The sequence below is a fragment of the Saccharopolyspora endophytica genome (genome assembly GCF_018070075.1).
In the GTDB taxonomy this organism is placed as follows: domain Bacteria; phylum Actinomycetota; class Actinomycetes; order Mycobacteriales; family Pseudonocardiaceae; genus Saccharopolyspora; species Saccharopolyspora endophytica.
This window is the reverse complement of sequence record NZ_JAGPXE010000007.1, coordinates 114,710-169,605: the sequence shown is the minus strand read 5'-3', so window position 1 is coordinate 169,605 and position 54,896 is coordinate 114,710. Positions and strand designations below refer to the sequence as shown.

General features: G+C 68.3%; 59 protein-coding genes (2 of these 59 running past the window's edge). 38 read left to right on the top strand and 21 right to left on the bottom strand.

The features are described 5' to 3' along the window. The 3 genes from fxlM to KBO27_RS17885 all read left to right on the top strand — a co-directional run. Window positions 1–1,966, top strand: partial view of a methyltransferase, FxLD system gene (gene fxlM / locus KBO27_RS17895; RefSeq protein WP_091679559.1) — the 3' portion only. 128 nt of this gene lie to the left of the window's left edge; 1,966 of the gene's 2,094 nt are visible here — the last part of the coding sequence; its start codon lies off the left edge, out of view; it ends in the stop codon at window positions 1,964–1,966. A 5-nt stretch (window positions 1,967–1,971) separates the two neighbouring features. Beyond that, window positions 1,972–3,096, top strand: a complete 1,125-nt coding sequence (locus KBO27_RS17890; RefSeq protein ID WP_075849513.1) for a hypothetical protein — start codon at window positions 1,972–1,974, stop codon at window positions 3,094–3,096. A gap of 159 nt (window positions 3,097–3,255) precedes the next feature. Beyond that, on the top strand, window positions 3,256–3,807 hold the full coding sequence (locus tag KBO27_RS17885; RefSeq protein WP_205215079.1) for a methyltransferase domain-containing protein: 552 nt from the start codon (window positions 3,256–3,258) through the stop codon (window positions 3,805–3,807). A gap of 134 nt (window positions 3,808–3,941) precedes the next feature. On the opposite strand, the gene KBO27_RS17880 is transcribed toward KBO27_RS17885, so the two are convergent. From KBO27_RS17880 to KBO27_RS17855, 6 genes are all read right to left on the bottom strand, one after another. Then, window positions 3,942–4,547, bottom strand: coding sequence for a copper resistance CopC family protein (locus KBO27_RS17880; protein WP_075849313.1), 606 nt, complete (start codon window positions 4,545–4,547; stop codon window positions 3,942–3,944). Then, window positions 4,544–4,975 (bottom strand): chromate resistance protein ChrB domain-containing protein, encoded by a 432-nt coding sequence (locus KBO27_RS17875; RefSeq protein WP_210971097.1) that lies wholly within the window; start codon window positions 4,973–4,975, stop codon window positions 4,544–4,546. Before KBO27_RS17875 ends, KBO27_RS17880 begins: the two co-directional genes overlap by 4 nt. Further along, window positions 4,972–5,430, bottom strand: coding sequence for a Chromate resistance protein ChrB (locus KBO27_RS17870; protein WP_091679585.1), 459 nt, complete (start codon window positions 5,428–5,430; stop codon window positions 4,972–4,974). The genes KBO27_RS17875 and KBO27_RS17870 overlap by 4 nt, the downstream gene beginning before the upstream one ends. An 83-nt stretch (window positions 5,431–5,513) precedes the next feature. Then, window positions 5,514–5,726 carry a DUF378 domain-containing protein gene (locus KBO27_RS17865; RefSeq protein WP_091679556.1) on the bottom strand — a complete coding sequence of 71 codons (213 nt, stop codon included), beginning with the start codon at window positions 5,724–5,726 and terminating at the stop codon, window positions 5,514–5,516. Window positions 5,727–5,824: 98 nt separating this feature from the next. After that, window positions 5,825–6,799: a DUF1259 domain-containing protein gene (locus tag KBO27_RS17860; protein WP_083666521.1), complete on the bottom strand. Its 975-nt coding sequence runs from the start codon at window positions 6,797–6,799 to the stop codon at window positions 5,825–5,827. 59 nt (window positions 6,800–6,858) lie between these two features. Then, a complete protein-coding gene (locus KBO27_RS17855) occupies window positions 6,859–7,191 on the bottom strand; it encodes a PepSY domain-containing protein (RefSeq protein ID WP_075849307.1) in 333 nt (110 codons plus the stop codon). 188 nt (window positions 7,192–7,379) lie between these two features. Here KBO27_RS17855 and KBO27_RS17850 point away from each other — a divergent pair, with 188 nt between their 5' ends. From KBO27_RS17850 to KBO27_RS17820, 7 genes are all read left to right on the top strand, one after another. Then, window positions 7,380–8,078 (top strand): response regulator transcription factor, encoded by a 699-nt coding sequence (locus KBO27_RS17850; protein WP_205215529.1) that lies wholly within the window; start codon window positions 7,380–7,382, stop codon window positions 8,076–8,078. Next, complete coding sequence (locus KBO27_RS17845) at window positions 8,075–9,472, top strand: sensor histidine kinase (protein ID WP_210971096.1); 1,398 nt, start codon at window positions 8,075–8,077, stop codon at window positions 9,470–9,472. The genes KBO27_RS17850 and KBO27_RS17845 overlap by 4 nt, the downstream gene beginning before the upstream one ends. Next, on the top strand, window positions 9,469–10,146 hold the full coding sequence (locus KBO27_RS17840) for an ABC transporter ATP-binding protein (protein ID WP_075849301.1): 678 nt from the start codon (window positions 9,469–9,471) through the stop codon (window positions 10,144–10,146). The genes KBO27_RS17845 and KBO27_RS17840 overlap by 4 nt, the downstream gene beginning before the upstream one ends. After that, window positions 10,146–10,925, top strand: coding sequence for an ABC transporter permease (locus tag KBO27_RS17835; RefSeq protein WP_112276288.1), 780 nt, complete (start codon window positions 10,146–10,148; stop codon window positions 10,923–10,925). The genes KBO27_RS17840 and KBO27_RS17835 overlap by 1 nt, the downstream gene beginning before the upstream one ends. Before the next feature lie 117 nt (window positions 10,926–11,042). Next, complete coding sequence (gene chrA / locus KBO27_RS17830; RefSeq protein ID WP_075849299.1) at window positions 11,043–12,410, top strand: chromate efflux transporter; 1,368 nt, start codon at window positions 11,043–11,045, stop codon at window positions 12,408–12,410. A 91-nt stretch (window positions 12,411–12,501) separates the two neighbouring features. After that, entirely contained in the window at window positions 12,502–12,762 is a 261-nt protein-coding gene (locus KBO27_RS17825; RefSeq protein ID WP_075849297.1) for a hypothetical protein, read from the top strand. 222 nt (window positions 12,763–12,984) lie between these two features. Beyond that, window positions 12,985–13,629, top strand: coding sequence for an HAD family hydrolase (locus KBO27_RS17820; RefSeq protein WP_075849295.1), 645 nt, complete (start codon window positions 12,985–12,987; stop codon window positions 13,627–13,629). Between the two features lie 15 nt (window positions 13,630–13,644). On the opposite strand, the gene KBO27_RS17815 is transcribed toward KBO27_RS17820, so the two are convergent. After that, entirely contained in the window at window positions 13,645–14,913 is a 1,269-nt protein-coding gene (locus KBO27_RS17815) for a helix-turn-helix domain-containing protein (RefSeq protein WP_075849293.1), read from the bottom strand. A 523-nt stretch (window positions 14,914–15,436) separates the two neighbouring features. Here KBO27_RS17815 and KBO27_RS17810 point away from each other — a divergent pair. The 4 genes from KBO27_RS17810 to KBO27_RS17795 all read left to right on the top strand — a co-directional run bounded on the left by KBO27_RS17810 (window position 15,437) and on the right by KBO27_RS17795 (window position 18,407). Beyond that, on the top strand, window positions 15,437–15,889 hold the full coding sequence (locus KBO27_RS17810) for an NUDIX domain-containing protein (protein ID WP_075849287.1): 453 nt from the start codon (window positions 15,437–15,439) through the stop codon (window positions 15,887–15,889). Between the two features lie 73 nt (window positions 15,890–15,962). Next, on the top strand, window positions 15,963–16,838 hold the full coding sequence (locus KBO27_RS17805) for an inositol monophosphatase family protein (RefSeq protein ID WP_075849285.1): 876 nt from the start codon (window positions 15,963–15,965) through the stop codon (window positions 16,836–16,838). A 28-nt stretch (window positions 16,839–16,866) separates the two neighbouring features. Further along, the gene (locus KBO27_RS17800; RefSeq protein WP_112285672.1) at window positions 16,867–17,145 is read left to right on the top strand and encodes a hypothetical protein; all 279 of its coding nucleotides are present in this window, start codon (window positions 16,867–16,869) and stop codon (window positions 17,143–17,145) included. 35 nt (window positions 17,146–17,180) lie between these two features. Then, on the top strand, window positions 17,181–18,407 hold the full coding sequence (locus tag KBO27_RS17795) for a hypothetical protein (protein WP_210971095.1): 1,227 nt from the start codon (window positions 17,181–17,183) through the stop codon (window positions 18,405–18,407). 123 nt (window positions 18,408–18,530) lie between these two features. On the opposite strand, the gene KBO27_RS17790 is transcribed toward KBO27_RS17795, so the two are convergent. The 4 genes from KBO27_RS17790 to KBO27_RS17775 form a co-directional block, all read right to left on the bottom strand. Further along, window positions 18,531–18,929, bottom strand: a complete 399-nt coding sequence (locus KBO27_RS17790) for an RNA polymerase-binding protein RbpA (RefSeq protein WP_075848243.1) — start codon at window positions 18,927–18,929, stop codon at window positions 18,531–18,533. A 67-nt stretch (window positions 18,930–18,996) separates the two neighbouring features. Further along, window positions 18,997–19,218 (bottom strand): helix-turn-helix domain-containing protein, encoded by a 222-nt coding sequence (locus KBO27_RS17785; RefSeq protein WP_075848219.1) that lies wholly within the window; start codon window positions 19,216–19,218, stop codon window positions 18,997–18,999. Between the two features lie 21 nt (window positions 19,219–19,239). Further along, window positions 19,240–21,360, bottom strand: a complete 2,121-nt coding sequence (locus tag KBO27_RS17780) for a hypothetical protein (protein ID WP_112285788.1) — start codon at window positions 21,358–21,360, stop codon at window positions 19,240–19,242. Then, complete coding sequence (locus tag KBO27_RS17775; protein WP_075848213.1) at window positions 21,357–22,193, bottom strand: SAM-dependent methyltransferase; 837 nt, start codon at window positions 22,191–22,193, stop codon at window positions 21,357–21,359. Before KBO27_RS17775 ends, KBO27_RS17780 begins: the two co-directional genes overlap by 4 nt. 334 nt (window positions 22,194–22,527) lie before the next feature. On the opposite strand from KBO27_RS17775, the gene KBO27_RS17770 reads away from it, so the two are divergent. From KBO27_RS17770 to KBO27_RS17750, 5 genes are all read left to right on the top strand, one after another. Next, window positions 22,528–22,842: a hypothetical protein gene (locus tag KBO27_RS17770; protein WP_139320638.1), complete on the top strand. Its 315-nt coding sequence runs from the start codon at window positions 22,528–22,530 to the stop codon at window positions 22,840–22,842. A gap of 12 nt (window positions 22,843–22,854) precedes the next feature. After that, the gene (locus KBO27_RS17765; RefSeq protein ID WP_075848209.1) at window positions 22,855–23,163 is read left to right on the top strand and encodes a hypothetical protein; all 309 of its coding nucleotides are present in this window, start codon (window positions 22,855–22,857) and stop codon (window positions 23,161–23,163) included. A 205-nt stretch (window positions 23,164–23,368) separates the two neighbouring features. Beyond that, entirely contained in the window at window positions 23,369–24,310 is a 942-nt protein-coding gene (locus KBO27_RS17760; RefSeq protein WP_210971094.1) for a putative endonuclease domain-containing protein, read from the top strand. Window positions 24,311–24,738: 428 nt separating this feature from the next. After that, window positions 24,739–25,632, top strand: a complete 894-nt coding sequence (locus KBO27_RS17755; RefSeq protein WP_075848205.1) for a hypothetical protein — start codon at window positions 24,739–24,741, stop codon at window positions 25,630–25,632. Then, window positions 25,629–26,396, top strand: coding sequence for a hypothetical protein (locus KBO27_RS17750; RefSeq protein ID WP_075848203.1), 768 nt, complete (start codon window positions 25,629–25,631; stop codon window positions 26,394–26,396). Before KBO27_RS17755 ends, KBO27_RS17750 begins: the two co-directional genes overlap by 4 nt. Before the next feature lie 94 nt (window positions 26,397–26,490). Here KBO27_RS17750 and KBO27_RS17745 read toward each other — a convergent pair whose 3' ends face one another. Continuing rightward, window positions 26,491–27,099, bottom strand: coding sequence for a TetR/AcrR family transcriptional regulator (locus tag KBO27_RS17745; RefSeq protein WP_075848201.1), 609 nt, complete (start codon window positions 27,097–27,099; stop codon window positions 26,491–26,493). Window positions 27,100–27,188: 89 nt separating this feature from the next. On the opposite strand from KBO27_RS17745, the gene KBO27_RS17740 reads away from it, so the two are divergent. The 3 genes from KBO27_RS17740 to KBO27_RS17730 are packed head-to-tail and all read left to right on the top strand — an operon-like array spanning window position 27,189 to window position 29,772. After that, window positions 27,189–28,364, top strand: coding sequence for a cytochrome P450 (locus tag KBO27_RS17740; RefSeq protein WP_246537503.1), 1,176 nt, complete (start codon window positions 27,189–27,191; stop codon window positions 28,362–28,364). A 45-nt stretch (window positions 28,365–28,409) separates the two neighbouring features. After that, window positions 28,410–29,141 (top strand): TetR/AcrR family transcriptional regulator, encoded by a 732-nt coding sequence (locus tag KBO27_RS17735; protein ID WP_210971093.1) that lies wholly within the window; start codon window positions 28,410–28,412, stop codon window positions 29,139–29,141. After that, complete coding sequence (locus tag KBO27_RS17730) at window positions 29,134–29,772, top strand: class I SAM-dependent methyltransferase (RefSeq protein ID WP_075848197.1); 639 nt, start codon at window positions 29,134–29,136, stop codon at window positions 29,770–29,772. The genes KBO27_RS17735 and KBO27_RS17730 overlap by 8 nt, the downstream gene beginning before the upstream one ends. On the opposite strand, the gene KBO27_RS17725 is transcribed toward KBO27_RS17730, so the two are convergent. Both KBO27_RS17725 and KBO27_RS17720 read right to left on the bottom strand, forming a co-directional pair. Beyond that, window positions 29,747–29,974 (bottom strand): hypothetical protein, encoded by a 228-nt coding sequence (locus KBO27_RS17725; protein WP_139320635.1) that lies wholly within the window; start codon window positions 29,972–29,974, stop codon window positions 29,747–29,749. The two genes, KBO27_RS17730 and KBO27_RS17725, sit on opposite strands and share 26 nt — an antisense overlap. A 102-nt stretch (window positions 29,975–30,076) precedes the next feature. Then, complete coding sequence (locus KBO27_RS17720) at window positions 30,077–30,730, bottom strand: ArsR/SmtB family transcription factor (RefSeq protein WP_210971092.1); 654 nt, start codon at window positions 30,728–30,730, stop codon at window positions 30,077–30,079. Between the two features lie 80 nt (window positions 30,731–30,810). On the opposite strand from KBO27_RS17720, the gene KBO27_RS17715 reads away from it, so the two are divergent. The 6 genes from KBO27_RS17715 to KBO27_RS17690 are packed head-to-tail and all read left to right on the top strand — an operon-like array spanning window position 30,811 to window position 37,216. Next, window positions 30,811–32,163 carry an MBL fold metallo-hydrolase gene (locus tag KBO27_RS17715; RefSeq protein WP_210971091.1) on the top strand — a complete coding sequence of 451 codons (1,353 nt, stop codon included), beginning with the start codon at window positions 30,811–30,813 and terminating at the stop codon, window positions 32,161–32,163. Further along, entirely contained in the window at window positions 32,160–33,464 is a 1,305-nt protein-coding gene (locus KBO27_RS17710) for an MFS transporter (RefSeq protein WP_210971090.1), read from the top strand. The genes KBO27_RS17715 and KBO27_RS17710 overlap by 4 nt, the downstream gene beginning before the upstream one ends. Beyond that, complete coding sequence (locus KBO27_RS17705) at window positions 33,461–34,624, top strand: cysteine desulfurase family protein (RefSeq protein ID WP_075848189.1); 1,164 nt, start codon at window positions 33,461–33,463, stop codon at window positions 34,622–34,624. The genes KBO27_RS17710 and KBO27_RS17705 overlap by 4 nt, the downstream gene beginning before the upstream one ends. Further along, complete coding sequence (locus KBO27_RS17700; RefSeq protein WP_075848187.1) at window positions 34,624–35,838, top strand: trans-sulfuration enzyme family protein; 1,215 nt, start codon at window positions 34,624–34,626, stop codon at window positions 35,836–35,838. The genes KBO27_RS17705 and KBO27_RS17700 overlap by 1 nt, the downstream gene beginning before the upstream one ends. A gap of 40 nt (window positions 35,839–35,878) precedes the next feature. Further along, window positions 35,879–36,739, top strand: coding sequence for a thioredoxin family protein (locus tag KBO27_RS17695; protein WP_210971089.1), 861 nt, complete (start codon window positions 35,879–35,881; stop codon window positions 36,737–36,739). Window positions 36,740–36,799: 60 nt separating this feature from the next. Continuing rightward, the gene (locus tag KBO27_RS17690) at window positions 36,800–37,216 is read left to right on the top strand and encodes a MerR family transcriptional regulator (RefSeq protein ID WP_210971088.1); all 417 of its coding nucleotides are present in this window, start codon (window positions 36,800–36,802) and stop codon (window positions 37,214–37,216) included. Between the two features lie 92 nt (window positions 37,217–37,308). Here the strand turns inward: KBO27_RS17690 and KBO27_RS17685 are convergent, their stop codons facing one another. Then, window positions 37,309–37,500: a hypothetical protein gene (locus KBO27_RS17685; RefSeq protein WP_210971087.1), complete on the bottom strand. Its 192-nt coding sequence runs from the start codon at window positions 37,498–37,500 to the stop codon at window positions 37,309–37,311. Between the two features lie 164 nt (window positions 37,501–37,664). On the opposite strand from KBO27_RS17685, the gene KBO27_RS17680 reads away from it, so the two are divergent. Beyond that, window positions 37,665–38,624 carry an arsenic resistance protein gene (locus tag KBO27_RS17680; RefSeq protein WP_139320642.1) on the top strand — a complete coding sequence of 320 codons (960 nt, stop codon included), beginning with the start codon at window positions 37,665–37,667 and terminating at the stop codon, window positions 38,622–38,624. Window positions 38,625–38,824: 200 nt separating this feature from the next. Here KBO27_RS17680 and KBO27_RS17675 read toward each other — a convergent pair whose 3' ends face one another. Beyond that, the gene (locus KBO27_RS17675) at window positions 38,825–39,532 is read right to left on the bottom strand and encodes a cation efflux transmembrane domain-containing protein (RefSeq protein ID WP_187346920.1); all 708 of its coding nucleotides are present in this window, start codon (window positions 39,530–39,532) and stop codon (window positions 38,825–38,827) included. Next, entirely contained in the window at window positions 39,529–39,924 is a 396-nt protein-coding gene (gene cmtR / locus KBO27_RS17670; protein WP_075848181.1) for a Cd(II)/Pb(II)-sensing metalloregulatory transcriptional regulator CmtR, read from the bottom strand. Before cmtR ends, KBO27_RS17675 begins: the two co-directional genes overlap by 4 nt. A 75-nt stretch (window positions 39,925–39,999) precedes the next feature. On the opposite strand from cmtR, the gene KBO27_RS17665 reads away from it, so the two are divergent. From KBO27_RS17665 to KBO27_RS17650, 4 genes are all read left to right on the top strand, one after another. After that, the gene (locus tag KBO27_RS17665) at window positions 40,000–40,626 is read left to right on the top strand and encodes a methyltransferase family protein (protein WP_075848179.1); all 627 of its coding nucleotides are present in this window, start codon (window positions 40,000–40,002) and stop codon (window positions 40,624–40,626) included. 258 nt (window positions 40,627–40,884) lie between these two features. Further along, the gene (locus KBO27_RS17660) at window positions 40,885–42,264 is read left to right on the top strand and encodes a hypothetical protein (RefSeq protein WP_210971086.1); all 1,380 of its coding nucleotides are present in this window, start codon (window positions 40,885–40,887) and stop codon (window positions 42,262–42,264) included. 77 nt (window positions 42,265–42,341) lie between these two features. Beyond that, on the top strand, window positions 42,342–42,827 hold the full coding sequence (locus tag KBO27_RS17655; RefSeq protein WP_210971085.1) for a hypothetical protein: 486 nt from the start codon (window positions 42,342–42,344) through the stop codon (window positions 42,825–42,827). Next, window positions 42,824–44,767, top strand: coding sequence for a hypothetical protein (locus KBO27_RS17650; RefSeq protein ID WP_210971084.1), 1,944 nt, complete (start codon window positions 42,824–42,826; stop codon window positions 44,765–44,767). The genes KBO27_RS17655 and KBO27_RS17650 overlap by 4 nt, the downstream gene beginning before the upstream one ends. A gap of 77 nt (window positions 44,768–44,844) precedes the next feature. On the opposite strand, the gene KBO27_RS17645 is transcribed toward KBO27_RS17650, so the two are convergent. The 3 genes from KBO27_RS17645 to KBO27_RS17635 all read right to left on the bottom strand — a co-directional run bounded on the left by KBO27_RS17645 (window position 44,845) and on the right by KBO27_RS17635 (window position 47,633). After that, on the bottom strand, window positions 44,845–45,642 hold the full coding sequence (locus tag KBO27_RS17645) for a hypothetical protein (RefSeq protein WP_075848173.1): 798 nt from the start codon (window positions 45,640–45,642) through the stop codon (window positions 44,845–44,847). Next, complete coding sequence (locus tag KBO27_RS17640; protein WP_246537502.1) at window positions 45,639–46,181, bottom strand: helix-turn-helix domain-containing protein; 543 nt, start codon at window positions 46,179–46,181, stop codon at window positions 45,639–45,641. Before KBO27_RS17640 ends, KBO27_RS17645 begins: the two co-directional genes overlap by 4 nt. 516 nt (window positions 46,182–46,697) lie before the next feature. Then, complete coding sequence (locus KBO27_RS17635; RefSeq protein ID WP_210971083.1) at window positions 46,698–47,633, bottom strand: AraC family transcriptional regulator; 936 nt, start codon at window positions 47,631–47,633, stop codon at window positions 46,698–46,700. A gap of 192 nt (window positions 47,634–47,825) precedes the next feature. Between KBO27_RS17635 and KBO27_RS17630 the strand changes: the two genes are divergently transcribed. From KBO27_RS17630 to KBO27_RS17610, 5 genes are all read left to right on the top strand, one after another. Then, complete coding sequence (locus tag KBO27_RS17630) at window positions 47,826–48,383, top strand: flavin reductase family protein (protein WP_210971082.1); 558 nt, start codon at window positions 47,826–47,828, stop codon at window positions 48,381–48,383. A gap of 156 nt (window positions 48,384–48,539) precedes the next feature. After that, entirely contained in the window at window positions 48,540–50,018 is a 1,479-nt protein-coding gene (locus tag KBO27_RS17625) for a 4-hydroxyphenylacetate 3-hydroxylase family protein (RefSeq protein ID WP_246537552.1), read from the top strand. 99 nt (window positions 50,019–50,117) lie between these two features. Continuing rightward, entirely contained in the window at window positions 50,118–51,680 is a 1,563-nt protein-coding gene (locus tag KBO27_RS34600; RefSeq protein ID WP_210971080.1) for an adenylate/guanylate cyclase domain-containing protein, read from the top strand. Window positions 51,681–51,936: 256 nt separating this feature from the next. After that, window positions 51,937–53,130: a glycoside hydrolase family 64 protein gene (locus tag KBO27_RS17615; protein WP_210971079.1), complete on the top strand. Its 1,194-nt coding sequence runs from the start codon at window positions 51,937–51,939 to the stop codon at window positions 53,128–53,130. A gap of 146 nt (window positions 53,131–53,276) precedes the next feature. After that, a complete protein-coding gene (locus KBO27_RS17610) occupies window positions 53,277–54,089 on the top strand; it encodes an NBR1-Ig-like domain-containing protein (RefSeq protein WP_307870470.1) in 813 nt (270 codons plus the stop codon). Window positions 54,090–54,274: 185 nt separating this feature from the next. Here KBO27_RS17610 and KBO27_RS17605 read toward each other — a convergent pair whose 3' ends face one another. Continuing rightward, on the bottom strand, window positions 54,275–54,896 hold the 3' portion of the coding sequence (locus KBO27_RS17605) for a helix-turn-helix transcriptional regulator (protein ID WP_307870469.1). The gene runs 338 nt beyond the window's last position; only the last 622 of its 960 coding nucleotides appear in the window; its start codon lies off the right edge, out of view; the stop codon is at window positions 54,275–54,277.

The following is a 54,896-nucleotide window of genomic DNA, read 5'->3' as shown; positions in this document are numbered from 1 at the left end:
GTGGCACCTGCGCAAGACACCCGCCTGGCGGCTGCGTTACCAACCGGTCAACCCCGAGACGAAAGCGGTCGACACGCTGCTGTCCGACCTGGAGGCCGATGGGCATCTCGCGCGCTGGACTCGCGGCATCTACGAACCCGAAACCCTTGCCTTCGGTGGACCCGCCGCGATGGACATCGCGCACTCGCTGTTTCACCACGACAGTCGCCACTGCCTCGCCCGTGCCACGAAACCCGCTGCCTTGGGTCAGAGAGAGACCACCGTCCTGCTGTTCAGCTCGATGCTGCGCGCCGCCGGGCTGGACTGGTTCGAGCAGGGCGACGTCTGGGACAAGGTGGCTGCGCTCCGGCCCACCGCCCAACCCCACTCCAACAACTCTCCGCACACCGAGCGGTTGAGCCAAGCCGTGCGCCGACTGATGACCACCAACACGCACAAGGTCGCCGACGTCGCCCCCGACGTGGTTCCCGAGACCTGGTGGACAGCGTTCGACACGGCCGGTCGCCAACTCGCCGAACTCGCTCGCGCCGGACACCTCGAGCGGGGCCTGCGCGCCGTCCTGGCGCACCACTTCATCTTCCACGCCAACCGCGCCGGTCTCTCCGGCACCGACCAGGCCACCCTCGCCGCGCTGGCCGTCGACACCGTTTTTTACAGCACGCCTACCCGGCAGGCACCAGCCGGGACCACCTCCAACACCGTTAGGGTTCCCGCAATGACAACCACCGTCAGTGACGCTTCCACCGGCTCCGCCGACGAGCTGCGTACCAAGCTCGCCGACCGCCTCGTCAAGGACGGCACCGTCCGCACCGACGCTGTGGAGGCCGCGTTCCGGCAGGTGCCCCGACACCTGTTCCTGCCCGACGTCCCCCTGGTCGAGGCGTACGCCGACGAGCCCGTCTACACCAAACACGAGGGCGACGGCACCCGAATCAGCGCCGCGTCCCAGCCCAAGATCGTCGCCATGATGCTCGAACAGCTCGGCATCCAGCCCGGCGAACGGCTGCTCGAACTCGGCGCGGCCACCGGCTACAACGCCGCCCTGATGGCCACCCTCACCGGCGCCGACGGGCATGTCACCACGATCGACATCGACGAGGACCTCGTCGCCGGAGCACGCGAGCACCTGGCCGCAGCCAGCATCGACAACGTCGAGGCGGTCGCCGCCGACGGCGCACTCGGCCACCCAGAAACTGCGCCTTTCGACCGCGTCATCGCTACCGTCGGTGCCCACGAGGTCCCGGCTGCCTGGCTCGACCAGCTCACACCCGGCGGACGTCTGGTAGCTCCGGTGCGCCTGCGTGGTTGTGCCTCTCGCAGCATCGTCTTCGAACGCGACCAGGACGGCTGGCGCAGCCTGGGCAGCGAGATGGCGATCTTCATGCCGCTGCGTGGCCTTGGCGACGACGCTCGCCGCGTTCTGGACCTCACCGGCACCGGGGAGGTGACGCTGCAAATCCATAAGGACAACAACCACGCCACCGACCCGGACACCCTGACCGGCGTCTTCGACAGCCCTGCCTGCGAAGTGTGGACCGGCGTGCACTTCGTCCCGATGGAATCCTTCGAATGGCTGGATCTCTGGCTGGCTTGCCACCTGCCCAACCCGCTGATGCGCATGGAGGTCGCTCCCGCTGCGAAGGAAAGCGGCCTTGTGCGGCCGATGTTCCCCTCGGTGGCGATGGCCACCACCGCCGCCGACGGCAGCCTCGCCTACCTCACCATCCGCGCCGCGGACCCCGATCCGGACGGCGGCCGACGCTACGAGGTCGGCGTCATCGGCCACGGCCCCAACGCGCAGGAACTCGCCGAGCAGGTCTCGGTCGAGATCTCGACTTGGGACCAGGGCTTCCGCGCCAGCACCGTCCGATTCGCCATTCCCGACACCGCGCCCCAGCCGGACACCAACCCCGGCTTCGTGGTCCTGGACCGCCCCACCAAGCCCATGACCGTCACCTGGGAGTGACGCCCGTGGACCCCGCCGGCCAGTTCGCCCGCCGCTTCCCCCTCGTTGCCCGAACCCGCCCGGCCTGCCTCCCGCTGGCCCGGCGGGTGGCCGAGCTGTGCGACCGAGCACGCCAAGTCGAGCACAGCGGCGAGCTCGCCGAAGCCGCCGCCGTGCACAACAACGCGGCGCTCATCGCCTCCGACTGCGGCCTGCCCGAACTGGCCCGGCGGTGGTGCCACCAGCAGGTGAACATCTACCTGCGCGCCCGCCCCTTGGGCGCGCAGGTAGCCCGCCTCGCTCTCGAACCGATCACCAACCTCGCCCGCCTCTACATCCGCGAGGGTCAGGGCGAGCGCGCCTTCGCGCTGATCGACACCCTGTTCACCGCGGTCTCCGCCCGAACTGACGCCATCGTCGACGGCATCGAGATCCCGGCCGACCTCACCGACTCCGCCGAGACGCACCAGCACATCCGCAGCTGGCTGTGGGCAGTCCTGCTGGCCACCGGTGGCCGCGCTCTGGCCGCAGCCGGCCGCTGGGCGGAGGCACGCGCCCGGCTCGACGCGTACAAGGGCGTCGGGCGACGGATGCTTGACGGTCGCCAGATCGCGGTCATCGCCCACGCCGTATCCGGGGACACCGACAGCGCCCTCACCCTCTTGGCCGACACAACACCAGGAGACCCTTGGGAGAACGCCGTGACCGCCTGCCTGACCATCCAGTGCCACGGCGCCTCGGGCGTCGCCGATCTGCCCACGCTCCTGAACCAGTACCACCGACTCGACACCTCCGCGCCCGGCTTGGCGGTCTTCCACACACGGCTCGGGTTGTCCTTCATCGACGCCATCGGCACCGTTGACGATCCACCCGTGCACCAGATCGCCGTTGATCTGATCGACTACGCCGCCGCGACACGAGACGGATACGTCGCTCGCGATGTACTCGCCCACAATGGTTGCCGCGAGCTGCTCACCGACTCCCAAGCGCGCGAGTTGTCCGATTCGGTCGAAGCGTGCGCGCTCGGCAGCGGCACGCTCCCGGCCACACTGCTGGCAGACCTCACGACAGCACTAGCCTGCGCCGAAGAGGCCATGGCACGCAGCGTGAAGACGATGTCCTGCAACGTCAACGCTCCAGCGAACCCGTAGGGCGGGTCCTAGTGAAGCCGTTGCACCACAACGGGTTTGCTTCCTCGGCCCGAGAAACAGCCCGTGTCGATCACTAACGATGCCCGCCAACCCGACGATCGTTGATACGAAGGAACGATGCACACCACCACTACTTCGCCGGAAGCGCTACGTGCGGCAATGGTCGAGAGGATCCAGAAGGCCGGGCACGCAAAGCACAGCGACGTCGAGCGGGTTTTGCGCGACACACCGCGGCACGAGTTCGTGCCGGACGCCGACCTGGCGGTCGCTTACGACCCGTGGCAGGCGGTGGTCACCCACCGGTTCGAGGACGGCCGGTCGTTGTCCTGCGCGTCGGCACCTTGGCTAGTAGCCGCGATGCTCGACCAACTCGACGTCCAGCCGGGCAACCGCATCCTGGAGATCGGAGTGGGGACCGGTTACAACGCCAGCCTGCTCGCCCAGTTGACCGGCCGCGCGGACCTGGTGACCACCATCGACGTCGACCCGGACGTGACCGCGAAAGCCTCACAAGCGCTGGCCGCCGCCGGCTACGGCGACGTGCACGTGATCACTGGCGACGGCGGGCTCGGCTACCCCGACCACGCCCCGTACGACCGCATGATCGCCACGGTCTCACCGTGGGACATCCCCGCCCAGTGGTGGAAGCAGCTCGCACCTGGAGAACGGCTGGTCGCCCCGTTGCGGTTCCCTGTCAAGTCAGCTTGTTGAGCTTCTCACGGCCAGGCTGGCGGTGAGTCGATGGCTCTGGTGTTGTTGGAATCTGACACCGCATTGGCTTTCGCGCTGGTAGGCCAGGACTACGGGAGCTATGCCGACCGAATGTCTCGTGACTGCGGTTGTCGTCATGTCCGGTCTGGCCGCTGCGCACGTGATGCGCGGACGCGTCGACGGTGACGAATGGTGAGGAGGGTTAGTCCTGCCAGGAGGCTGAGTGCGATCGTGGCGGCCAGCGGCGTGGTGATCGTGGACTGGTTGGTGGCTGGTGGCGCTGTCGGCGGTACTGAGTGGGGGGTGGTGGCTGGTGTGGTGGCAGTGTTTTCGGGGGTCGTGGTGACGCCGGGGGTGATGGTGAAGCTGTGTGATCCGCTGGCCTGGTGGCCGTCGAGGTCGATGACCTGCCAGGTGACGCGGTAGGTGCCCGGCTGGGTGAGTGTGTGCAGTGGCTGGGAGATCATGTCGTGCTTGACGATGGCGTTGTCGCGGGCGACGTCGTGGCCGTTGGGGCCGGTGACCCGGATGCTGAACGTGTTGATCAGTCGGTCGAAGGTCAGGTACACCCAGTCGACCGGTTCGGTGAGGACGGCATTCGCTGGTGGGGTGGCTTCTTCCAGCAAGGGCACCGCTGATGAGGGGGTCGCTGTCGCGGGGTGATCGGTGCCGAGCAGGCTTGCACAGAGCAGGGCGGCCAGGATGCCGAGGGTGGCGCGGCGGATGTTCCCTGCGGTCATGCGGGTTCGCGGCCGAGCATCTGGGTGCGGTGGTAGTACTCGTAGAGGCCGTCGAAGATGGGTTTGGTGATGGTGAGGGTGTGCTGGTCGTCGCCGATCATGGATAGGCCGCGGAGGATGGCGTCGAGGCCGGGGGCTTCGGGGGCGTCGTAGCGTTCGTCGTCGAGGTCGGCTTCGTGGATGATTTCGGCGATGCGCCAGAGCACGGGGTCGGTGAGGTCGTGGCGGCGCAGGATGGTTTCGAAGCTGCAGTCGTCGCCGTGGTGGCCGAGGTCGACGCCGCGCATGTCGAACGGGGTGGCGTCTGGGGGGACGTCGGCGGGGTCGGTGACGAACACGAAGGCGGCGTCCGGGTCGATGCAGCGGCGGATGAGCCAGGCGCAGGCGGCGCGGTCGATGTGGATGTGTTCGCGGGTGGCCCACTTCATGCGGTCTCCTCGGTGTGGTGGTCGGGGTGCAGGGCGTCCACAGCGGCCTGCGCGGTGTCGCGTTCGGGTGGGGGGAAGTAGTCGCGGCGGTGGATACGCCGCAGCTCGGCGCGCAGGGTGCGCAGGGCGCGTCGTCGCTCGGCCTCGCCGAGTGAGCGCGCTTGTTCGGCTTCGGTGAGCACGGCGCGGTACTCGGCGGCGCGGGCGGCGGCCATGGTCTGTGCCAGGCGGCGTTCCTGTGCCAGGCTGGTTGGTTGGGCCAGCCACACGCCGGCGGTGCCGCCGGCGGCGAGGATCTCGTCGGCGATCCAGTCGAGGTGTTCGCGGGTGCGGGCGTCGGCGGGCAGCGCGACCAGCCCGTCGCCGAGTTGGGCGACGCCGAGGCGTTTGAGTTTGCGCCAGACCGTGATCCGCGGGGTGGACGGCTCGCGGGGCATGCGGTAGGACAGCAACACCCACTGCCCTGCCCGCTGCCCTGCCTGCCGCGGCGCTGCCGATCCCGTCGATGGTCGCTCGTGCGCTGGATCGGTGGAGTTGCTCACTGATGTGTTCGGTCTCCGACGACGACGCGGCCGATCCAGTACAGGCCCGCGAGTCCGATCAGCACGAACACGATGTCGTCGAGCGGATCGGCGATGGGTTCCAGTGCCCGATCCAGCACGTTGATGTCGGTGACGAACGCCGCCCAGGCGAACGCGCCGATCAGCAGTAGCACGAAAGCGATCCAGTCCAAAACGGTGCGTGGCCGCATCCTGCGCTCCTTCCCGTTGTCATGCTCGTTGTCATGGTGCTTGTCCGGCCCCGCCGATCGTCACGACGGGGCCGGAAACGCTGTCGGCGTGAGTGGTATCAGCCTGGGGGTTGCAGGTTGGTGGCGTCCAGCGCGGGGCGGAGGGCTTTGGCGAGGGTGACGCCGTCGTCGACGGCCCAGAAGTGCATGTAGAACAGGCGGGGTTGCTCGGTGAGGCTGTGGTTGTGCACTTCGACCAGGTCGATCCCGCCTGTACGCAGCGCCTGGATCACCTTCTGGACCTCGGGTGCGGTCATCACGAAGTCACCGTTGATCGCGGCCCGCCCGCCGCCGAGTGGCTGGAAGTTGATCGCGGTGGTCACCCCGAACGTGGGCGGAAGGACATGCCCGTCGTCGGTGATGGTCTCCTTGCGGGCGATGCTGAACTTGTAGATGCCGCCGTCGGCGGTGCCCTTGCGGCCCAGGGCCTGGTCGATGCCGGCGGTGTCCAGGTCGATCGGCGGCTGCTGACCTGGTGGCGCCGGGGCTGGGATGGCGGTGGCGTCCAGTGCGGCTTGCACGCCTTGGGCGAGCGCTGCGGGGTCGTCGCTCATGGCGTGGATGTGGGTCCACCACACCGGCGGTGTTTGCTGCAGCAGGTGTTTGTGCAGCGCGGTCTGCGCGATGCCGTGGGCTTGGAGTGCGTCGGTGACCTTGGGCAGTTCGGCCTCGGTGACCACCAGGTCGCCCATGAGCATGACGCCGTCGCGGTACTTCGCGAAGGCGGCGTAGCCGCCCAGCGACAGCCCTGGTTTGATCTCGACGCCGCCGGAGGTGACCTGCAGGTCGGTGCGGGGCAGGCCGATGCGGTAGACGGTGTTGTTGTCGCCGAACTTCCCGGTGCGGCCCAGGGTGTCGGTGACCGGCTTCCAGTCCGCCTCGGTGGTGGGGATCGGCTGGTGGCGCCGATGCTCGGCGTCGGCAGCGGTGTCGCTGGCGGGGGTGGTGTCGGTGCCACAGCCGGCGAGCGGGACCAGCAGCAGCGCGGCCAGCGGCAACACCACGCGGGCCGCGCGGGCGGGGGTGAACGGCATGTCCTTGCCCTCCTCGAACTCGATCGTGGTCGGTGTAGATCGTGGTCGGTGGTACGCGGTCAGCCCTCGTCACCGTCGGCGTCGTGGTCCTGGCCGGGAGCCTCGGTGCCCACGACGTGGAAGGTGCTGTCGAGGTGGACCTCGACGGTGGAGCCGTCGGGCTTGGTGACGGTGACGCCGTAGGCGGCGGCGCCCTCGTCGGTCTCGGTCTCGACAGCGCCGGCCTTCCCGCCGGGCACGGACTGCACGGCCGCGGCTCGTGCCTGGTCGGCCGCGGGGCCGCTGACCTCGTCGCCGTCGCCGGACATCGCGGAGGCCAGGCCCACGCCCCCACCAGTGAGGACGAGCACTCCGGCGGCGATCCCGATCCCGATCTTCGTCTTGCGGTTCATGCCTTCTCCATTCTCCACGCTCCTGTAACCGTGGTTGCATGAGGTGGTTGCATGGGTATGGGTAGTCGGTGGAGATGAAGCCGTGATGAAGACACGACGGCGGTCACCCGGATGTGGTGGCACCGTGCCCGTGAAGGGGCGCCTGTGCAGGGTGCTCGGGGGTGGCGCCTGAAGAGAGGTGATGGATGGTGCGGGTACTGGTGGTGGAGGATGAGCCGAAGATGGCGGGCCTGCTGCGCCGTGGCCTGGTCGAGGAGGGCTACGCCGTCGATGTCGCCACAGACGGGGCCGACGGGTTCGGGGCGGCGGTCAGCCGCGACTACGACGCGGTGGTGCTGGACGTGATGCTGCCCCGGCTGTCGGGGTTCGAGATGTGCCGGCGACTGCGCCGCCAGCAGGTGTGGGTGCCGGTGCTGATGCTCACCGCCCGTGACGCGGTGACCGATCGGATCAGCGGCCTGGACGGCGGCGCGGACGACTATCTGACCAAGCCGTTCCACCTGGAGGAGCTGTTCGCTCGGTTGCGGGCATTGACCCGCCGCGGCCCGGTCGCCCGCCCCACCGTGCTCACCGCGGGCGATCTGCGGATCGACCCGGCCAGCCGGCGGTGCTGGCGCGGCGAGACCGAGATCGCGGTGACGGCCAAGGAGTACGCGCTGCTGGAGATGTTCCTGCGCCAGCCCGGCGTGGTGCTCACCCGCGAGCTGCTGCTGGAGCACTGCTGGGACTTCGCCTACGAATCCCGCTCCAACGTCGTCGAGGTGCACATCCGCGCGCTGCGGGACAAGATCGACCGGCCATTCGCGGTGGTCTCGCTGGAGACCGTGCGCGGCGCCGGGTACCGGCTCCGGCCGGATGGTGGACGGCCGCGGGTGGGGGCGCGATGATCCGGCGGTGGCCGCTCCGGATCCGGCTCACCGCCGCGTTCACGGTGATGATGGCGCTGGTCCTGCTCGGAGTCGGGATCGTCACCGTGACGCACACACGCGAATCGCTCGACGCCTCGATCAGCGAATCGTTGGAGCACCGGCTGCGCGACCTCCAACCGATCGCCACCACCGCCGCACCAGCGCTGTCCAGCGGCGGCCGGGACACCGGCGAGCAGGTCCTCGACGACGCAGGCCAGATCATCGCCAGCTCCCCGGACGTGGCCGACCAGCCCCTGCTGACTCCAGCGGAGCTGGCGACCGCGCGGCGCGGCGAGCTCGTGGTCGATCACGCCACCGCCGGACAGCTGGACGGGCCGGTGCGTATCGCCGCCGCCCCCACCGGTGCGGACGGCCGGATCGCCGTGGCCGCGGTGACCCTCGCCGACCGCGACGCCGCGGTGGCCGACCTACGCCAAGAACTGGCGGTCGGCCTGCCGCTGGCGCTGCTCGCCGCCGCGGTCGGGGCCTACCTGCTGGCCGCCGCCGCACTGCGACCGGTGGAACGGATGCGCGCCCGCGCCGCCACCATCACCGCCGCACACCCCACGCAGCGTCTACCCGTGCCGTCGGCTCGCGACGAAATCTCCCGGCTGGGCACCACGTTCAACGATCTACTCGACCGCCTGCACGCCGCTGTCGAGCGGGAACGGCAGTTCGTCGCCGACGCCAGCCACGAGCTCCGCACCCCGCTCAGCCTGCTGACCACCGAACTCGAACTCGCGGCGCGCCGACCCCGCACCACACGGGAACTGACCGCCGCGCTGGGCTCGGCATTGGAGGAAACCGAACGACTATCCCGCCTGGCCCAGGACCTCCTCCTGCTCGCCCGCACCGACCAGGCCGGTCCGCCGGCCCGGCCCGGCGAGCCCACCCCGGTGCGTCCCGTGCTGGAGTCAGTGATCGCCCGCTACCGCAGCACCCTCGACGAGCACCAAGTGATCCTGGACTGCTCACCGGAGCTCACGGTGCGCGCCGATCCCGGCGATCTCGACCGGGCGGTGAGCAACCTGATCGACAACGCCGCCCGGCACGGGCAGCCACCCATCATCATCACGGCCAGCCCGCCCGACACCGAGCTTGGGGTGAGCATCCGGGTGCGTGACCACGGCTCCGGCATCGCCCCCGAGTTCCTGCCGCACGCGTTCGACCGCTTCACCCGCGCCGACGACGCCCGCACCGGCGGCGGCACCGGACTGGGCCTGGCCCTGGTCGCCGCGCTGGCCCGCCGCAACGGCGGTGCCGCGACTGCCGCCAACCATCCCGACGGCGGCACCACCGTCATCCTCACCCTCCCCGCCGCCAACCATCCCGACGCCACCATTCCGGACGCCCCGGCCGCCGCACCCGGATGAGCACCGTGCCCGGTTTTCTTCTGGACCGGGTCACGGTGACCCGCGGCCCAACCCGACTGCTCGACGGAGTCTGCGCCCGTCTCCCGGCCGGAGCGTGCACGGCGGTGGTCGGTCCCAGCGGCGCCGGCAAGTCCACCCTGCTGCGCCTGCTCAACCGGCTGGAGGACCCCAGTACCGGCCAGATCCTGCTCAACAGCACCCCGCTCGCCGAGCTCGAAGTGCTGGCACTGCGGCGCCGGGTCGGCCTGGTCGCGCAACAGCCGGTGCTGCTCACCAACCACGTGGCCGAGGAGCTGCGTGTCGGACGCGCGGAGCTGACCGAGCACCGCATCCAGCACCTGCTCGATCTCGTGGGCCTGCCCGCACGCTTCGCGCAACGCCGCACCAGCGGCCTGTCCGGCGGCGAAGCGCAGCGGGTGTGCCTGGCCCGGACGCTGGCCGTCGAACCCGAGGTCCTGCTGCTGGACGAGCCCACCGCCGCGCTGGACGCCGTGACCACAGCGGTGATCACCGAGGCCGCCCGCAACCACACCGCCGCGGGCGGGACCGTGATCCTGGTCAGCCACGACCTCCCCCTCGTTCGCGGCATCGCCGAGCACGTGCTGGTCCTGCACCACGGGCGCCTGGTCGCCCACGGGCACCCCGACCACATCGACTACCTGGAGGCCGGGTGATGACCGGACTGTCCGTGCCCAGCTGGGGCGGCGTCGCCGCCTCCCTGCTGTTGATCGCCCTCACCGCCGCGGTGGCCTACCGGCAGCGGCTGCACCTGACCCGCGAGCTGATCACCGCATCGCTGCGCGCCGGGGCACAGCTGGCCGCGGTCGGCGTCCTGCTGCTGGTGATCTTCGCCCACACCGGCCTTCCCGGCGCGTTCGGCTGGGTGACGATCATGATCCTCCTCGCCGGACAGGTCGCCGGCCGCCGCGGCACCGGCCTGCCCCGAGCCCGGTGGGCAGCCACCCTCGGGGTCGCCGTCGGCAGCCTCGTCACCCTCGCCACGCTGCTGGGCCTCGGGATCATCTCCACCCAAGCGCGGGTCGTCGTCCCGATCGGCGGCATGATCGTCTCCGGAGCCATGCAGGCCGCCGGGGTCGCCCTGCGCCGCCTGCGCGAAGACGCCCAGCAGGCCCGCCCAGCCATCGAAGCCCGGCTCTGCCTCGGGCTCCCCGCCCGCGACGCGTTCCTGCCCCACCAACGCTCCGCGCTGCGCACCGCGCTGCTGCCCGCGATCGACTCCACCAAGGTCGTCGGCCTGATCAGCCTGCCCGGAGCCATGACCGGACTCATCCTCGCCGGCGTCGACCCCCTCACCGCCATCCGCTACCAGATCGTGGTCATGTACATGCTGCTCGCCGCCACCGCACTCGCCGCTCTCACCGCAGCCCGGCTCGTCGAACACGCCCTGTTCGACCACGCCCACCGCCTCATCCCACTCCCCGAACCCCACTAACCGACCACTCCCACCGCCTCGGCCAGCCCGCATCCCGCCACCTGGACACCCCTCCACCGCACTAGTGCAACCATGGTTACATTGCGCGTGGAGTTGAACGAGGAGGGACGCTCACCCATGTCCGAAACCGCGAACCGGGACGTCATCCCACTGCGTACCGCGACCTGGGCGTGGTTTCTGATCTCGCTGCAGACGTTCGGAGGCCCGGCCGGGCAGATCGCGGTCATGCAACGCACCCTGGTCGAGGAGAAACGCTGGATCGGCCAACAACGCTTCCTGCACGCGCTGAACTACTGCATGCTGCTGCCCGGCCCCGAAGCCCAGCAGCTGGCCATCTACGTGGGATGGCTACTCAACGGCCGCCGCGGCGGGATCATCGCCGGGACCCTGTTCGTGCTGCCCGGCATGGTTGCCCTGCTCGCGCTGTCGGCCATCTACGTGACGTTCGGCGACACCACCCTGGTGACCGCGATCTTCGCCGGGCTCGCACCCGCGGTGGTCGCGATCATCGCCCAAGCCGTACCCAGGGTCGGCAAACGCGTCCTGCACCACCCCGCGCTCATCGGGATCGCCGCCGCCGGCTTTGTGGCGCTGGCGGTGTTCGCGGTCCCGTTCCCGATCGTCATCGCCGCAGCAGCGGCCATCGGCTGGGCACTCGGCCGGTTCGCACCCCGCACGATCAAACCCCCGCCCACCAACGGCGCCGCCGACGGACCAGCACCGTTGATCCCCGACGACGCCCTGCACCACGAAGCCCCCTCTACACGGCGGAGCCTGACCGTGCTCGGTGTCGGTCTGCTGCTCTGGGCCGCCCCGATCGCCGCGGTGGCGGTGTTCACCGGCGTGGGCAGCACGCTCACCACGCAGGGGCTGTTCTTCTCCGGCACCGCCGTGGTCACCTTCGGCGGCGCCTACGCCGTGCTCGCCTTCGTCGCCCAGCGCGCCGTCGAGGTCTACGGCTGGCTCTCCGCCCAAGACATGGTGCGGGGCCTCGCTCTGGCCGAGTCCACCCCCGGCCCGCTGATCATGGTCGTGCAGTTCGTGGCCTTCCTCGGCGCCTACCACCACCCCGGTAGCCTCGACCCATGGGTCGCCGGGGTGCTCGGGGCGCTGCTGACCACCTGGGTCACCTTCGTGCCCTGCTTCCTGTTCATCCTGCTCGGCGCCCCCTACGTCGAACGCCTCCGCCACAACCGCGGCATCTCCACCGCACTGACCGGCATCACCGCCGCTGTCGTCGGTGTGATCGCCAACCTCGCCCTGTACTTCGCCCTGCACACCCTCTTCACCACCAGCGATGTCCACCGATTCGGGCCGGTGCAGGTGAACCTGCCCGAACTAGCCAGCTTCCGACCCGTGGCCGCCGCGATCACCGCCATCGCCCTCGTCCTGGTGTTCGCGCTGCGCTGGCCGATGCTGCGCACCCTGGCCGTCTGCGCCGGTCTCGGCGCCACCGCCGCACTTTTCGGGCTTCCCCTCACCTGATCGAGCCCACATGCCCCATCGATCGTCGAAGCGCTCAAGGTCCGCGCCGACGTCCACCCAGGTATGCAACCCGGCACCGGACTGGTGGCGTATGGCGCTGGCCGAGGGCAACACGCTGGTCTCCCTCACCGCCCGCAGACTGGAATCCGGCGACGAGGTGCACTGGGAGTTGGGCGCGATCGGTCACGGGCCAGCCGCCGCCGAGCTGACCCAGTACCTCTGCGACGAGATCCGATCCTGGGCGCCCGAGCGGAACCAGCACACGCCATCGCTCATCGTCTATCCGGCTGATACCCCGGACAGCGAACTGGCGGGCCCGCCATCGACAAGACACACAGCAGGTTTGTCCTAACCTACGGCGACCTGACTAGGTGACCTAGCCGCTAGTCTCCTTGCCGCTGTGCTGCTGCGGACGTCAGGCCGAGGCTCGGGCTGACCGTTTGTTCGAACTGCGTCGACCAAGGCTGCCGGGAAGCGGACGCCGGGCGGGTGCCAGGACCCGAATCTCAGTGGGTTGGGCGGCCGAAGGGCCTCGCTGTCGCGCGGTGGCTGTACGTGACGTAGGAGTAAGAGCATGGTGACCGCGGTGGTGTTCGACGTGGGCGAGACGTTGCTGGACGACTCGCGGGAGTGGGGTGCGTGGGCCGACTGGATCGGCGTTTCCCGCCATACCTTCTCGACGGTGCTGGGTGCGGTCACCGCCGCTGGCCGGGACAATGCCGAGACGTTCCAGTACTTCAAGCCGGGCTTCGACGTCGCACGGGAACGGCGGCTGCGCGAGGAGGCTGGCCTGGGTGAGCGCATCGAGGACAGCGACCTCTACAGCGATGTGCGGCCCGGCCTGGCTGCGCTGCGAGAACGCGGCTTGTGGGTCGGGGTAGCTGGGAACCAGACCGCTCGCGCGGCCGAGCTGTTGCGTGCGCTGGAGCTGCCGGTGGACCGGATCGCGACCTCGGGGGAATGGGGTGCCGCCAAGCCGTCGTCCGAGTTCTTCGCCCGCGTGGCAGAGATGGTCCCCGACGGGCCGGGCGAGACGGTGTACGTGGGTGACCACCGGGACAACGACGTGGTTGCCGCGAAGGCAGCGGGCTTCTGCACGGCGTTGATCCGGCGGGGCCCGTGGGGCTACCTGTGGGCTGACGACCCACTGGTCCGTCGCGACGCGGATTGGGTAATCGACTCCCTTTACGACCTGCCGGATCTGTTGTCCCTGCGCTGAGCGGCTGGTGGCGGCTCAGCGAGCGCGGGCCCAAGCGGCGAGGTCGAGCAAGCCGGCGCTGGGCGTGCTGTGGGTGCGCAGCAGGGACGAGAGGGACTGGCGGACCTGCGGGTGGGTGCGGGTGTGCTCGGGCGCGGCACGGCGTGCAGCCTGAAGGCACAGGTAAGCGTCTTCGTGGCGACCGAGGGTGAGCTGGGCGCGGGCCAGATCGATGAAGTAGTGGGAGCGACGCTCGGCGGGAAGTTCGTCGGGCGGGTGCCAGGACGCCGCGCGTTCGATACCCAGTGGATCTCGAAGTTCGACGGCGACTGCGAGTTCGTGGATGCGTAGGGAGGCCGGGCCGAACGCGGTGCCGACGTAGATTCCCTCGGGCGCCCTGCCCGCAGCGCGGCGGGCCTCGCGCAGGTGATCAGCTGCGACGTCGGCTTTGCCCGCCCGGCCGGCCACGACTGCGGCGCGCATGTGCAAGGCACCGAACGCGGCTGAGGAGGAAGTCGTATCGAGATCGGGCACGTGGTCAACAGCAAGTTCGAGAGCGCGGGCGGCGGTGTCCAGGTCGCCGGTGGCAAAGAAGGTTTCGGTGCGCACGTACGCCACAGCGGCCAGTAGCAGCGGGTCCTCGGCGATCTGGGCGGCCGAGCGCATCAAGTCGATCAGTCTGGCGGACAAATCCAGGTAGCCGAACTTGAACGCCACGCCGTCAGCAGCCCGCAACGCCAAGGTCAGCAGGGCGGCGGCGTGGCGCTGGCCTGCCGCGTCGCCGAGCTGACCGGCGCGGGCGAGTTCGGCGATGAGGTCGGGCAAGCGGCGGGCGAGGTTGCCGTAGCGCGACTGCAGCCGGTCGTCGCTGGCTCGGATGATCTCGCCGTGCAGGTCGTCCAGAGACCTGGTTGGTCCGTCGTCGGGCAGGTCCAGCCGGTCAAGCGCGCGGCGCAGGCGCGGGATAGCGGCATGGATGACGTCGGCCTCGGGCGCCGGTCCGTCCTCGTGAACGGTCCGCTCGACGGGGGCCGTCACCAGGCTCGACGAAGGTGAGACCAGGACCGTCGTGATGTTGGCAGCAGGTCGCCGAAGGGTACGTCGCAGCAGGTCGTCGAGTACGTCGAGCGAGACCTGCAGGGCGGTGGCGAGGCCGCGCCGCTGCCAAGGCTGAGGTGACTGGACCCCACGTTCCCAACGCCCGATGGTGGTCCGTTCGACCTTCAGGGTGACGGCGAGGGCTTCCTGGGTATAACCAGCGGCCTCGCGGGCAACGGCGAGCGGGGTGAGAGGCCGTGCTGCCATCGCGTTGTCCCTCCTTCCAGACCCTCCATAGCGCACAGTACTCGCCGGTTTTCGCAGCGTAGGGAGGGTGTCGCCTCATCGCTGCCTCATGGCCGCTCCGTTCTCGACCACGGCTGACGACCCGACTGATCGCCAATCGCAGTTGCATGCCCATCTGGGTGAAGCCCCTCGCTCCAGCAGACCAACAGCGCGCTGGTCAGCGCCTGGGTCGCCCCGTTGACGCCTCGTTCTCGCCGCACGGCCGCTCTGGTGATCGGCAAGGGCGGCGTCGTTGACTGGGATTCGGCCTGCGGTGGGCGACCCCCGACCGCCCACCGCAGGCCATACCGGTCTCAGCCACCCTCTCGCTACGGAAAGTGAGCTTGCTTCAGTGGATATGCGCGAGGTGCAACCAGCACGCTCACCCGCGCCGGTCGACAACCAGTCGAGCCTGGTGGCCCCGGTAGTGCGATGAGGACCACCACGTTGGCCTCTTCGAGGCGTCACCTCGGTTATCGTCCTGTCCATCGATCGTGAGAGCACCATGATGACCTCCACCACCACTCCAGCTCTCGGTCCTCTTGTCGGGGCATACGGCCTCGTTGGGCACGAGGAGCGCCTCCTGCTCGTCCGAGACCGGGACGCCAGTGCCTTCCGGCTACCCGGTGGTCGAGTACAACCCGGTGAATCCGTTGAGGACGCCCTGCGGCGCTCCCTGCGGGAACAGACCGACGTCGACCTCGCCTACCTCGACTTCTGCGCCACCGTCGAACTGCGTGACCACACCTCACCAAACGGGCCTGCCCTCTACGAACTGGCCCTGCTGTTCGACGTGACTCTCGCCGACCCCGAAGCCGCCCGGTCCAGCGAACACGAACTGCGGTGGTTCACCGAAGCGGACCTCCACCAAATCGAGCTGCGCCCCGCAGTCATCGCGGAACGACTGCGAAGCGACGCGCTGACCGTCGAACACCCGTGGTGGCCGCACCACTCCTGACCTTCACCGTCCACGGCCCGGTCCATTCGGCGCTGCTATGCGAGCCGGGTATGCCCGAAGAACCGAAGGAACCATGCTGTCGGCACCCGACCTCACCACTGCCCTGCCCGCGGCACAGGCCGCGATCGATCTTGCGGTCGAGCATGTCCTCAGCCACCGTCCTCGCTCGATCCGGTACAAGGGCGACCGCGACCCTGTATCCGAAGTGGACGAGGACGTCGAACACGTTGTCCGCCAACGGTTGATTGCCGACGGGCACACCGAGATCGGGTTCCTCGGAGAGGAAACCGGCGCGGTTGGTAGCCAGAAGACCTACTGGGTTCTCGATCCCATCGACGGCACGATCAACCACCACCACGGCAGTCCCTTGTGTGCGATCGCCCTCGGGCTCGTGCACAACCACCGGCCCATCCTCGGCGTCACCGCGCTTCCTTTTCTCGGGCACCGCTACTGGGCGACCGACGGGCAAGGCGCCTACCGCGACGGAGAACTCATCGCCGTCTCGGCCACCGAGTCGCTCGATCGAGCCCTGATCGGGTTCAGCGACTATGGCAGCGGCCAGGACACTGCCCTGCGAGACGTGCTCTGCTCTACTGTGGACCGGGAACTCACCGCACGGGCACAAGGGCTTCGTCGCTACGGCTCTTCCGCACTTGACCTCGTCTGGGTCGCCGACGGCACCCTTGACGCCTGCGTCCTGCTCGGCAACCGGACCTGGGATACCGCGGCCGGGGCAGTCATCGCCCGCGAGGCGGGAGCCCTCGTCTTGGATGCCGACGCCAGCCCTCACACCACCCGTTCCCGGTGCGCGATCGCCACCACGCCGGGACTTCGCGACGAGTTGCTGCCCTTCCTGCGGGTCTTGCGTGGCACCCGTTTTTGGCCCGATGACGACCGACCCGAACCCGTCATGAGTCCGACCGGCTTGCCGCAGAGCGGTGAACCGTAGTGAGGAGCCGGACACGAAGGCGGACGCGATGGTGATCCTGCCGAGTCCTCGCTGGTCGCCGGAAACCCCCGGACTGTCGTTCGATGCTGTCCACGGTAAGGCCGCGCGCCGCCATGCCGACAACGGACCACTCACCGAGTACCTCCCCAGCCTTGGACAACTGCCCGCCACGGGGCCGTCCGCGCTTCCGCTGGACCTCGACGAGGAACGGGCCGCCGCGCGTCGGGCCGCGCTGGAGGGACCGCGGCCCGACGACGAGCACCTGGCGCTTCTCGACCGCGTGCTGCACGCACTGCGCCGCCTGTGACCAGCGCCGCCGCGACCTTGGCTGGAGTCCGTTTCATGCACCCGGCAACCGATGGCCTCACGATTCCCGACCCGATCCCGGACGCTTCGATCTTCCAACCCGCGCCGTGGGTCGCTCCGTCTTCCGAGCAGCTTCCCTTCCTCCGCCGGCGGCTTCACGAGCACTACACCACCATCGCGGCCGAGGGCGCCCAGCAAGGACGAACAGGCCAGGTCGCGCGAGCCGCCGCGGTGGAGAGCGAGGATCGGGAAGTACGCCGATACGCCCGCGATGAAGCCGGCCGCCTCAGGAACGCGAGCCTGACGTGGGTCGACCACGAGGCGATCGAGATGGCCGTGACCTACTCGTCCACCCCGTCCACCGAACCCGCCAGCCCGGACCGAATGCCCAGCATGACCGGCTTCATGCTGTTCGAGAGCTGCATCGGCGGCGCCCTCTATGACGCCGCGCGTGCGCAAGACCTGCCAGGCTCAGGATGGACACCAGCCCCCTGGCTCTACGACGTCTCCGGTTACGTCGAGGCCCCAATCGTCGCCATCAGCTGGTCACGCCTGCCACCGCCGCACGAGGACCGGGTCCAACTGTCGTTCTACACCCCAAATCGGCCGCCCCAATGGGACGGCCTGCCCCCGGACACGTTCGTCGCCCAGTGGGCAGCGACAAAGACCTGCTACAGCGCGGGCTACTTCGCCGACCATGTCCGCACTGTCTCGGCCCGGATGAGCCCGATGCCGGTACTCGCTACCTTCACCGCGACCCTCCAGTTCGGTGAACTGCTCCCCGAACCCGACGCGAACCACTGCGCCGGGTGGGTCCAGACCGTCTACGGCCTATGGCAATTGCTCGACCACAAAGTCAAGAAACCGCTGACCCAGACCGATGTGATCGCAGCTCCGCGATCAGTGACCCGAGGCGACGTCCGAGCCGGCATCATCGCGACGATCGACGTGAACATCGTCCGGGTACACCCGCGGTTCAGGACCGAAGACCTGCCTCCCGACGACGGAGAGGACAACGCCGACCACGACACGTCGGACAACAGCCGCCGCTCGCCTCACTATCGCCACCGGTACTGGCGCGGCCCGTATCGAGCAAACATGTGTATGAACACCTGGGGGCATAGCGAAGGAAACTGTGAACACAAAGAGGTGCCCGTGGGTCGGCATTTGCGCGGGCCGGTCGGCGCACCATTCCGCGAGCGCGTCACGGAACTGCGCGGCTCACCGGCTCGTAACTCCGGCACCGGCCAGCCCAAGCCGTAGACCGCGACCTGCACGTCGATGATGAGGCGAGGCGCCCTCGGGCTCGATACCTCGCATGCTCCGAGGTAGTCGGCTCGAAAACATCAGAGCCAGCCTGCCTGTTACGCCTTCTCGGGCCGGCGGTCATGGCTCGAACCGGAAACCGTAGGTTCGGTCGCCGATGGGCACGCGACCGTAAGGTGATCGGCGCTGCAGGAGGATGCCCGCCAGCGCCTGGTCGACGAGGACTTCAAGATCGGCGATGCTGCGTCGTTCCAAGAGCATGACGTAGTGCGTGCGTGGAGGCTTTCCCTTGGGCGGTTGCCAGGCGGAGTCTTCATTGATGCGGAGGCAATGTTCGACGCCGTGTCGTGGGCATCTCCAGACGGCGGGTATCTCGGCGTCTGTCGAGAATGGCACGGTGAACTCGTGTCCTCTTCGGCACGCGAAGCGGACTTGAATCCGCGGCGCCGGCCGCGCATCGCAATCCGGTTCGCCAGTGTGCGTTCCCAGGCGGTAGCCCCGCAAGACCCGTCTGGGCATCATGATCTCCGCTCGCGTATCGGATGGGCTGGTGTCGCGAGCCGTTCTCGTGCCCGCTGTCGCTGGGCTATGAGGCTTTGGGCTTGGTCCGGGTAGCGCCGCCGCGTCCACGCAGCACCACACCGAACTCCGACAGGATTCGGTGCACGAAGCCGTACGAGCGGTCGGTGGCCTCGGCCAGCGCACGGATGCTGGCGCCCTTTTCGTACTTCTTCTTCAGGTCAGCGGCCATCTTGGTGCGGGCCTCGCCGGTGATCCGGCGTCCCTTGGCCGTGGTGTGTGCTGCCATGCCGTTCGCTCCTCTTCGCGTTCAGGCGGTCGGTTGGTCGGAGTCGAGGGCGTCGCGCCGGGCGATGACGGTGGCCTTGCTCTTGTCGGCGCCGGGGCCGGCGGCGGTGTAGTAGTCGATGGCCTGGCCGTAGCGGCGGTGGGCCTCGGCGGTGTCGCCGAGCGCGGCGTGGACCTCGCCGAGCACGGTGCATAGGTCGGCCAAGTAGCCGACCGAGCCGTAGTCGCGCACGGCCTGCTCGATCGCGGCGAGCTCCGACACTGCCTCGGCGGCTTGCCCGTTCAGGGTCAGGGCCCGTGCCAGGTGCAGGACGGTGCGGGCGTGGCCGATGTCATCGCCGATGCCGGTGAACATGCTCGCCGCCAGCCGCAGGTGGTGGAGTGCGAGCGGGGCGTCGGCGACCTTGGGGTGCAGGGCAGTTTCGCCGAGGCGGCGGTGCCGCAGCGCGATGCTGCGGGCGTCGCTCATCCCCTCGGCGATTTCGAGGGCATGTTCGAGGTCAGGGAGGGCGGCGTGCGGGTCGTCGGCCTTGAGGTGGGCGCGGGCGCGGGTGGACAGCGCGCCGGAGTGCAGCCACGGGTCGCCGACTTCGGCGGCGCGCTCTACGGCAATCGTGCAGATGGCGACGGCGGCCTCGTGGTGGCCGAGGTTGGTCTCGCCGAAGCCCTGGCGGGTGCGGCAGACGACCTCCAGGATGTGCCCGGCGTCGGCCGCGGCATTGGCCCCGAGGAACTGCGAGCTCACCAACTCACCGGCGGTGTAGTTGGGGCGCAGCGGGTTCCACAGGACCTCGCCGAACTGATACACCAGCTCCGTCCAGCCCTGGTCGGCGGCGACCTGTTGAGCGGCGAGAAGGTTGGCGCGTTCGGTCTCGGCCCATTCCAGGGCGGCCTTCGCTGCGAACACGCCGGTGTCCAGACCGGTGTAGACGGGGCTGAACCGGCGAGGGAAAGGATTGATGATCTTGTCGGCCGCCGCCGCGCGCCGCAGGTACCACTCGATCATCCGGCGGCGCACCGCAAGCCGCTTGGCCTGGTCATCCTGGCCTGCCAGGGTTTGCACGTGCTCTCGCAGGACGTCGTGCAGCCGGTAGCGCTCGTCTCCAGTCTCGGTGACGAGGTTCGCCTCCACCAGCCGCCCGAGCCCGCGGCCGACCTCGGCGACCGGCACGTCGAGCCCGGCCGCGAGCGGCTCGGCGGTGAACTCGACGCCGGGATGCTCGGCCAGGCCGCGGTAGAGCCGGGCGGTGGTGGCGTCGAGGTCCTCGTAGCTCATCTGCAGCACTCCTTCAACGGACAGCTCGTGCGGGTCCAAAGCGCCAGTGGACGCCTCGGCGAGGTGGGTCAGGCGGGTGATCAGGCGCGCCGGGTCGCGCCGGGGGTAGGCGGCGAGATGGGCCCCGGCGATGGTTAAGACCAACGGGTGCCCGTGACAGCGGGTGGCCAGCGCATGCAGCAGCTCCTCGCCGATGGGCTGTCGGTCCTCGTCGAGGAGGCCGGTCAGGAGCGCGGCGCCGGTGGCGGCCGGGAAGCAGTCGAGGTCGAGGTGGCGGAAGCCCGCGATGGCCAGCTCGGCGAGCCGATTGCGGCTGGTGACCAGGATCGTGCCGCGCGCCGTGGCAGGTACCAGGGCCTGCACCTGCTCGGCGGAGCGGGCGTTGTCGACCAGCATGGCCACCGCCTTGTCCGAGGTGACCGTCCGGTACAGCGCGACCAGCTCGGCCACCTCGCCCGGCAGGTCGTCGGCGGCGACGCCGAGCGTGCGGAGCCATCCGGCGAGGACCTGCGCGGTGGCCGGTGGCGGGTGGCCGCTCCAGCCGTTGAGGTCGACGTGCAGCACGCCGTCGGGGTGGCGCTCGTGGTGTCCGTCGAGCCAGCGCACCGCCAAGCCGGTCTTGCCGACCCCACCCAGGCCGGTCACCACCACGCGGGTCGGGCCCGCCGTGGTGAGCAGACGGTCCAGCCACTCCAATTCATCTGCGCGGTCGACCCAGGTGTGCGCGGGCGGCGGAAGCTGCCGGGGCACCGGCACTCGGTGCTCGGGAGCGTGCAGGACGATGGTTTCGGCGGTTACCGTGCGGGCTTGCAGCACCTGGCCGTGGACCGATCCGGACACGGTGTTGATGTGCTCGGCCTCGTTCATGCTCGCTCCGCGGGCTCGGAACGGCGGTCGGCGAGCACGGCGTTGCCCCACAGGCACTCGCGTACGGGCAGGGTGAGCCCGTCCGGTCGCCACAACCCGATCGGCGCCACGCCGTCCGGGTGTGGTTGCCACGGTCCCAGCAGGTCGGCGAACTGCCGCCGGCTTCGGTGGACGAGCGTGATCCCGGCCCTGGCGAGACAGTCCTCGACCGCAGCGGCCGACTTCAGCCCGAGGACGATGCCGTCGGCGTGTGAGGCGGCCAACAGCGAGCCGGGTGCCAGCCGCTCGTGGTACCTGGCCAATGCGGCGGCCGGATCCTCGGCGTCGGGCAGGCAATGCAACACCGACCCGGCCACCACGCCCACCGGGCGAGTCAGATCGAGCAGCCGAGTGGTCACGGCATGGTCGAGCACCTCGTCAACGTGCCGCAGGTCGGCCTCGATCACCCCGGTGCTCGGATCGTCCGCATGGACGATCAGACCGAGACCGGCGATGGCTATGGGGTCGCGATCGACGTAGACGACGCGGACGTCAGGACGTTCAGCCTGGGCGAGATGGTGCACGGGGTGGGCGCTGAACATGCCCGCACCCAGGTCGAGGAACTGCTCGATTCCGGTCGTGAGCATGTGAAGGACTGCGCGGCGGACGAAGGTGCGGCTCTCGCGGACGAATACGTCATACCCAGGCACCAGCGTGGTGATCTTGTCGGCCACGGCGCGGTCGGCCGCGAAGTTGTGCCCACCGCTGAGCAGGTAGTCGTAGATCCGGGACAGCGACGGCGCGTCGGGGTCTACCTGTTGCTCAAGACCGGACGCGCTCTCATGCGTCGCCATCACCGTGACGTTCTCCCCACCCCGCCTCGTCACCACGAGCCGACTCGCGCCATGCGCCTGGTCGACCCGATAGCCGTGACCTGCGGTTCATCCGCACCAGCCGCACCGGCCGGGTCGATTCGTGTGGGCGATTAGACCGGCGATATCAAGATCTGCACCAGAGCGGCAAGGAGGCGCTGGTGAGGCGTCCGTGAGGCGGCACCACGCGTGAGCACGACATCAGCGGCGGCACGGTTCACCCGGCCGAGTGGCATCCCATCACCAGCCGATACGTGACTCGCCGGATCCCACCACAGTCGAACATATGTGCGAGCGCGGTGGTAGTTTGCTCGACATGAGTTCGTCGCCTCCACCCGCCTCACTGGACGGCGCGCTGCGCTACCGGGTCGACTACACCGGCACGACGATCGCCGTCCTTCCAGCCACCTGCAAAGGTGGCCGGCACCTCGTCATCCCAGGCGTCAGCAGGGCGATAGCGGTCGAGGACGAAGTCCGCATCGACTGCCCTGTTTGTGCGGCGACACCCGGAGCCGACGCGACCTGGCGCCTGTCCAGCAGCGGCCCCAGCCCGGACCGCGCCGAGCTGGACGACGAGCCGTATGGCGATCTGATTCTGCGCCGCGTGCGAACGGTGGCCGGCACGAGGTAGGCCGATGATGCCGTGATCAACAGCCCGTTCACTCAGTGGGAAGGCGACGACCTCCACGGACGCAGACCAGTGCTCACCTCGGTATGGGTCAACCTGGACATCCTCTTCCCCCGGCCAGCCGACGCACCGCGGCACGTCATCGAGACCGGCCTGGACTTGACGGGCGTGGTCCCCGGACGGCTTCACGGCCGTTTCCCCAGTATCGAGGGCGACTGGTACGGGATCGTCAACTACGAGATCGGCTACGCCGACGGCCGTCGCGACAAGCTGCACCTGGTCGACCAATTCGTGCCCTTCAACGTGTTGCGAAAGCGCGAGTGAAGTTCCCAGCTGGCAGAACGCAAGGCGGTCGACGACGAGCTTGCGAGTACTGCGGTGATCGAGTAGATCCGGGCGTGCGCTTCGGACACTGCGCTGCTCAGAGATCTACTGTCGGCCCACCGCGCTACCGTGATGTGATGGTCAACCAGCGAACCCGACGTGCTCAGGTGGGCGCGGCCAGGTTTGACGCACGCGGTGGAGCGGCATGATCGCCACCCCGATGAGGCTGCGCTCGGCCATCGCCGCAACGCTCTGGGAGTGCGTCAAGGCCCACCACCTGGAAGCGGCCTGTGACGCGCTCGGCATGAAACCTGCCCGCGAAGGCAGCCCCGAGCCGTTCAACAGCAAGCGCAGCTACGTCGAGGGCCGGCTACAGGGCCTGTCACTGACGGACTTGACCAAGCTTGCCCACCGCGTCGCGGCCGAGTACGACGCCGAGCACCTACAGCCGTTGCTCGATGCATCCGGTACGTACGGCGTAGCCGGCGAACTGAAGAACCTGATCTTCGCGGCCGACGGACCCAAGCCGGAGATCGTGTTCAGCGACGCCCTCAACAACGACGTCCTCGTCGTCAAGAACGAGCTGTTCTGTCTCGTTTACGACCGGCCGCTGGGCGCGCAGGGCCTCACCTGGGCCGAACTGACCAGCTGGTGGGCCGACCGCGAGGGGCTAACCGACGCACCGGCCCGTGAGGTCTCGCTCAGCCTGTACCGACGGCTGGACCGCTCGCTTGGTGACAACCACGCGGAGCGACGAATACTGCGCACATACGCTGACCGATACGTCCGGCTCGGCGACAGCATCCCGGCGCTGATCCCGCAGGTGTACCTGCATTACGACCCATACACCCGAGCGCACCACGCCCCTGGCACACCACCTCTGGCCCGCCAGCGCATGGACTTCCTCCTGCTGCTGCCACAGCGGATCCGCATCGTCATCGAGTGCGACGGTAAGCAGCACTACGCCGACGAGAACGGGCACGCGGACCCCCGTCGGTACGCCGAGATGGTGGCCGAGGACCGTGAACTACGACTGCACGGCTATGAGGTCTACCGCTTCGGCGGCGCCGAGCTCACCGATACTCCAGCCACTGGGCAACGGCTTGCAGCGTTCTTCGACCGGCTCGCCGAGCGTTACTCCGCCTGACTCTCCGTTGCCCAAACCCGTGAAGCTGGTGGCCCCAGCGGGGGTTGGCAGTCAGCGTCGCCGTGGAGGACGAGAAGGCCAAGGGCAGCGGCGGCCAGCAGAGCACAGGCGACGCGAGCGCTTCGCCCGGAACCGGTGGGAGCGCTTGGAAGGAACCGCGGACAGAACAAGCAAGTCGGCGTGGAGCGTGAGCGCGGCTTCCAACACAAGCATGACCGGCGCCGGAACGCTGTTGATGTCCTCACGCCACGCTGCCAACAAAACCGCGAGCTCGTCGGCCTCGCCACCCACGCCATCACCTCCGCCGTTCAGCTACCAACAGGCGTCGTACCTGCTCGACCTGGCGTTACGCGCGACACCGCTAGGCTTCGAGCGTGCTGGCCCCGACGGGACCGCTTCGACGAATTGGCGCTTGGAGGGGCCTGCTCATGGGCGAGCTAGGTGTGATCCGGAGTTACGCGTACTGGTCGGATCGCCGTATCCGGGACATCGCGTCTGCAAACGGCATCGCCCTCGAACGGCGCGTGAGTTGGAAGGCCAAGACGGCGTCGATTCCCTTGATCGGTGGGCTCGAATTTGCGCAGGAGGCGCGCACGCTAGACCGTGCTGAAGTAGCGCGCCGAATCGAAACGGCGATCGGCGACCACGCAGTCGAGGACTTCGTCACCCCGCCGCCGGCAGCGTTCGCCAAGGGCGTCGGCCGTGTCGACTTCGCCCAGTTCACGGGCGGTGTCGAGAAGCGACAGGGCGTCGTGATGCACACCAGCACTCGCAGCAGCACCGGTGCCCGCGTCGACGTGTGCATGTTCGGCAGCCTGCAGAACACCGCCGACTACGTCGGCGGCTCCGACCAACCACCGGAAGGATGGTCGTCCTCCGCGGCTCGGACGATTGCTCTCTACATCCAGAGCCGAGGAACGATCAACAATTCACAGTGGGACGACCCGGAGTCCCTCGCGGTCGAGGCCCTGAAGATCGCGACCGAGCAGGGCGTAACCGGAACCTGGAACGAACACGAGGACAAGCCCTGGACACGAGGCTTCACGCTCGGCCACGCGACCGAATCCGAGTGGTTCGCACAGATCTACAGCGACGTCGTACTCGACAAAGACCGGTGGACCTTTGACCGCGACGGCGGCATCAGCCCAGACGTCGACCGCATCCTCATCGGCGCTCCACTGTGGGTACGGACTCCGGGCGCACACGCCGTCACCCGCTATCGAGACCTACGCCGAGGGAGCGACGGGCAACATGACGGGCCGCTCACGCCTGGCCTGGATGGCCAACGCCTACGTCGTCGACGGGACACAATGATCGAGTGAGCGATGACTGGGAGCTGCGCTGGGCATCGGGAGCCCGGCGGTTCTACGTCGCCGAGATCGTGCGGCAGGCGAGTTATGCCCTGGCCGCGGTGCAACAGGCTCTCAGTCTCAGCCGGGATCCGCAGCGGCGTGTCGAGGCGTGGCCGGCGGTCCAGTCGTTCCTCACCGCGACCGCCATCATCAGCAAGCTGTTGTGGCCCGTCAGAGCCGAGGGAGCCGATCTCAAGTCCCGTTGGCGTCGCTTCCGCGCCGATCGACTGCGAACAGAGCTTATGATCAGCGACACCTCAGCCCTCCGGGACAGGAAGGTCCGGGATTCCGCCGATCACTTCGACGAACGCATCGACGACCTTGTCCGCGACCAGCGCATCCCGCAGTCGTGGGCAGACCTGGCCGAGGAGGAGTTCACGCAACAGCCGGCCCCGTTCCGCGCGATCGACTCTGACACGGGTGAGGTGCTCGCAGGCCATGACCGAATGGCCCTGACGCCCATCGTCACGGAGTTGAACGCGGTTTTGCGCCGGTGCGAAACCATCGAGCCTGGATCAACCAGCGACCCCGACATCGTCATGCTGCTGGCCACGTTGAGGTGGCCGCCGCTGCCGTCCCTGTTCGCGCCCACCGAGCGCCCGGACGAACCGGTCACCGCCGGGGCCAGTATCGCCGCGACCGGCCCTCAGAGCCTGGAAGAGCTGATCACGCTGGTTGTCGATCAGCTCTCAGAGCACCCGGACTCGGACCGATCACCCGATGCCGAGGGATAGGTGATGTCGAGCCGGACCAGTAGGCAGTCTGGCAACGTGCCGCGGTCGAGCGCGAACGCGCGGTGAGGCAGTTGCTGGACGGTCCACTGTGTGTTCAGCCGGTCTGAGCAGCTTGGATCACGCCCTGGATGGCCTGCCCGATGCGGTTGGCGGCGTGGTCGGGGTCGGGTTGGCCGGTGTCGAGCCAGGCGATGACGGCTTCGAGGGTGAGGGTGGGGATCAGTCGGGCCGCCCAGTTCTGCCAGGGGCCGTCCGGGATCGTGTCGGCGAGGTGGCGGTGGGCGATTTCGGTCGAGGCCAACCGGATCCGGTCGATCACATCGCGGAACTCTGACTCCCTGACCGCATGGCGGAACAGCAGCCGGAATCCTTCAGGGTCGGCCGCGGCGGCGCGCAGCAGCGCGGGAATGCTGCCCTCGTCGTAGGTCTCGGTCCCGACGGCGTCGCCGAGTCGGGTGCAGGCGCGGTCCAGCACCGCTCGGTACAGGTCGTTCTTCGACGCGAAGTGTCGGTAGAGGATTACATGCGTGACGCCGGCCTCCGCTGCGATGTCGTCGAGGCCGGTGGCGGTGAACCCGGTGCGGGCGAACGCGCGGGTGGCCGCGTCGAGTATCTGCTCGCGCCGCTCTGCGCGGGGCATACGCCGGACACGTTCCGGCTGACTTTCCGACGCGGGCTGCGTGGATTGTCGGGCGGCTGCCATCGCATCAACCTCCTCTTGTTAAAGGCAGACTATACAAGTACGTTGTTGAAGTCGTCTTGTACAAGTGCTGTGTAATGATGGAGGTCGCGATGAGCGCCACGGTTCAGTTGCCGTTCGAGCAGGTAGATCCGTTGCGGGTCGCGCCCCGGCTGCGGGAGTTGCAGTCCCAGGGTCCGGTCCACCGGGTTCGCACCGCGGTGGGGGACGAGGCGTGGCTGGTCACCGGTCATGCGCAGGTGCGGCGGCTGCTGGACGACGACCGGCTGGGCCGCGCCCATCCGGCACCGGAGACCGCGGCGCGGACCGGGGAGTCGGCGTTGTTCGGCGGGCCGCTGGGCAACTTCGCCACCGAGAAGAGCGACCACGCCCGGATGCGGTCGCTGCTGCAGCCGCACTTCTCGCCCAAGCACCTGCGTGCCCTGCGCCCCAGGGTCGAGGCCCTGACCGCGCTACTGCTGGACGAGTTGGCCGAGCACGGGCATCCCGCGGATCTGCAGGCCGCGGTGGCGGTGCCGCTGCCGATCCTGGTGATCTGCGAGCTGCTCGGCGTGCCCTACGAGGACCGTGACCAGTTCCGCGCCTGGACCGCCGACGCCGCCAACGTCCGCGATCGCGCCCGGTCGGAACAGGGGTTGGGTGAGCTGTTCGCGTACGGCCAGAAGCTGGTCGCCCGCAAGCGGACCGAGCCCGCTGACGACGTCATCTCCCGACTGTGCGCGACCGAGGGCGTCTCCGACGTCGAGGCCGCGGGGATGTCTATGGCGTTGCTGTTCGCCGGACACGAGACCACGGTGGTCCAGATCGGCCTGGGCGCACTGGCGTTGCTGACCAACCCTGAGCAGTGGCAGAGCTTGGTGAACGACCCGGCCCTGGTGCCGAACGCGGTCGAGGAGATGTTGCGGGCGCCCGGCAAGGGGGGCGGCGGGATTCCCCGCTACGCCCGGACCGACCTGGAGATCGACGGAGTTATCATCCGGGCAGGCGAGTTGGTGCTGCTGGACAACGGCGCGGCCAACCACGACCCGGCCGTCTTTGCTGATCCGGACCGGATGGACATCACGCGCTCGGCCGCCGCGCACCTCACCTTCGGGCACGGCGCGCGGTACTGCATCGGCGCGCCACTGGCCCGCATCGAGCTCCAGGTGGTGTTCTCCCAACTCGCCGCACGGTTCCCGACCTTGCGGCTGGCCGTCGATGTGGAGGAGTTGACCATGCGGCGCGACGTGCTGACCGGTGGACTGACCGCACTCCCGGTGCAGTGGTAACTGCTCCAGCCTTGACTGACCGGGTCGGTCAGTTATTGTTGCGAGATGCCCAGGGTTCGGTCGGCGGAGTTCTTCCCGCGCCTGGTTTCGGCAGCGGCTGAGACGTTCATCGCGCAAGGTTTCCAACGCACGCAGATGCAGGATGTCGCCGACCGGTTGGGGGTGGCAAAGGGCACCGTGTACGGATACGTGGAGAGCAAGGCCGCGTTGCTGGCCGCCGCGGTGCGCTACGCCGACGGTGTGGACCCGCTGCCCGAGTTGGCCGAGTTGCCGGTGCCGACCCCCGTGGCGGGCGAGGTGGCGGCGCTGGTGGCCGATCGGCTCCGCGGCGAGGTGGCCGAACTGCGGCTGGTGCAGGCGGTGGCTGGGCGTCGGCGGGTGCCGATCGCCGAGGAGCTGACCGAGATCATCATCGATCTGTACCGGCGGCTGGCGCGGCATCGGGTGAGTATCAAGCTGGTCGACCGGTGCGCGCTGGAGCTGCCGGATCTCGGCGAGGTGTGGTTCGGGGTCGGCCGGGCAGGACAGGTCGCCGTGCTGACCGAGTATCTGACGCGTCGCGCGGCCAGCAGGGCAGTGCGTCTGCCGGGGCCGGCGCCCGTGGTGGCGCGCACGATCTTGGAGACCTGCGTGTTGTGGGCGGTGCACCTGCACTGGGATCCCGCCCGTGTTGATCCAGATGATCGCGAGCTGCCGCCGCCGGAGGTCGTGGCCGCCACGCTCGCCGGGCTGCTCACCCACGGACTGGTATCGACGAAGGGACAAGGCGATGAGTAAGGCACTGAGCGTTGACCGGTTACGGGAGAAGTGGGACAAGTACGCGCCGCGGTATGACCGCGATATCGGGTTCGTCGAGCGGGTGCAGTTCGGCGGCGGTCGGGAATGGGTGTGCTCGCAGGCCCACGGCGATGTGCTGGACGTGGCGGTGGGCACCGGTCTGAACCTGGCGTTCTATCCGGACGCGGTGCGGTTGACCGGGATCGACTTCAGCCCCGCCATGCTGGAGATCGCCCGCACTCGCGCGGCCGAGCTGGGCCACGAGATCGACCTGCGCGAGGGCGACGCGCAGGCGTTGCCGTTCCCGGACGCCTCGTTCGACACCGTGGTGTGCACCCTCGGGCTGTGCGGATTCCCCGACGAGCGGGCAGCGATCACCGAGATGCACCGGGTCCTGCGTCCCGACGGGACGCTCTTGCTGCTCGACCACGTCGGCAGCCACCACCGCCTGATCCGGGCTGGGCAATGGTTGCTGGAGAAGTTGACCGTGCGGATGCTGGGCGACTACCAAACCCGTCGTCCACTGCCGCTGGTCGAGGAGGCCGGGTTGATCATCCAACGACAGGAGCGGCTCAAGGCCGGCATGGTGGAGCGGGTCGCGGCCGTCAAACCAGCGACGGAGGGTAGCTAGCTGTCGAGATGCGTTGCCGCAACAGGGATTGATCGATCGGGTGGGCGGTCAGCTCCAGCGCGCGGCGCTCGGCGGCCTGGGCCTGCCCGGAGTGGCCGAGCTCGCGCAGCGGCTCTGCGCGGGTGGCGTGATAGCGGTGGCAATGGTCCAGTGCATCATCCAATGTGGACAGATCAGTCAGTGCGGCCTCGGAGCCGGCCACGTGGTGTGTAGAGCGATGGCGCGATACAGCCAGCTCAACGTCTCCTTGCTCAGGAGACGACTGACAACGCGCCCGATTCGACACCGCGCCTGAAAATCTTGGTCAGGTTGCCACCGGTAGGTCGGCCAAGCGCCATTCGAGCATGCCGTCGGCCAACCGGCGAGCCGGGCGACCGGCTGCGGTGAGCAGGCGGACCGCGTCGTGGGCGAACACGCAGTAGGCGCCGCGGCAGTAGGCGACGATCTCCTGATCGAGGGGAAGTTCAGCCAAGCGCTCGGCGAGATCCTCCAGTGGAATCGACACCGCGCCGGGGATGTGCCCGGCGGTGTACTCCTCGCGCGGACGCACGTCGATCACGGTGGCGCCGCCGGAATGGACCCGTCGCAGCAGCTCCTCGCGTGTGACCTCCTCGGTCTCTGGCCCGAGATAGACGGCGCGTGCGGCCTCCGCGTCGACGAGGTGCTCGACGGCCACGGCCTGGACGAGCGCGTACAGCGCGGCGACGTCATCTCCGGCGAGCCGGTAGTAGATCTTGGTGCCGTCACGGCGGGTCGTCACCAAGTTGGCCTGCTTGAGGGTTTGCAGGTGCGCCGAGGCCGTGGTCAGCCCGAGTTCGGCGGCCCGTGCCAGCGACTCGACCGTGCGCTCACCCTGTGCCAGCAGGTCCAGCAATTCCAGCCGTTTGCCACTGCCCAGGGCCTTCCCCACGCGGGCGAACTGCTCGAACAACGCCGTCTTCGCGTCCCGATCACCCATGATTCTCCAATCATCCTTGGAATAGTGTAGAACAGTCTCATGCGGGAACCAACCCGCCCGCGAAGCGACGGAGGTGCCAGGTGAGCACGATCGACATCGTCCCGCTCGTTGACGAGGGACTGGGCAATTCCGCCTACCTGCTCGACCTCGGTGATGGCCGGGCGATGGTGGTCGACGTCAGCCTCGACCTGCGGGAGTCCTCGCGCCTCGCCCGGCGCCGCGGGTTGACGGTGGCGTTCGCCGCCGACACCCATCTGCACGCGGACTTCCTCTCCGGCGCCCGCCAGCTGTCCGCGACCGAGGGCACGCAGGTACTCGCCTCGGCCGCCGGACACCGCGAGTTCACCCACAGCGGGCTGCGCGACGGTGACGAGGTCGACCTCGGCGGGCTGCGGGCACTGGGCACACCGGGCCACACCCACGAGCACCTGTCGTTCCTGCTGCTCGATGGTGACAAGCCGGTCGGGGTGTTCACCGGTGGCTCGCTGCTGGTGGGCGCGGCGGCCCGCACCGACCTCGTCTCGCCTGAGCAGACCGAGGCGCTGGCCCGCGCCCAGTACGCCTCGTTGCGGCGGCTTGCTGAACTTCCGGACGACGTGGTGGTGTGGCCCACCCACGGTGCCGGCTCGTTCTGCTCCGCCCCGCCCGGCGCCGAACGCACCAGCACTATCGGCCGGGAGAAGGCCACCAACCCGCTGTTGCGCGCCGCCGACGAGGACGCCTTCGTCGCCGCGCTGCTCGGCTCGCTGGGCAGCTTCCCGCCGTACTTCCTGCGCTTGGGCGAGATCAACCGCCGCGGCCCCGCCGTGCTCGACCAGCCTCCGGCGCTCGCGCCGCTCAGCGTCGCCGAGGTGCGGGCGCTGCTGGCGCAGGGCGCGGTGGCGGTCGACGTGCGGCCGGTCGCCGACTTCGCCGCCGCCCACATACCGGGTGCGGTGTCCATCCCGCTGCGGCCGGTGTTCGCGTCCTGGCTGGGGTGGCTGGCCCCGCACGACCAGCCGTTGATCATCGTGCGCCGCCCTGATCAGGACCCGGCGGAGATCGCGTGGCAGGCCGCCAAGATCGGCTATGGCAACCTCGCCGGAGAACTCACCGGCGGCCTGGACGCCTGGACCGCCGCCGAATACCCCACCACCAGCACTCGGCTCGTGCGTCCCGACGAGGTCGACGCGCCGGTCCTCGACATCCGTCAGGAACCGGAGTTCGCCGCCGGGCATCTGCCCGGCGCCCTGCACGTCGAGCTGGGTGAGCTCGCCGGCCGCGCCCAGGACGTGCCCGGCGAGCCGCTGGTGGTGATGTGCGGACACGGGGAGCGGGCGATGGGTGCGGCCAGCCTGCTCGAACGCGCTGGCCACCGCGACCTCGCCGTGCTCACCGGCGGCCCCGACGACTGGGCCACCGTCACCGGCCACCGGCTGGAGACCGGCACATGAGCCGCGCCATCGGAAGCCCGCGGCTGGGGATCCGCGCCAACCTCGCCCAGTTCAGCCTGCTGGTCGCGGTCAACGCGCTGGTCGGTGGTGTGCTCGGGCAGGAACGCACCGTGCTGTCCCCGTTGGCCGAGCAGACCTTTCACCTGACCGGTTACACGTTCCTGCTGACCTACGTGCTGGCCTTCGGCGCCACCAAGGCCGCCACCAACTACTTCGCGGGCACGTGGTCGGACCGGTTCGGCCGTAAACCGGTGCTCGTCGCCGGATGGCTGATCGCGATTCCGGTGCCGCTGATGCTGATCTGGGCGCCCTCGTGGGGCTGGGTCGTGGCCGCCAACGTCCTGCTCGGGATCAACCAGGGACTTACCTGGTCCACCACCGTGATCATGAAGATCGACCTCGCGGGCCCCTCCCGCCGCGGCTTGGCGATGGGCCTGAACGAGGCCGCCGGATACCTCGCGGTCGCGGTCACCGCCGTGGCGACCGGATACCTCGCCGCCCGCTACGGGCTGCGGCCAGCGCCGTTCCTGCTCGGCCTGTCCTACGTCGCGCTCGGCCTCGGGCTGTCCGTGCTAGTGGTCCGCGAGACCCGCGAGCACGCCCGCGTGGAAGCCGCCCAGCACACCACCCGCGCCGACGGCCGCCACGACCACCTGCACTCCGAACTGACCAACAGGCAGGTCTTCGCCCACACCAGCGTGCGCGAACCCGCCCTGTCCGCGGCCAGCCAGGCCGGGATGGTCAACAACCTCAACGACGGCCTCGCGTGGGGACTGTTCCCGATCCTGTTCACCGCGGCCGGGCTGTCGGTCGCCCGGATCGGAATCCTCGCCGCGCTCTACCCGGCCGTGTGGGGCCTGGGACAACTGATCACCGGTCCGCTGTCGGACCGGTGGGGCCGCAAACACCTCATCACCACCGGAATGCTCGTCCAAGCCGCGGCATTAGCCCTTATCGCGCTGGCCGACACGTTCACGCTCTGGGCGGTGGCCGCGGTGCTGCTGGGCGCGGGTACCGCGATGGTCTATCCGACGCTGCTGGCCACCATCGGCGATGTCGCCCATCCGGCCTGGCGGGCCCGCGCGGTCGGGGTCTACCGGCTCTGGCGCGACGGCGGGTTCGCCGTCGGTGCCCTGCTCTCCGGGATCGTCGCCGATCTCTGGGGCATCCGCGCGGCGGTGTGGGTGGTCGCCGCGATCACCGCTGCCTCCGGCCTGATCGTCGCGGCGCGCATGTACGAGACACACCCGCGCGGCCAGCGTGCCGAACCCGTTCCACTACAGGAGAAAGACACGCCGTGACCATCCCTAGTGGACTAGCCGAGGGCCCGATCTACCTCGACTACAACGCCACCACGCCCGTTGATCCCACAGTCGTCGAGGCGACGCTGCCGTATTTGACCGGCGAATTCGGCAACCCCTCCAGCGACCACCGCTACGGCACCACGCCCCACGCGGCACTAGAGCACGCACGCGACCAGGTCGCCGCCCTGCTCAGCGCGCCAGACGGACGAATAGTGTTCACCGGCTCCGGCTCCGAGGCCGACAACCTCGCCATCCGCGGTGTGGTCCTGGCCTCCGGAACCGACCGGCCGCACGTGATCACCCAGACCACCGAACACCCCGCCGTCCTGCAGGCATGCCAAGCGCTGCAACGCTGGCATGACGCCGAGGTCACCTACCTGCCCGTTGACGCCGACGGGCTCGTCGACCCGTCCGCGCTGGCCGCCGCGTTCACCGACCGCACCGTGCTGGTGTCCATCATGGCCGCCAACAACGAAACCGGTGCCCTGCAACCGATCGAGGAACTGGCCCGCCTCACCCACGACCACGGCGCGGTGTTCCACTGCGACGCCGCCCAAACCGTCGGCAAGATCCCGCTCGACGTGACCACCCTCGACGTGGACCTGCTCACCGTGGTCGGGCACAAAATGTATGCCCCCAAAGGCATCGCCGCCCTCTACATCCGACCCGGCCTGGCACTGGAACCCCTGGTGTACGGCGGCGGACAGGAACACGGCCTGCGCGCCGGCACCGAAAACGTCGCCCTCGCCGTCGCACTGGGCACCGCCGCCGACCTCGCCGCCGCCGACCTTGCAGCAGGAGGCCACGAGCGCATCCAGACCCTGCGCGACCGGCTCCACGACCAGCTCGCCGCGCGACTGCCCGGCCGGGTGGAACTCAACGGGCCCGCGGCGGCGCGGCTGCCGAACACGCTCAACATCAGCATCCTCGGGGTGACCGGGCACAGCCTGCTCGCCGCGACACCGGGGATCGCCGCGTCGACCGGCTCCGCGTGCCACGCCGGTGACCACCAGCCCTCACCTGTACTGACCGCGATGGGCCTCGACGCCGAACGGAGCCTGTCCGCGTTGCGGCTGTCTCTCGGTCGCTGGAGCACCCCCGCCGACATCGACCGCGCCACCGAGCTGATCACAACCACGACAGGAAGCAGGGATTGATGAGCGACCCGAAGGTGAACACCACGCCCGAACAGCGACCCGGCTTGTCCACCCGGTGCGTCCACGCCGGAGACGTCCGCGACCCGCAAGGCGCCATCCATCCGCCGCTCTACGGGCACTCCACCTTCGCCTTCGACTCCACCGCCGACCTGCTCGACGTCGTCGAAGGCCGACGGGAGGGCAACCTCTACACCCGCTACGGCCTCAACCCCACCATCCGCTCCCTGGAACGCAAACTCGCCGACCTCGAAGACGCCGAGACCGCGCTCGCGTTCGGCTCCGGCATGGCCGCCGAAGCCGCGACCTTCCTGTCCCACATCAAGACCGGCGAGCACATCGTGTGCCTGGGCGACGTCTACGGCGGCACCTTCGAACTACTCGGCGAGAACCTGCCCCGGCTCGGAATCAAGACCACCTTCCTCACCGCCGGCGAAGCCGACCGGCTACCCGCCGTCCTCACCGACCGCACCCGGATCGTGTTCTTCGAAACCCCGTCCAACCTTGGCCTCGACATCTTCGACATCGCCGCAATCACCGCCCACGCCCACAAAGCCGGAGCCCTGGTCGTGGTGGACAACACCTTCGCCACCCCGGTCAACCAGAACCCGCTGCACCACGGCGCCGACCTGGTCATCCACTCCGCCACCAAATACCTCGGCGGCCACAGCGACCTCACCGCCGGAGCCGTCGCCGGCCCCGCCGAACTGCTCGCCCCGATCGCCGCATGGCGCAAGAACCTCGGCCACGTCATCGCCCCCGAGATCGCATCCCTGCTCGCCCGCAGCATCCGCACCCTCGTCGTCCGGGTCCGTGCCCAGAACACCGCCGCCACCGCCGTCGCCGAATACCTGGCCGAGCATCCCCGCGTGACCAAGGTCAACTACCCCGGCCTGGCCACCGGCGATCAAGCCGCCATCGTCAAAACCCAGATGCGCGGCCACGGCGGCATGCTCAGCTTCCTCGTCGACGGCGACGCCAACGCCACCGCGGCCGTGGTCGACCGGCTCCGAGTGTTCAGCATCGCCGCCAGCCTCGGTGGCGCGGAAAGCCTTGTCACGCAACCCATCACCACCACCCACCACGGCCTCGACCCCGCCGACCGAGCCCGCCGCGGCATCGCCGACAGCATGATCCGCCTCTCTGTCGGCCTCGAAGACGCCGACGACCTCATCGCCGACCTCGCCCAAGCACTCGACCAAACCCGCGCCGACTGACCACCTGACGGAGCCCCCACCCGCACCCGGCACAGTGGATGTGACGTACGTCCCATTGAAGGCTGTACCTAGGTACAGCCTTAGCGTGGAGTTGTTCGGTCGGATGACGGGCGCGGAAGAGGTGGACAGCATGTCGGTGGAGGTCACCGAGGCGACATTCACGACGGAGGTCGAGGGGTCGCCGATGCCGGTGGTGTTGGAGTTCTATGCGACCTGGTGCGGGAACTGCCGGCGGATCGCACCCGTACTGGACGCACTGGCCGAGGAGTTCGCGCCGGGGGTGCGGTTCGTCAAGGTCAACGCCGACGAGGAACCGGGCCTGGTGTCGCGATTCGGGGTGTCCTCGACCCCGACGCTGTTCGTGCTCGACGGTGGCCAGCAGGTCACCTCGATCGTAGGCGCGCAACCTGCTCCGGTCCTGCGGGCGCTGTTCGAGACCGCCTCGTCCTCTCAGGACTCCGCTGGTTCGCCGGCCGGTTCGGGATGCGGGTGCGGCTCGGGGTGCGCATCAATGCCTGTGAGCACCGCAGCGGCGTCCCCGGTGCCCTCTCCGGTGGGAGGCGCGGGGTGGGTGCCGGACGCGTGCACGCTGCCGACCGCGGACCAGCCGATGCGGCTCGCGGAGTTCGACACTCTGTTCCGGTCGTCGTTGACAGACCTTCGGCGTGAGGAGCCGGGCTGGCTGCGGCTGCGTCTTCAGGGCGGCGACGATGCCGAGCGGGTCGCCGAGCAGGCCCGCGACCTGACGGTACGGGAGGCCGAGTGCTGCTCGTTCTTCGACTTCACCGTGGACCGCGACGGCAGCGATGTGGTCGTGGACGTGCGAGTCCCGGCCGACAAGGTTGTGGTGCTCGACGGCTTGGCGGCCCAGGCCCAGGCGGCGCGGAGCGCGCGGGTATGAGTTGGTCAGCTGTCCCAGGTCGACCGCCGGAGGGACCGGGATTCCACGGAGGGTTGTGCGATGAGGTCGGGTGAGCTCGCTGCGGCGGCCGGGGTGAACGTGCAGACACTGCGGTACTACGAGCGGCGCGGTTTGTTGCCCGAGCCGCGTCGCTCGTTGGGCGGGTACCGGGACTACGACGAGGACGCGGTGGCACTGCTGCGGGTGGTCAAGGCGGCGCAGCGGCTCGGGTTCACCCTTGAGGAGGTCGCCGAGCTCCTCGACACCGGCCGCCGCCGGCATCCGACGCCGGATTTGCAGGACCGGGCGCGGGCCAAGCTGGTCGAGGTGGACCAACGGATGGAAGACCTGGCCCGCATCCGCGAAGGGCTGGTCCAGGTCATCGACGCCCGCTGCGACAGCCTGACCCACTGCACCTGTCCCGACTGCCCCCTCCCGTTCATCGAGCTGGCCGCGATCAAGGAGCGCCCGTCATGAGCCACCCGCCCACCATCGAACCTGGTGTCCAGCCCGTCCCGGAAGCGGCTGGGGCCACGTCGGGTCCACCGCGAAAGAGCAAGATCGTGGCGTTACTGGCCGTCATCGCGTGCGCCGGGTGCTGCGCCCTGCCGCTGCTGATCCCACTCGGGCTGCTCACCACCGCCGGAGTCGCCGCCGCGACGACCGGCCTGCTCGTCGTATCCGGAGCACTGTTCACCGTCGCGGGCCTGCTCTGGGGCGCCCACCACCGCCTCCGCCGTCGACGGGCTACTGCGGAGCATGGCTGCTCCGAGGGCGGCGGCTGCTCCTGCTCGTCGGCACCACCGCGGTGACGAGCATTGTCACCGCGTCAGCCAGGATGGCCGACCAGTAACACGCGACACACGGATCGTTGCATGAGGAGGATGTGAGGGTGGCGCAGGGCGTAAGTGACCTGGCCGGACGGATGGAGCAACACCAGGTCTCGATCTACATCGGCGCGATCCTCGCCGGTGTCGTGGTGGGGCTGGCCGCACCGACAGCCGGACCGTGGTTCGAGGCCGCCATCAACCCGGTGCTCGGCGCTCTGCTCTATGTGACATTCCTGCAGGTCCCCGCGCGAGAGCTGGCGCGCTCGCTGCGGGCCGGGCGGTTCCTCGGCGCCGTGCTCGTGGTGAACTTCGTGGTCGTGCCCTTGGTGGTCGCGGCCATGTTCTGGCTGTTGCCCGCCGACCAGGCGGTGCGGATCGGCGTGCTGCTGGTCCTGCTCACCCCGTGCGTGGATTACGTCATCGTGTTCAGCGGTCTGGCCGGCGGCAGCAGCGACCGGCTCCTCGCAGCGACCCCGCTGCTGCTGCTCGCGCAAATGCTGCTGCTGCCCGTGTTCCTGTATCTCTTCATGGGCGCCGACCTCGCCGACATCGTCGAATTCGGACCGTTCATCGAGGCATTCATCGTCCTGATCGTCATCCCGCTCACTCTCGCCTGGCTCACCCAAGCCTGGGCCGCCCGACAACAAGCCGGCAGGACCTTCTCCACCGCCGCGAACGCGCTGATGGTGCCGCTCATGGTCGCGACCCTGCTCATCGTCGTCGCCTCCCAGATACCGAAACTTGGCGACGACCTGCCCGCGGTAGCCGGTGTCGTCCCGTTCTACATCGCGTTCCTAATCATCATGGCCGCCCTCGGTGCCGCCGTCGCCCGCCTGTTCCGGCTCGACCACTCCGACGGACGCGCGATCGTGTTCACCGGAGCCACCCGCAACTCACTCGTCGTGCTCCCTCTTGCCCTGGCCTTGCCCGACACGCTCACCGTCGCCGCCGTGGTCATCGTCACCCAAACCCTCGTCGAGATCGTCGGGATGGTCATCTACGTCCGCGTCGTCCCACGTCTGCTCCGCACCAGCAGTGCACAGGAGACAAATTAGAGTCCACCGACGCGGCTTGAACTCAGCATGGTCTGACAGCCGGACCTGCCGGGAATTGATGTCCTGCTCGGGGCGGCGCGGAGAGGGGCGCATTGACTCGCCATGCATCCCCGCAGGCGGGGACAGCTGACGAGAGCTACGGATTCGACGCCGATCACCTCGGCGGGAGGGCCATCGGAACGGCGACCCACCTACGGAAGTCAGCAGCAGTGCTCGCCTCGCCAGGCTTCGCGGCCTTCCTTGACCGCGACGGCGGCGATGACCAGGGCGACGATCGGGTCGGCCCAGGACCAGCCGAACAGCGAGTTGAGCAGCAGTCCGACCAGCAGGACACCGGATAGGTAGGTGCACAGCAGGGTCTGCTTGGAGTCCGCGACTGCGCTGGCCGAGCCCAACTCGCGGCCAGTGCGGCGCTGCGCGTACGAGAGGAACGGCATGACCAGCAGTGACACAGCGGCCAGCACGATGCCGACGGTGGAGTGCTCGGCATCCTCCGCGCCGAGCAGGGAGCGAATGGACTCGACGGTGACGTAGGCGGCCAGGGCGAAGAAGGACACCGCGATCACCTTCAGCGCGGCGCGCTCGCGGGCTTCAGGGTCCTTGCTGGAGAACTGCCACGCCACGGCGGCGGCTGAGGCGACTTCGATGACCGAATCGAGGCCAAACCCGATCAACGCGGTCGATGAGGCGATCGTGCCGGCCGTGATGGCGACGATGGCCTCGATGACGTTATAGGTGATCGTCGCGGCGACTAGCAACCGCACTCGCCGCGACAGCACCGTGCGGCGGTCCGCATCGACCGGCGTCGGAGTGAGGGCAGGGGCGCAACATCCGTTGCTGCAGCCGTCTTGCTCTGGGGCTGTCGTGGTTAAGGGCAGGTCGAGCCGGCGGTTGGTGTCCTCGCTCATCGACTGTTCACCGCCACCGTGGTTGTCTCCGCCGCGGCAGGGGTACCAGGACCGGCAGTGGCCGGCTCGTCCTTGTCGTCGTCGACGCACGGCTGGTCGGTATCCACAGCGAGCACGACCTTGACCAGCTCGCTCAGGGCACGAGCCAGGTGCGCGTCGGCCAGAGCGTAATGGACCTGACGTCCCTCGTAGGTGGCCACGACGAGTCCGCAGCCGCGCAGACAGGACAGATGGTTGGACACGTTGGAGCGGGTCAGCCCGAGGTGGGTCGCGAGCTGGCCGGGGTAGCTCACCCCGTCCAATAGCGCCACCAGGATCCGGCAACGGGTCGGGTCGGCCAATGCACGCCCGAGGCGCGCCAGGGCCGACTCCCGCGTCTCACACGTCAGCATGCCCGGAACAGTACAGCTGAAGCTGATATAACAGCAAGAGCTGAACAGTTCTCTCCATCCTGACAGGAGCATGGCATGGCCACGGTCGCCCTCGCGCTCTACCTGACCTTCCTCCTCACCGCGTTCGGTCTGCGGAGCGTGCTCCAGTACCGACGCACCGGATCCACCGGTTTCCACGGCGTGAGCGGCCGGCCAGGATCGGTGGAATGGTGGGGTGGCGTTCTGTTCGTCGTGGCGCTCGTGCTCGGCCTCGCCGCGCCCGTGCTGCAACTGGGAAGCGTCATCGACGCGCTGACTGTCCTCGACACGACCGCGGTACACGTCGCCGGGCTGATCGTTGCGTTGGCTGGCATTGTCGGCACGCTGATGGCGCAGCAAACGATGGGCAGCTCCTGGCGAATCGGCGTCGACCAGCGGGAAACAACCGAACTGGTCACCGCGGACGCGTTCGCCCTCGTTCGAAACCCGATATTCTCCACAATGATCACCGCCGGGATGGGACTCACCCTGCTGGCACCGAATCCAATCGCGCTGGCCGGACTGGTCGCGCTCCTGGCGGCGATCGAGATCCAGGTCCGGGCGGTAGAGGAGCCCTACCTGCTGCGGACCCACGGCCAGGTCTACCGCGGCTACGCCTCACGGGTAGGCCGTTTCTTTCCTGGCATCGGACGTCTCGCCGTCCACGCGGACGGCGTTGGGTGATCGCCGGAGGCCGATTTGCCGGTTGGCAACTTCGTATGGCTGAACCGAACGCGCCAACGCCTCATGATCGTCGAGGCGCGCTCGATCTTCCGGTCAACGACCGACCGCTAGAGGCGCTGCGGAGATGTGAAACGAACGCCGGGTAGCGCTCCTTGCCTAGATCGTTACTCGAACTCGGCGCGAGGCTGTTACAGATCTTGCGGCGACGACGATATGACTGTTGGCTTGCGGTGGTCACTCGTCGTAGCGGGGAGGAAGATGGATACGGCTGCAGAGGTTGTTGTGGCCGTACCCGCAGGTGATGACGCTGGGGCGCGAACAGCTGATCTGTACGACTGGCAGGCGGCCATGGCTACTGCTGACGGCTTGCGGTTGTTCGCCGACGCTCTCGACGGTGATGGCCACCTGCCGGCAGATGCGGATGGTCGCATCATCTGCGAGCACCACGAGGACTGGACGGTTCTCAACGCTCCTGATGCAGAGTTGGTGTCGGCGAAGCACCGCGAGCCATCGTCTGGGGCGTGGACGACAATCAAGCAGCTTGTTGACAAAGGTGGCCTGGCCCATCTGTTCGGCCGCTGGCTCGCGCTTGACGAGAAGCCGAACGTCCGGCTGGTGACCTGCGCAGCGCTTGCACCGGGAGATCCGCGCAAGCTCGCCAAGGTAACCGCGTTGCTGCGCGATCAGGCCACTGGGTGTGAACTGGATGCGCCGACGGTGACGTTGGTGAACGAAGTCGCGATGGGCTTTGCAAAGGAGCTGCTTCTCTATCGCGATGGTTTGCCCAAGGAATGGCAGGCTCCTGCCGAGGCCACCGCGAAGACGTGCGTGGTCAGCGATGCCCATGGCCAGAAAGTCTGCTCGTTCCTTGCCGTGCTGTTCATAGATGACCGCCGGCCGCACCGCGAGGTGACCGAACATGCGGCGCCGAGCATGTATATGCAGCCCATTCTGGACAAACTGGATCGGCGGGATGTGCCGGCCTCGGCGGTCTGGGAAGCGGTCTTGCAACTCTTCCGAGTGCGTATGCGCGCTCAGGGGCCAGTTCCGGACGGTGCGCTTCCGCTCGTACTTGTGACGTCCTCATCTTCGGGTGGCGCGACGTCTGCGTTCGAAGTGCGACGCGCTCTACTCCCACGCACGATCGATGTGCACGACATCGCCATCGCCATACGAACCGCGCTGGCCAACCCGTTGGGGTACATGCCGCTCGCCGTGCCCGCTCAGCTGAGCAAGCTCAGCATCAAGATGGCCAGGGGCGGGTGCGCCGATACAAGCATCTCGCGGGCTGAACGACTGCGATCGGATTTCAAGCGCTACTGGCGAGAGCGAGGTGATGGCGTGCCGGGCAGCGCCGCGGACCGTTACGCGATGGAGCGCACGTTCCTGCGAGTCGCCGACGAAGCTACCTCGGAAGTCAGAACGGCCACCGGGACTTGGGGTTCGCCTTTCTGGATCGCGCTGGCCAGCCACCTTGACCGCCTGCGTGAAACAGGCTCGCTCGACGGCTTGGATAATGAACTCGCCCTCGGAGGCATCTGCGAGCTAGCCGCCAGATGTGAAGTCTGGTTCAGCCCTCGGTTTGACGTAAAAGGTGAGATCGCGCGTCTACGCGCCGAACGGACGGCGAAACCATGACATCGCCAAGCCACGCCGGAGTCCTTGAAGCACTGCGAGACGATCTCGCATACCACCAGATGCGAGTCCTCCTTCTGGTGACAGCCGTCGCTGGAAGCCAAGGACACGCCCGCAAACTCGATGGCCTCACCAAGCTCGCGAAGCTGGATTTCCTCGTACGCTACCCAGCGCTCGCACCGCGAGTCCTGGACAACCTGAATGCCGAGGACGAGCGGTTGCACATCCCGCAGGACGTCGACGCAACCGATGTCGAGGCACCGATGACTCGGTACAAGTACGGCCCCTGGGACGACCGCTACTACCCAGTTATCGGCGCTCTGGTCGGACGTGGCCTACTTCGCTATGTCACAGGCAGACAAGGCAGCGTCGCCCTCACGCCAACGCCCACCGGTCGCAAGCTCGCCGAAAGCATGGCTCAAACAGAGCCATGGCAAGAGATCAATGACCGTTGCCATGCCGTCGCGCAGGCAACCGGCGGTCTCACCGGCGCCGCATTGAAAGACCTCATCTACCGTCACCTGCCAGAAGTGATGGACCGTCCCCAACGGCAGGTCATTCGATGACAACACGATTCCGGCTCGACGCCGTTTCCCTGGACACCACCGAGGGAACGGTGACCTATCAGTTCCCCTTGGCTCTTACAGTGCTCGCTGGACCGGTCGGCGTCGGCAAGAGCACGCTCTTCGAACTGATCAAGTACGGGATTGGCGGTAACGGCGAGCTAGCTCCTGTCGCTGTCAACAACGTTCGGGATGTCACGGTCCAGCTCACGCTGGGCGATGAGCGCTTGACGCTCACACGCAGCCTCGATCCCACGAAGAAGAACACTATTCGCGTGGTCGACCGCATCGCCCGAGAGCGATTGCCGGATCATTTCGTCAAGGATCGCGAACCATCGCTGAACACGTTGCTGCTCGGCGCACTTGGCCTGCCCACCGAAATGCGGGCTGCCGCACGAACTGCAAACACTACCAAAGCTGGAAATCGCATCACGTTCGCGGACATTTTCATGTTCATGTATGTCCGCCAAGCCGAGATAAATCGGGACATCGCATCTAGTCAGTCCCCTTACCGGGAGCCGAAGAGGAAAACTGTCTTCGAGCTGCTGTTCGGGCTGACAGACTCTGACATTCTCCAGACTCGTTCTGATCTTGCCGTGCGCAACGGTGAGCTGGACACAGCAGTCCATGACCATGAGGTTGTGCTCCAGTTCTTGCATGACAGCAACACGGCAAGCCGGGATGAAGCGGTCGCCGCACACGCGCAGGCCGCCGAGGCGGAGGCCGCGGCTGCAGCTGAGCTTGACACTCTTCGGCAAGCCGTTGACCCAGTTGTCGACCGCGAAACCCAGACTCTTCGCGACCTACTCGGCGAGGCCGAGCGCAGCCTGGCGACAGCCCGCCAGACCGCAATCGTTCTTGCACAGCAGCAAGTCGACTACGGCACAGAGCGCCGCCGGGTCATGCAAGACCTTGACCGACTACGACGACTGCATGACGCCGGTGAACGTCTTGCCGACTTCGAGTTCATGGTCTGTCCTCGCTGTATGCAAGACGTTCACCATCGGGATGTACCGACTGACCACTGTCGGCTTTGCCTGCAACCCGACCCAGTTCCGGCAGACCGGACTTCGGCTGCTGAGGAAAGCTATGAGCAGCGCCAACTAAACGATCAACTCGCCGAACTGGAAGAGCAACTTACGGGCAGTGCGGAGCAGCTCGTCGAGGCGCAGCGAGCGGCGGAGCACCGCCATGCGCTCGTGGACCAGCTCAGTGCAAAGCTAGATGAGCGAACTCGTGACCGGATCACGCCCCAGCTCCAGGCTTACAGTGACGCGTCCCAAAAACTAGCCGAAGCCCGTAGCCAGCAAGAGGCTCTTGATCGTGTGCTCTTCCAATGGGACCGTGCCGACGACCTGAAACTTGCCGCCGACCAGCTCAGGAACGAAGTGCAACGGCTACGTACAGCCCTGGAACTGGCTGAGCGACAGTTGGCAGAACGCAAGACTGAGATACTTGACGAGCTGGACGCTGAATTCGCAGAAACGATGGCTGCCATTGGGGTTCCTAGCGTTGAGCGCGCAACAATTAATCGCACGAGCTACCTGCCGATGCTCAACGATGAGATCTACACGAAGTTCAGCCCCGCTGGCGGCGTCCGCACTGCGACGCAGTTGGCGTACTGGCTGACATTGATGTCGGTCGCACTACGTCGCCGAGACACTGCCTACCCGGCATTTCTCCTGATCGACAGTCCTCGCACGTCGCTCAACAACAGCGACGACCTAGCAGCAGCTCTCTACCGCCGCATAGTGACTCAAGTTGATGCAGCGCAAGATCGACTTCAGGTAATCATCGGCGACAACGAGCTTCCTAGCGACTATCGCCGCGAATACGATCAGTTGGATTTCACATACGAAAATCCCACGATCAGCACTGTCGCCCACCCTGGCCCAGCGGCCGTCGAGCCCCTCAACTCCTCCACTACTGACGACGCCGAATGATTGCGTGCTCGACACGAGTCCCCAGCAATCACGAAGAGATGCAACCAGAGTGCTGCGAGGCGGCCCGCCATCCGCCGTCACACTTCCGCCTTGGCGAGCACCTCATCTTGAGCTGACCGTCCTTGCGAATCGGCTCGGATGATCTCCACGAGCAACCTGGAGCGGGCGGCGCCGATACGGAGCTTCTTCCGAAGCGTGTCCGCGGAGATCGGTCGCCGATGCGCATCCCAGTGGCGCGCGTCCTCCTCCCTCGCCCGCTCAAGCAGATCGTCATCAACCATCCTGGACGCTGGCCGACTGTTCTGTTTGCCCGCCGAAGCATCGGCGGGCTTCGTCTCGTCCCTGGCCGATTCCGGAGCCGCCTGGCTGGTAGCAGTCGGCTCGTCGGCGACCGGCGCCTGCACCAGTTTCACATCGTCGGGTGCTTCTTCGGCCGGCTGGCTTGCAGTGGTCAGCGCCCTCAGCAGATCCGGGCCGACCTCCGCCCAGCCGATCAGCAGCAACGGGCCTACGGCGTCGAACGCAGCCTTGCCATACTCGCCGGCTACGAGCGGATCAGCCACGTTCAATGCCAGGGTCACCACGCTGGCGAAGATCAGCAGTCGGCGGGCTGGCCGCAGTTGCGCTCGCGTCGCGCCCGCCAGGGCCAAGTGCCGACTGCCGAGTAGAAGCCCGAGGATCGAGAGATCGACAGCAGGTGCGACGAGTGGAGCCACCCAGATGGACACGTCAAGACGGAGCGCGAGGTTGAGGACGTTGCCGAAGCCGAATAGGAAGGTGAGGCCGACGACGACGCCCATGATCACGGTGACAGCTTTAACGACGGTGGTCGCGTCCGAACCTGATCGAACTGACATAGCTGCGGGCCGGGTCATCGAAGATCACCTGCTTCGACGCGCGGACGTCCGTGACTGTCTCGCGTAGGGATGCCGCGTTCACGCAGCTTGTTCAGCACCGTGGTGTGGTTGACCCCGAAGTGGTCGCCGACTCGCGCCAGCGACCAACCGAGCTTGTAGAGGTGGATGGCGTCGTCGACCTGCTCGGGCGAGAGGCCGCGGCGGCGCATCGGTACGCCGTGCCGGTGGAGGATATTGCTGACCGTTCGCCGTTCGATGCCGAACCGGTCACCGAGCTCGTACACCGTCGCGCCGGACCGGTAGTCAGCGATCAACTGCTCGACCTGATCGGCACGGAGTTGCCGGGCGCGGCGAGGGCGGTCGCGCTTGATCAAGGTTGGCTCGGGTGTATCGAGGCTGGGAAGCTTCTCGCGGAGCTCTTCTAGTGCTCTGACCTGGTCTTTTATGTTCGAGTAAGGTCCCCTAACCTCCACTTCGCGATTGAAAACGCCCTGCTCAACGCAGGGCGTTTTCGCTTTTCTCGCTTCGTCATGATGTTGGGGGAGCGACTCCCCCAAACCCCCTACGGTGCGGTGGCCGTCTGGCGTCGGCTCCTCGCCTTGAGAGCGGTTCCCGACCTGGTCGTTGACCAGCGAGTTTGTGTTGCAATGTGCTGCCGCAGCGTCCACCGAACTCGGGGCGAGTTGTGTTCGCGGAATGCGCGAACCGGCTCGTCCCGTTGTGTTGGTTGCGGGGGCCGAGCCCCCGCAGGCCCCCACGGTGCGGTGGCCGCTTTCCGCAGGCTCCTCGTTTTGCGTGTCGTTCCCGGCCTGCTCATGGACCAGCGCTTCGTGTGGTGTTTCGTGTTGTGAAGCGTTGGGCCCACTCCGCGATGTTTCGCTGTTGTCGCTCCGTCATTGTTCTGGGGAGCGACTTCCCCAAGCCCCCTGCGGTGCGGTGGTCGCCTTTCGTTGGCTCTTTGGCCTTTGGCGTCGTTCCGTGGCTGGCATTTCCCAGCGATTCGGGGCGTGCACGCCGCTTGTCTCGCACCAGCATGAGAGCCCTGTCTGCGTTTTTGCAGGTGGGGCTCTTTTTCACGTGCAGCGGAGGGTGTGGGAGGGGGTTACTCCGTAGTGGTTCTTGTAGGCGGCTGCGAATCTGCCGAGGTGGGTGAAGCCCCAGCGGTAGGCGGCTTCGGTGACCGAGTCCGCGTTCCCGGCCAGCAGGTCCGCGTGCACTCGTCGCAGCCTGATCGCGGTCAGCTCCTGCGTCGGCGTGGAACCCAGGTAGTGCCGGAAGCCCTGCTGGAGACGCCGGATTCCGACGCCGGCGGTGCGGGCGAGGTCTGAAGCCGTCCAGTCCCGGGCCGGGTCCTCCTCCATCGCCGCGACCACTCTGGACACGATCCGCGGCCGGATCTCGCCCTGCATCGGCTCTTCCGGGAAGCAGGCCGTGACGAACGCGGCCGACAGCGTGCCCGCCAGCCGGCGGCTCACCCGAGGATCGCGCGCGAGCTCGGGGGAGACCAGCGCTTCCGCGCCGATCGAGGTCAGCAGCGTCATCCAGGTCCGGCCGCCACCGGTGCGCAGGTCCAGCTGCGCGGGCAGCCGATCGACGTGCATGCCGACGAGCGCGGAGACCTCGTCGGCGAGGTAATCGCGGTCCACGCGCATCCCGACGATCGAGCAGTCCGCTGACCAGCGAGTCATCCGGGTCGGCTGGTCCGGTGGGCAGACCGTCGCCTGCCCGTCCAGCGAGAGCACGTGCCGACCGCCGACGCGGGCCTCGAGGACCCCGCTGCGCGGCACGTTCACGGCCCAGGCACCCGGGTGGTCGGACTCGACGGCGACCTCCGAGCCCCAGCCGATGCGCGCCAGCCGGATCGGGCCGAGGTCCACGGCCCGCAGCTCAGCAGGGCCCGCCGCCTGCGCTCTGATCGCCAGATCGTGGGGGAAGTAGGCGCGCGCGACCGAGGCCGAGAAGCCGTCCAGCTCCTCGGACGAGGCCGTCAACGTGCCGGTCGTGCTCATACCACTCCTTCGTGATGCACCGATCGTACGTGCTCGGGAGTGGCGCGCATAACAGTTCGACGCTGTCCGATGCGCAATCCGGATCGGACGTTCGCAGAGCGGATCGCCCGCGACATCGGCTCGACCTAGCGTCACGGCTTAGTTCCGGACCGCGCATTTTCCGCAGGTCTTGCCACTGCGAAGGAGCAGAACATGGATCCGCGCACCCTGCGATCGACCTTCGGCCGCTTCGCGACCGGAGTCACCGTCATCACCTGCCGGACTCAGGACGGGCACTACCACGGCGCCACGGTCACGGCCTTCACCCCGATCTCGCTCCAGCCGCCGCTCGTGCAGGTCGCGCTGACGCGCACGACGAAGGCCGCGGGTCACCTGGAGGGTGCGTCGTTCGCGGTCAACGTGCTGGCAGCCGACCAGGTCGACGTGGCCATGCACTTCGCGGGACGGCCGAGCCCCGATCCGCTGCCGTGGGTGGACGGCCCGAGCGCACCCGCGCTCGCGGGAACCGCCGCGTCGATCATCTGCGACCCGTGGCGCGCCGACGACGGCGGCGATCACGTGCTCTTCCTGGGCGAATGCGTCGAAGTCCGCACGACCGACCGGGCTCCGCTGCTGTTCCACGACAGCGCCTTCCACCACATCGGGCAGCGCACGTCCGACACCGTCTGGCTCGGATGCCAGGACGACCCGCACGCCGGCTGGTTCGACGCGACGGCGCGGTTCCACCCCGTTCCCGCGCGGTCCAGCTGAGGTCCCCGCACACCACCATCGAGATCAAAGGAGAAGCAGATGGCTGACACCCTCACCTCCGCCCCCGAGGAGTCGGAGTTCGCGGCGAGCGCGCCCGAGGTCAACCCGGCGCAGGACGCTCCCGCCAACCGGCAGACGAACTTCGCCTCGCGGCCGATGACCGGGGACGAGTACATCGAGAGCCTCCGCGACGGCCGGGAGATCTACCTGCACGGCGAGCGGGTCGAGGACGTCACAGCCCACCCCGCCTTCCGCAACCCCGTCCGCATGACCGCGCGCCTGTACGACGCGCTGCACACCGGACCGCACGTGGACGCGCTCACGGTGCCGACCGACACCGGCAACGGCGGCGTGACCATGCCCTTCTTCAAGACGCCGACCTCGTCGGCCGACCTGATCAAGGAACGCGATGCGATCGCGCAGTGGGCCCGCCTGACCTGGGGCTGGATGGGCCGCAGCCCTGACTACAAGGCGAGCTTCCTCGGCACCCTGCACGCCAACAAGGAGCTGTACGCGCCGTTCGAGGCCAACGCCGAGCGCTGGTACCGCGAGTCGCAGGAGAAGGTCCTCTACTGGAACCACGCGATCATCAACCCGCCCGTGGACCGGCAGCTGCCGCCGGACGAGGTGGGCGACGTCTACATGAAGGTGGAGAAGGAGACCGATGCTGGCCTCGTCGTGTCCGGGGCCAAGGTGGTCGCGACCGGATCGGCGATCACCAACTACAACTTCATCGCCCACTACGGACTGCCGATCCGCAAGAAGCAGTTCGCGCTGATCTGCACGGTCCCCATGGACGCTCCCGGGGTCAAGCTGATCTGCCGCCCCTCCTACACCGAGCAGGCGGCTCAGAACGGCACGCCGTTCGACTACCCGCTGTCGAGCCGCATGGACGAGAACGACACCATCTTCGTCTTCGACAAGGTGCTGGTGCCGTGGGAGAACGTGTTCATGTACGGCGACGTCGACCGGATCAACGCCTTCTTCCTCCAGTCCGGTTTCCTGCCGCGCTTCACGTTCCAGGGCTGCACCCGGCTGGCGGTCAAGCTCGACTTCATCGCCGGCCTGCTGATGAAGGCCCTCGACGCGACCGGCTCCGGCGGATTCCGCGGTGTGCAGACCCGGGTCGGCGAGGTCATCGGCTGGCGCAACCTGTTCTGGTCGCTGACCGAGTCGATGGCGCGCGACCCCGAGCCGTGGGTCGGTGACGCCGTCATCCCGAAGCTGGAGTACGGGCTGACCTACCGGATGTTCATGATCCACGGCTATCCGCGCGTCAAGGAGATCATCGAGCAGGACGTGGCCTCCGGCCTGATCTACCTGCCCTCCGGTGCGGCCGACTTCCAGAGCCCCGACGTCAGGCCGTACCTCGACAAGTACGTGCGCGGCTCCAACGGGGTCACCGCCGTCGACCGCGTCAAGGTGATGAAGGCGCTGTGGGACGCCATCGGGTCCGAGTTCGGCGGCAGGCACGAGCTCTACGAGCGCAACTACTCGGGCAACCACGAGAACGTGAAGGCCGAGCTCCTCTTCGCCGCGCAGAACCGCGGCGGCGTCGATCAGATGAAGGGCTTCGCGGAGAGCTTCCTCGACGAGTACGACCTCGACGGCTGGAAGGTGCCGGACCTGTTCTGATCCGCTCCTGCGGGCAGCGGGCGCCGAACCACGGGTCCGGCGCCCGCGAGGCCGTGCTGAACTCGACATCGCGTCACCGCGTTCGATTACCGTGGCGACGTGACTCCTCCTCGTGTCCTCGTGCGGTATCTTCCTGCGTTCCTGAGGGCCGACGTCCGGTTGGAGGACGCCGAGGGCAGGGTGCTCGCGGACCTGACGCGAGTGGTCGTCGCCGCGGTGGTGGTGCTGGCGAACCTGATCGGGACCGTGGCGGTCCTCGCGCTCAACCTCGTGGTCATCCCGCTGCCGCCGAACCGGATGCTGCCCAACGGTTTCTACATCCTGGCCGCGGCCGCGTACATGCTGCTCGCGGCGCTGATCGGCGTCGTCGCGGGGGTCCGGGGGCAGCGGGGGCTCAACCGGTGGCTCGCCTCCGGCGGCCCGGCCACCGCTCAGCTGCGAGCGGCGGTGCTGCGGTTGCCGCTGCGGGTGTTCTGGCTGCAGGTGTGGCTGTGGATCGGTGGCGCGGTCGTGTTCGCCGTCTTCGAGGCGAGCCGTGACGTCGAGCGCGGCGTGTGGGTCGGCGTCATCGTGGTCCTCACCGGCGTGACCACGGCCGCGTGCGCCTACCTGCTGATCGAGCGGCTGCTCCGCCCCGCCGCGGCGCGGCTGCTCACCGGCGTCGACCCGAACGACCTGCGGGTCGGTCGCGGGGTGGCGGTGCGCAGCGTCCTGGCCTGGGCGCTGGGCAGCTGCGTGCCGATGGCGGGGTTGTTCATGCTCGGGCTGCGGACCTTGGCTCCCTCCCAGGTGACCGACACCCAGCTGGCCGTGGCGATGGTGGCGCTGGCCGGCACGGCGCTGGTGGTCGGCATGCTCACCGTGTACCTGGCCGCTCGGGCGACGGCCGACCCGATCAGCGGTGTCGCCGACGCCCTGGCCGAGGTGCGCAGGGGGCGCTTCGACATCCGCATCCCCGTGTACGACGGCACCGAGATCGGGCGTTTGCAGTCCGGGTTCAACGAGATGGTCGCGGGTTTGGCGGAGCGGGAGCAGATCCGTTCCGCGTTCGGCACCTACGTCGATCCGGCCATCGCCGAGCACGTTCTCCGGGAGGGCACCGACCTCGCCGGGGAAGAGGTGGAGGTGTCGATCATGTTCATCGACATCCGCGACTTCACCGGGCTCTCCGAGACGATCTCCGCGACCGAGATCGTCGGCACGATCAACCGGCTCTTCGAGCGAGCCGTACCGGTGATCCGCGAGCACGGCGGGCACGTGGACAAGTTCGTCGGGGACGGGCTGCTCGCGGTGTTCGGCGCTCCCCGGCGAGTCGCCGACCACCCGAGGCAGGCGCTGCTGGCGGCGCTGGCGATCGCGGCGGCCGTGGGCGAGGAGTTCGGCGGTGGCCTGTCGGTGGGGATCGGGGTCAACACCGGGGTCGTCGTCGCGGGCAACGTCGGTGGCGCTGGTCGGTTCGAGTTCTCCGTCATCGGTGATCCGGTGAACGTCGCCGCGCGGATCGAGGCCGCGACCCGGCAGACCGGCGACACCATCCTGATCTCGGAGCGCACCCGCGAGCTGGTCGCGGGCGCTCCGGCGGAGCTCGAAGAACGGCCGGACGTGGAGCTGAAGGGAAAGTCGGAACCGGTATCCCTGTACGCGGTGCACGTACAGAGGTAGATTTCGGTTCACCCGCGAAAATCACGGATTTTGATGGGTCGATTCGAGCGCATTCACATTTATCTGTCGGAATGTCGCCCTCGCCTTGCGCATTCAACGGTGAATGTGCGGCTGCGTTGAATAATGTTCAGGTGTGATGATTTCGGTCCTTTTGGGGGTATGGAAAGACTCGTCCAGAAAGGCAGACTTCGGGATCGATCACGAGAGAGGATCGGCTGCCCAACGAGGTGGTCCCGTTGTCTCTGGAGGTATCCACATGGTTTCTCGTCGGCGGTTTCTCGGATATTCCGCTGCGGCGCTCACGGCACCGTTCTGGGCCCAGGCGATCAGCGCTCCATTCGCCTCGGCGGCACCGGAAAGCATGAAGTTCGTGCTGCAGAACAACTCCGGCGGTCCGGCAAATGCCTACATCGCCGGATTCTCGGACGCGGAGAAGAAGGCCGTTTTCATCAAGGCGGACGGCACCCCGTACTTCCCCGAGGCGGGCGGCCCGGAGCCGGCGCCGATCGGCGACGACGTGGCCATCCCGGTCGACGGCACCGTCGAGGTCACGGTGCCCCGCATGTACGGCGCTCGCGTGTACTACTCCCTCAACGACACCCTGGAGTTCCAGGTCGTCCAGGGCGCCGACGGCACGACCTCGGTCGTGCACCCGAACTTCGTCTCCAGCGAGGACCCGAACTTCGGCAAGGACTGGACGTTCGCGGAGTTCACCCTCAACGCCGAGCAGCTCTACGCCAACATCAGCTACGTCGACTTCGTCGCCGCCCCGATCGGGCTGCACCTGACCACCACCGGCAGTGGTGAGCAGAGCGTTCCCGGCATGCCCACCGGTGGCATGGACAAGGTCGCCGAGAGCCTGAAGGGCATGGGCGGCAACTGGGCCACGCTGGTGCAGGAGACCAACGGCAAGGTCGTGCGGGTGCTCAACCCGAACCACCGCGCCGCCGACTTCGAGGGCTACCTGGAGCCCTACGTCGACGAGGTCTACGCCAAGTACGCGGGCGAGTCGCTGTTCGTCGACACCCAGCGCGAAGACCTCGGCATCATCGAGGGCAAGGTCGAGGGCGAGGAGCTGGTGTTCGGCGCCGAGCGCTTCGCCAAGCCGTCCTCGGTGGACATCTGGGGCTGCAACAGCGGGCCGTTCGCCAACAACCCGGGCAGCGACTCGCAGGAGCGCCTGGCGATCGTGCCGCGGCTGGCGGCGGCGTTCAACCGCACGACGCTGCTGATCAACCCCAACCAGCCGCACGAGGAAGACCCGGCGACGTTCTACCAGAACGACATCACCAACCACTACGCGCGCGTGGTGCACGAGAACCTGCCCGACGGCAAGGGGTACGCGTTCGCCTACGACGACGTGAGCTCCAACGCCGGCGAGGACCACAGCGGCAAGGTCAACGCGGGCGACCCCGAGGTGTTCACCCTGACCCTCAACGCCCTGCGCTGACCCAGAGCGCGGTCCCGCGGCTGCGCCGACGCGCGCAGCAGCGGTGAACGGCGGCCGATCCACGACGTGGGTCGGCCGCCGCTTTCGTCGGCTGGGCTCGGGGGCTCGGTGGGCGTTGCGCAAGAATGAGCGGCGTGGACGGTTCTGTGATCAGGCAAGACGATTCGCGCAAGCGCGGTCGCAAGCAGCAGCGCCCGGACCCGCAGGAGAGCCCGGTCGCGGAGTTCGCCTGGCAGCTGTGCGAGTTGAAGGAATCCGCGGGCGACCCGTCCTACGACCGGATGCGCAGCGAGTTCGGCGCCGCCGCGTCGAAGTCGGCGCTGTCGGCCGCTGCGCGCGGCAAGGACCTGCCGTCGTGGGAGACGACGTGGGAGTTCGTCCGCTGCCTCGCGGTCGGGGTGCTCGGCCAGGACGAGAGCACCGCGCGCCGGGAGTGGTCGAAGCGCTGGGAGTCGGCGCGGACCGTCCCCGAACCTGATCCCGAACCTGATCCCGAACCTCCCCGGCCGGAGCCCCGGCGGTGGCCGAAGTGGCTGGTCGCAGGCGTCGTGGCGGTCCTCGTCGTGATCGGCGCGGTCTGGTGGTGGATGCCGGAGCAGCGCCCGATCCCCGGGGACGCGTCGCTGATGCTCAGCGAAACCGTCCCGGACGGCACCGAGTTCGCGATGCGGCAGAACTTCGCCAAGACCTGGGAGGTCCGCAACGTCGGCAGGGAACCGTGGGAGGGCCGGTACCTGGCGCAGGTCTTCCGCGAGGGCGACGCGGCGTGCACCGCTCCGCAGCGGGTCTCGGTCGGCGAGGTAGCGCCCGGTGAGACGGTCACGCTCGCCGTTCCGGTCTTCACCGGCGACGCGCCCGGTCGCTGCAAGATCGCGTGGAAGATGGTCGACGAGGACGGTCGGCAGTTCTTCCCGGAGGACCTCCGTCCCGTCTTCTTCGACATCCAGATCCGGCCTTGACCCCCGCGGGACTCCCCGGCACCCCCTGTCGGCCGAGGAGTCCCGCTCGGGTCGACGCCCACGTTATTCACCCCGGCGGCCCGGGATCCACGGATCAATGGGCACACCTGCACCCCGAGACATTTCCGGATGTCTTCGCAGCTCACAGCTTTGGCCAACCCGGCCGCTCGGACAAAACCGCGGCCTCAGGAGCGGTCCGGAGCCAGCGCTTGGGTGCCGAGGACGCCCAGGAAATCGAGCTTGTCGGCGGAGTCGGTGCCGACGGCGGGGGTGAACCACAGGAGGCGTTGGCGGCAGTCCTCGCTCACGAGGTTCAGGCAGTTGACCTCGATCGTGCCGAGCTCCGGGTGGACCAGCCGCTTGCGCTCGTCGCGGCGGACGGCGATGTCGTGCCGGGACCACAGGTCCGCGAACTCGGCGCTGCGGCGCGTGAGGTCGTCGACGAGTTCGCGGGCCTCCGGATCGTCGGGGTCGCGGCGGGCGACCGCGGCGCGCAGGTCCGCGACGAACGTCCAGGCGTGGTGCGCGTGGTCCTCCTCCGGGTACAGCGCGCGGGAGCCCGGGTCGGTGAACCAGCGGTGGACGAAGCTCGCACGCATCCCGCTGTCCGGCACCTTCGGCCCGAGCAGCGCGACGGCGAGGTCGTTCTGCACGAGCGTCACGTGCAGGTCGGTGATGACCTGCGCGGGCGTGCCCGACAACCGGTCCAGCAGGTCGAGCATCCCCGGGTGCACGTGCGCGGCCGAGCCGCCGCGCAGCGGTAGCGGGCGTCCGGCCAGCGCGTAGAGGTGGTCGCGCTCGTCGCGG

Bases quoted from the DNA above. Each gene is read 5' to 3' on its own strand.
- KBO27_RS17810 (WP_075849287.1), top strand. From the start codon at position 15,437: ATGATGACCTCCACCACCACTCCAGCTCTCGGTCCTCTTGTCGGGGCA.
- KBO27_RS17780 (WP_112285788.1), bottom strand. From the start codon at position 21,360: ATGAACGAGGCCGAGCACATCAACACCGTGTCCGGATCGGTCCACGGC.
- KBO27_RS17740 (WP_246537503.1), top strand. From the start codon at position 27,189: ATGAGCGCCACGGTTCAGTTGCCGTTCGAGCAGGTAGATCCGTTGCGG.
- KBO27_RS17710 (WP_210971090.1), top strand. From the start codon at position 32,160: ATGAGCCGCGCCATCGGAAGCCCGCGGCTGGGGATCCGCGCCAACCTC.
- KBO27_RS17865 (WP_091679556.1), bottom strand. From the start codon at position 5,726: ATGCGGCCACGCACCGTTTTGGACTGGATCGCTTTCGTGCTACTGCTG.
- KBO27_RS17680 (WP_139320642.1), top strand. From the start codon at position 37,665: ATGGAGCAACACCAGGTCTCGATCTACATCGGCGCGATCCTCGCCGGT.
- KBO27_RS17820 (WP_075849295.1), top strand. From the start codon at position 12,985: ATGGTGACCGCGGTGGTGTTCGACGTGGGCGAGACGTTGCTGGACGAC.
- KBO27_RS17755 (WP_075848205.1), top strand. From the start codon at position 24,739: ATGGGCGAGCTAGGTGTGATCCGGAGTTACGCGTACTGGTCGGATCGC.
- KBO27_RS17785 (WP_075848219.1), bottom strand. From the start codon at position 19,218: ATGGCAGCACACACCACGGCCAAGGGACGCCGGATCACCGGCGAGGCC.
- KBO27_RS17805 (WP_075849285.1), top strand. From the start codon at position 15,963: ATGCTGTCGGCACCCGACCTCACCACTGCCCTGCCCGCGGCACAGGCC.
- KBO27_RS17745 (WP_075848201.1), bottom strand. From the start codon at position 27,099: ATGGCAGCCGCCCGACAATCCACGCAGCCCGCGTCGGAAAGTCAGCCG.
- KBO27_RS17845 (WP_210971096.1), top strand. From the start codon at position 8,075: ATGATCCGGCGGTGGCCGCTCCGGATCCGGCTCACCGCCGCGTTCACG.
- KBO27_RS17855 (WP_075849307.1), bottom strand. From the start codon at position 7,191: ATGAACCGCAAGACGAAGATCGGGATCGGGATCGCCGCCGGAGTGCTC.
- KBO27_RS17760 (WP_210971094.1), top strand. From the start codon at position 23,369: ATGATCGCCACCCCGATGAGGCTGCGCTCGGCCATCGCCGCAACGCTC.
- KBO27_RS17735 (WP_210971093.1), top strand. From the start codon at position 28,410: ATGCCCAGGGTTCGGTCGGCGGAGTTCTTCCCGCGCCTGGTTTCGGCA.
- KBO27_RS17730 (WP_075848197.1), top strand. From the start codon at position 29,134: ATGAGTAAGGCACTGAGCGTTGACCGGTTACGGGAGAAGTGGGACAAG.
- KBO27_RS17770 (WP_139320638.1), top strand. From the start codon at position 22,528: ATGAGTTCGTCGCCTCCACCCGCCTCACTGGACGGCGCGCTGCGCTAC.
- KBO27_RS17800 (WP_112285672.1), top strand. From the start codon at position 16,867: ATGGTGATCCTGCCGAGTCCTCGCTGGTCGCCGGAAACCCCCGGACTG.
- KBO27_RS17795 (WP_210971095.1), top strand. From the start codon at position 17,181: ATGCACCCGGCAACCGATGGCCTCACGATTCCCGACCCGATCCCGGAC.
- KBO27_RS17790 (WP_075848243.1), bottom strand. From the start codon at position 18,929: ATGCCCAGACGGGTCTTGCGGGGCTACCGCCTGGGAACGCACACTGGC.
- KBO27_RS17615 (WP_210971079.1), top strand. From the start codon at position 51,937: ATGGTTTCTCGTCGGCGGTTTCTCGGATATTCCGCTGCGGCGCTCACG.
- KBO27_RS17675 (WP_187346920.1), bottom strand. From the start codon at position 39,532: ATGAGCGAGGACACCAACCGCCGGCTCGACCTGCCCTTAACCACGACA.
- KBO27_RS17665 (WP_075848179.1), top strand. From the start codon at position 40,000: ATGGCCACGGTCGCCCTCGCGCTCTACCTGACCTTCCTCCTCACCGCG.
- KBO27_RS17720 (WP_210971092.1), bottom strand. From the start codon at position 30,730: ATGGGTGATCGGGACGCGAAGACGGCGTTGTTCGAGCAGTTCGCCCGC.
- KBO27_RS17840 (WP_075849301.1), top strand. From the start codon at position 9,469: ATGAGCACCGTGCCCGGTTTTCTTCTGGACCGGGTCACGGTGACCCGC.
- KBO27_RS17860 (WP_083666521.1), bottom strand. From the start codon at position 6,799: ATGCCGTTCACCCCCGCCCGCGCGGCCCGCGTGGTGTTGCCGCTGGCC.
- chrA (WP_075849299.1), top strand. From the start codon at position 11,043: ATGTCCGAAACCGCGAACCGGGACGTCATCCCACTGCGTACCGCGACC.
- KBO27_RS17875 (WP_210971097.1), bottom strand. From the start codon at position 4,975: ATGAAGTGGGCCACCCGCGAACACATCCACATCGACCGCGCCGCCTGC.
- KBO27_RS17835 (WP_112276288.1), top strand. From the start codon at position 10,146: ATGACCGGACTGTCCGTGCCCAGCTGGGGCGGCGTCGCCGCCTCCCTG.
- KBO27_RS17690 (WP_210971088.1), top strand. From the start codon at position 36,800: ATGAGGTCGGGTGAGCTCGCTGCGGCGGCCGGGGTGAACGTGCAGACA.
- KBO27_RS17815 (WP_075849293.1), bottom strand. From the start codon at position 14,913: ATGGCAGCACGGCCTCTCACCCCGCTCGCCGTTGCCCGCGAGGCCGCT.
- KBO27_RS17635 (WP_210971083.1), bottom strand. From the start codon at position 47,633: ATGAGCACGACCGGCACGTTGACGGCCTCGTCCGAGGAGCTGGACGGC.
- KBO27_RS17825 (WP_075849297.1), top strand. From the start codon at position 12,502: ATGGCGCTGGCCGAGGGCAACACGCTGGTCTCCCTCACCGCCCGCAGA.
- KBO27_RS17650 (WP_210971084.1), top strand. From the start codon at position 42,824: ATGACAACACGATTCCGGCTCGACGCCGTTTCCCTGGACACCACCGAG.
- KBO27_RS17630 (WP_210971082.1), top strand. From the start codon at position 47,826: ATGGATCCGCGCACCCTGCGATCGACCTTCGGCCGCTTCGCGACCGGA.
- KBO27_RS17685 (WP_210971087.1), bottom strand. From the start codon at position 37,500: ATGCTCCGCAGTAGCCCGTCGACGGCGGAGGCGGTGGTGGGCGCCCCA.
- KBO27_RS17880 (WP_075849313.1), bottom strand. From the start codon at position 4,547: ATGACCGCAGGGAACATCCGCCGCGCCACCCTCGGCATCCTGGCCGCC.
- KBO27_RS17700 (WP_075848187.1), top strand. From the start codon at position 34,624: ATGAGCGACCCGAAGGTGAACACCACGCCCGAACAGCGACCCGGCTTG.
- KBO27_RS17660 (WP_210971086.1), top strand. From the start codon at position 40,885: ATGGATACGGCTGCAGAGGTTGTTGTGGCCGTACCCGCAGGTGATGAC.
- KBO27_RS17885 (WP_205215079.1), top strand. From the start codon at position 3,256: ATGGTCGAGAGGATCCAGAAGGCCGGGCACGCAAAGCACAGCGACGTC.
- KBO27_RS17645 (WP_075848173.1), bottom strand. From the start codon at position 45,642: ATGACCCGGCCCGCAGCTATGTCAGTTCGATCAGGTTCGGACGCGACC.
- cmtR (WP_075848181.1), bottom strand. From the start codon at position 39,924: ATGCTGACGTGTGAGACGCGGGAGTCGGCCCTGGCGCGCCTCGGGCGT.
- KBO27_RS17625 (WP_246537552.1), top strand. From the start codon at position 48,540: ATGACCGGGGACGAGTACATCGAGAGCCTCCGCGACGGCCGGGAGATC.
- KBO27_RS17775 (WP_075848213.1), bottom strand. From the start codon at position 22,193: ATGGCGACGCATGAGAGCGCGTCCGGTCTTGAGCAACAGGTAGACCCC.